Here is a 57,353-nt window from a genome sequence, read left to right as displayed (position 1 = left end):
CGGCAGGGGGTTACAAATTTGATTAAATATCCGTAAACAAAAAATTATTTTTTTACGAAGTTGTTACAGGTGTGTTAACCGGCAAAACGGCGGTTAACACACCTGTTTTCTGCTTTGATTTCCGGTTAAAAGAGAAATCGATCCGGCCCAGGAACAAACCCGACCAACCTACCTGGTTTACCAGTGTCTCGTGGCCGCTCTCATGCCGCACAACATCAGGCACATCCAGGAAAGTATGGGTATGGCCGCCCAGTATCAGGTCGATGCCGGCTACTTGCTTGGCCAGCTTAAGATCGTCAATTTTTTCATCTTTATAGCTATACCCCAGGTGTGAAAGGCAGACCACCAGGTTACATTTTTGTTTCCCGCGCAGTTCCTGCACCATTTCGCGCGCCATCGCCACAGGGTCTGCGTACAGGGTATCGCCAAAGTTGTTTTTACCTACCAGGCCCTCCAGCTCAATACCCAAGCCGAACACGCCAATGCGCAGGCCCTGCTTCTCAAATATTTTGTAAGGCTGAAAGCGGTCTTTCAGGATGGTGTTGGAGAAGTCGTAGTTGGCGGTCAGGAAAGGAAAGCTGGCGTGGGGTAACTGCCGCTCCAGCCCTTTCAGGCCGTTGTCAAAGTCGTGGTTGCCCAGTGTGGCCGCGTCATACTTCATGTCGCTCATCAGCTTAAACTCCATCTCCCCTTCAAAGAAGTTGAAATAGGGCGTGCCCTGCCAAATGTCGCCGGCATCCAGCAGCAGCACGTTAGGCTCCTGCTTCCGGATCTGCGCTACCAACGTTGCACGACGGGCCATCCCCCCCATGCCGCCATACTTGCGCCCGTCATCCGGAAAAGGGTCGATGCGCGAGTGCTGGTCGTTGGTGTGCAGGATGGTGAGGTTAATTTGCTGTGCCGCCTCTGCCGCAAAGGGCATGCCCAGCAGCGAAATGCCCGCTGTGCCGAGGGCCGCGTTCTTCAGGAAGTCTCTTCTATTGATCATGGTTGTACAGGCTTAAGGGAGCACGGTTACTCTGCGGGTGGTATCAGCACCAATGGGCTGGCCTTTGGCAGTAAGTTGCTCAATGTGCTGCATAATAGCGTCGCGCATCATGATGCCCACCTTCTCTGTCTTCAGCGCTTTCTTGAACAGGCTCATGTTATCACCTCCGCCTGCCAGGTAATCCGAAGTTACGATGGTATATGTTTGGTTTAGGTCAAAAGGCTTCCCGCCGATTTTGATGTTGGTGGCTTTGCCGTCTTTTACATTGAAAGTGGCATTAGCGATGGGAGCATATTTTGCAGCAGCCGCAAAGTCAAACAGTTCCTGCACTGTTTGGCCATCCAGCGTGAGCACCACCAACTCATTCTCGAAAGGCATCAGCTCAAAGATGGTCCCTACTTTCACGGCACCCACCGGGATGGGTATGCGCAAGCCGCCGTTGGTAGTAGTTGCCATATCAATCGGCCCGCCATAGAGCGCCCGCGATTGCTCCAGCATCAGGTCTACTACAAAGTTGCCGAGCGGCGACTGATATTCTGCCTTGCCAAGTGCTACCGGAGCGTTACCGATAATCTGCTCCATCTTGTCATTTACCTGCTTGCGGTATGGGGCAATGTAAGCCTCCGTTTGCGGATCTGCCGGCAGGCTCTTTGCCACCGGAACATCGGTTTCGGCCAAGTCGGCGGATGCCACCCAGGGGCGCTGGCAGGAAGAAAAGCTCAAAGCCAGCAGCAAAACGCCTGCGGCTCTGGTAAAAAAGTGAGTCATGAGTTGATTGTGTATCAGAATCAGGCAACAAATTTACCAGCCCCTTTAACACGAACCAAGTGGCATAGGTTCTGCCGGTTCGTACAGGTATAGCTGATAAAGGATTTAAATATAACTATTTTAACAAATTTACATCACTTTATTACATACATATTTATTTACCTCACAAACCATGTTTTGGGTAACATATTAATTTATAACACATTGCAGGTAGAATAGCCTGGCCGGAATTGCATCAGATTTTTTATTTTAAACAAATCTGTGTAACAGGTCCGCTTACAGTACACAGCAGTTCACGAGTTCACCCACACCCTTGCTGCAGTTACACAGCGTCTTATCCCAGGCAAGGCATTTGCCCAAAGTGCGTCCTATCCAGGTTGGATTTAACCTTCCAAAATCGTAGTTTAAAGATATTCCGGCAATGCCCACCTCTCTACCCTATAAACCAATCTGCCCATGAAGACAGTACTACCGCTCACTTTTATCCTCTCCCTCCTGCTGACAGATAACCTGTATGCGCAATCAATGTACTCCGGCAAAACTGCGCGGGCCATGCCCAATTTTATCGGGGAGTTGAGCACTAATGTGGGCACAGGCTTTGGCCAGCACCGCGCCATACAAAACGAGGACATCGACACTCATGAGCCTAAGGTGCTGGGCTCGAACTACCTCACGGACAACTGGTGCAAGGGCAAGCTTTATTTTTCGCAGAACCGGGTGCTGCAAACCGAGCAGTTTAAGTATGATATCGAGCACAACCAGTTCTTGCTAAACCCGACAGGCGCCCCAAACCCTACACCGGATGAACTCCGTGTCTTTTACAACCACCTCGTGGATGCGTTTGAACTGGCAGACCCGGCAATAGGCAATCGCTACTTTTTTAATGCAGCAAACGCAGGACTGACGCTGGCAGGCGCTCCTGCGAAAGGCTTTCTGGAAGTGCTGGTGAACGATGAGAACCTCAGCCTTTACCGTAAGGTAGACACCGAATTGCTGCGGGCCAACTACAATGTGGCGCTAAACGCTGGCGAAAAGTCAGACAGGGTCTTAAAAAAGGTAACCTACTTTATTAAGTATGCTGACAGCATGGAAGTACATCAGGTAGGCAACTCCAAAAGGCAGAACAAGGCCCTTTTTAAGCTACACCAGGCAGAAATGCAGCAGTACCTGAAAACCAACAAAGTTAATTTTAGCGATGAAGCTCACCTGACCCGAATGGTGACTTATTATAACGCTCTGTAAGGGTTGTTAAAAGCACCAAAGCCCCGGATACCCGGGGCTTTGGTGTGTAGGGGGCTTAAATTTAATTGGCCGGTTTTTCCATGTAATTCAGCGTGAGGCCGGTTAGGGTTTTTACGCCGAGCTTCAGGCCGCTCTCATCAATGTAAAAGTCGGGGGTATGGTGTGGGGCCACTTCCGATGGCTTCTTTCCTTTGGCCATACCTCCCACGAACAGAAAAAATCCAGGGATCTTCTCCTGGTAAAAGGCAAAGTCCTCGGCTCCGGTCACAGCCTTGGTCAGCACCACATTCTCGCGGCCTGCCACTTGCTGCAGGGTTGGCAGCATCTTGGCCGTCAGGGCCGGGTCGTTGAAAGTAACGGGTGTTTGCGGGATGATCGTGACCTCGGCAGTTGCACCGGCACTCTCGGCAATTTTGGTGGCAGTCAGTTTAATCTTCTCGTGTATCTTCTGCTGCATTTCTGTGTTCAGGGCGCGTATGGTTCCCTCCAACAGCACTTCCTCCGGTATGATGTTGTTGCGCACGCCCCCATGCACCATTCCTACCGTTACCACCGCCGCATCTTCGGTCAGTTCTGTCTGGCGGCTGATGATGGTTTGCAGCCCGTTGATGATCTGGGCAGACGTAACAATCGGGTCCACGCCATTCCACGGGTAGGCTCCGTGTACCTGCTTCCCTTTTACCTTGATCTTAAAGACGTCGGCGCTGGCCATGGTGCCACCCGGCCGGTACTTCAGGGTTCCGACCTCGGTTTGTGAGTTGATGTGCACGCCAAAAATTACGTCGGGCTTCGGGCCTTTGCTCAGTACACCTTCTTTCACCATCAGTTTGGCACCGCCTTCCTCCCCTTCCGGCACGCCCTCCTCTGCTGGCTGGAAGATAAACTTCACGGTGCCCTTCAACTCGTTTTGCATCCCGGACAGTATTTCAGCTGTGCCCAGCAGCATGGCGATATGGGTGTCGTGGCCGCAGGCATGCATCACGCCTACCTCCTGCCCATTATACATGCCTTTGGCTTTGGAGGCGAAAGGCAAATCCACGCGCTCAGTTACCGGCAGGCCGTCAATGTCGGCGCGCAACGCTACCACCGGGCCGGGCTTGCCCCCCTTCAGGATACCGACCACGCCTGTTTTAGCGACACCGGTTTCCACCTCAATACCAAACTTTTTCAGCTGGGCAGCAATTTTAGCAGCCGTCTCCGTTTCGTGGTTCCCTAATTCCGGGTGTTCATGGAAATCGCGGCGCCAGGCAATCACCTGCGGCTCCACTTTGTCGGCCATACCCATGGCCTTGCGCAGTAGCTTGCTGTCCTGGGCCCCGGCAGGGCTCGCCAGCAACCCGAGGCCTAAGGCCAGCAGGCCAGCCTGTTTCTTGAAAGTATATTTCCTGATCATATTGGTTTGTTACACTAAATGTAAAGCGTTGAAGATACTTCTTTTTCTGATGGTGCGAAAATCCTTCGTGGCGCTCCGGTTCAATTTCAGGCCGACCTTCCGGGTACCCTTTCCCGTACATTAAACCATGCTGCGAAAATGGAAGGAAATGGTCCGGAAACTGAAAGAGGATGTATACACGCTATACCTGGCATCCGGGGACCCGCGTATACCCTTTGCCGCCAAGGTAGTGCTGGTGATCACGGTGGCTTACGCCTTCAGCCCCATTGACCTGATCCCTGATTTCATACCCGTGCTGGGTTACCTCGACGACATGCTGCTGCTCCCGCTTGGGATATGGCTGTCCATCAAGCTGATACCGGAGCAGGTGCTGGCGCATTATCGGCAACAGGCCAGGCAAAGCCTAATGGAGCGCAAGGCCAATTACGTGATGGCGGCCGTTATTGTCATTATCTGGCTGCTGATTGGCTACTGGATGTACCAGGCGTATATGAGCAGGCTTACCTGAAAGGGATGTTGGGGAGGCGCAGCGCCCGCTTCAACCTGCAACTAAATGATTAGAAAAACCTATCTTTACAACGCACTTAACTGAAAGCATGATGACGGACGAGCAGCAAAACCAGCAGCGCCTGTTTGCAGCCTTCACCCCTGCCACACAAGCGGACTGGGAGCAGAAAGCACGCAAAGACCTACGCGATATTTCGCTGGAAAGCCTGACCTGGCATACCTACGAAGACATTGCGATTAAGCCCTACTATGCGCAGGAGGACATTGCCCACCTGCCCTTCTCAGACCACAAGCCCGGCGACTTCCCTTTCCTGAGAGGCAACAAGACCGGTGATAATAACTGGCTTAATGTGAAGCAGGTAGACGCCTCCGGCGATGGCAAAGCCGCCATCGACAAAGCCGCGGACGCCCTGCAGCGCGGGGCTGATGGTATCCATTTTACCGTGCAGCACCCTGAGGCATTTGACGTGCCCTACCTCGCCGGCAAGATTGACCTCGGCCACCGGAGCGTGAGTTATACCCTGCCCCAGCAACCTACAGCCTTCCTGAAGCGCCTGTACCAGGAGATGGAACGCCAGCAGGTATCGCACCGCAACCTGAATGGCTTTTTGAATTATGAGCCCATGACGGCAAAGGGCGTGCTCTCGCAGGAAGAGAACAAGGAGATTGTAGACGTGCTGGAACTGACCAAATTCAGCCCTGATTTTTACGGCATCAGCATCTGCGGACTGAACTTCAGCAGCATCGGTGCCTCCATCACGCAGGAGATTGCCTACATACTCAGTGCCGCAGTAGCCTATATCGACCGCCAGACCAAGGCCGGTCAAACTATTGATGCCGTGCTGCGCAACATGCAGTTCTGTGTGGCATCGGGCACCAATTACTTCTTCGAGATTGCGAAGGTGCGTGCGTTGCGCTTACTATGGGCCGCAGTGGTAGAAGCCTATCAGGCCGATACTGCCCAGGCCGCTAAACTACGCATCCACAGTTCCACCTCCAGCTGGTACCAAACCACCCTGGACCCGTACGTGAACATGCTCCGCAGCACCACCGAGGCCATGGCAGCCATCATTGCCGGCACTGACTCGTTAACGGTGTTGCCATTCGACAGTACATTTAAGGCTTCGGACGAATTTTCGGAGCGCATTGCCCGCAACGTGTCTATCATCCTGAAAGAAGAAGCATACCTTGACAAAGCCATAGACCCTGCTTCCGGATCCTATTACCTGGAGTCTCTGACAAACGAATTGGCTCACAAAGCCTGGATGCTGTTTAAAGAAGTAGAGGAGAAAGGCGGTTTTGAGGCCGCTTACGACAGCGGGTTTATACTAACGTCCATCACGGAAGTGAGCCGCAAAAAATTCCGCAACATTGCCACCGGCCGGGATGTGCTGGTAGGCACCAACAAATACCCGAACCCGAAGGAGAACATCAGCTTCGACCCTGAGGCACTGATCCAGAGCGCAGACTTTGACACCACCCGGGCCGCATACCCTACCGAGGTAATGCGCATGGCCACGGAACTGCACGTGCGCAAGCGCAACCGCCGCCCGAAAGCAGTGGTGGCAGTGATTGGCAAAGGGGAGCAGCGACTGGTAAACGCCACCTTCGCACTAGAGTTTTTCAGCTGTGCCGGTTTCGAAACAGAAAAGCGCCAGTTCGAATCGGTGGAGGCCGCTTCGGAGCAGCTTAGTGGCGCAACTACCGATGTTATGATCGTGGCCGCTTCGGAAAGTGCTTTCGCCCGCGAGTTTGGACCAAGGCTGCGTAACCACCATGCTAAGCCAACGATAATCCTGGCTGAGGACCCAGAGCACATGAAGGAAGAGATGCTGGCCAACGGCTACGAAGAATTCATCTTCGACGGCTGCGATACTTCCTCGATCCTGAAAGTAGTGCAGAAACGGTTAGCAAACGATAAGGACTAAGTTATGCGCACTCAAGAGCCACCCGCAAAACGTATGGTGCCCCTGATCACTCAAAAGCCACTAAATGACAACAGCAACCGAACCACAAGACTTACTAACAGTTGATGCCACCCCAGAAGTGATCAAAGCGTTGGAAGGCCAGATTGCTGCCTGGAATCAAGGCGACCTGGAAACTGCCATGACTTACTACTGGAATTCCCCGGAGATGCTTTGGGTAAGTAAGAACGGAATAGAGAAAGGCTACCAAGAGGTGCTGGAGTTGTTTCGGCAAGACTTTTCGGACAGCAGCAACATGGGGGTATATACCTATGAGCCATTACATATTGAGCAAGTGGCACCAGAGGCCGTATACTTCGTTTTCCGGTGGAAGATTGAGTTGAACGGCAAGCAGCTGATGGGCGGAGTGTCATCGCAGGTGTGGAAGCTGAAAGATAGCCGCTGGGTAGTCACCTCGGAGCACGCGAGCTAAGCAAATAACTGAATTTTGAATAATCGAATAACTGAGTCAGCTATTTATTATTCAGACAATCAATCATTCAGTCATTCAAAATTACAACATGAAACCTGACTTTTCTAACATAGATATTAACCAGGTAGCCTCGGCGAACAAAGGGCCCAAGGACCCGCTGGAGCCGAAAGCCTGGAAAACCCCTGAGCAGATTGAGGTGAAGACCTTCTATACAGCTGAGGATGCGCAGGCATTTGAGCACCTGGGTTTTGCGGCTGGTTTGTCGCCTTACCTGCGTGGCCCCTATAGCACCATGTATGTGCAAAAGCCCTGGACGATCCGCCAGTATGCTGGCTTCTCCACCGCCGAAGAGTCCAATGCCTTTTACCGCCGCAACCTGGCAGGAGGGCAAAAGGGCCTGTCCGTTGCCTTTGACCTGGCTACGCATCGCGGTTACGACTCTGACCACCCGCGTGTGGAAGGCGACGTAGGCAAAGCCGGTGTGGCGATCGACTCGGTGGAAGACATGAAGATCCTGTTCGACAAGATTCCGTTGGATAAGATGTCGGTGTCGATGACGATGAACGGTGCGGTGTTGCCGATCATGGCCTTTTACATTGTGGCAGCTGAGGAACAGGGCGTGAAGCCGGAGCAGCTGAGCGGCACCATCCAAAACGACATCCTAAAGGAGTTTATGGTACGCAACACATACATCTACCCGCCCGAGCCAAGCATGAAGATCATCGCGGATATCTTTGAGTTTACGTCGAAGAAGATGCCGCGCTTCAACTCCATCTCCATTTCAGGGTACCACATGCAAGAGGCCGGCGCGACGGCGGATATTGAGCTTGCTTATACCCTGGCCGACGGCTTGGAGTATGTGCGCACTGGCCTGAAAGCAGGTATGGACATCGACGATTTCGCTCCGCGGCTCTCTTTTTTCTGGGCTATTGGCATGAACCACTTTATGGAGATTGCCAAGATGCGCGCCGCCCGCATGTTGTGGGCTAAACTGATCAGCCAGTTCAACCCCAAAAACCCGAAATCACTGGCCCTGCGCACGCATTGCCAAACTTCTGGCTGGAGCTTAACAGAACAGGACCCTTTCAATAACGTAACCAGAACCTGCGTGGAAGCCCTGGCTGCTGCCTTGGGTGGCACGCAGAGTTTGCATACCAACGCCCTCGACGAGGCGATTGCCCTGCCAACAGATTTCTCGGCGCGTATTGCCCGCAACACGCAGATTTACCTACAGCAAGAAACTAATATTACCAAGGTGGTAGACCCTTGGGGCGGCTCGCACTATGTGGAGGCGCTAACGCATGAGATTGCGCACAAAGCCTGGGCCCTGATGCAGGAAGTGGAGGAACTGGGGGGTATGGCCAAGGCCATCGAGACCGGGCTGCCAAAAATGCGCATTGAGGAAGCGGCTGCTCGCAAACAGGCGCGCATCGATTCGGGGAAGGATATTATTGTAGGCGTAAACAAATTCAAGCCCGAGCAAGAGCAGGAAATAGACATCCTCGACATTGACAATACCGCTGTGCGTGAATCGCAGTTGCGCAGGCTGGTCTCTGTTAAGTCGTCGCGCGATGAAGGCTCGGTCCTGAATGCCCTGCAGGCACTCACCAACGCAGCAAAGTCCGGCACCGGCAACCTGCTGGAGCTGGCTGTGGAGGCGGCACGCAGAAGAGCTACCCTCGGCGAGATCTCCGATGCCCTGGAGAAAGTATATGGCAGACACAAAGCAGTAATCAGAGCAATATCAGGCGTGTATTCAGCAGAACTAACCGACGACGAAAACTTTGCACGGGCCAAGGCCTTGGCCGATAAGTTTGAAGAAATGGAAGGCCGCCGGCCACGCATTATGGTAGCTAAAATGGGGCAGGACGGCCACGACCGCGGCTCCAAGGTAATCGCCACCTCCTTCGCCGACCTCGGCTTTGACGTAGACATCGGGCCGCTGTTTCAGACGCCAGCCGAAGTAGCCATGCAGGCCGCCGAAAACGATGTGCACGTGGTAGGTGTTTCCTCGCTGGCAGCCGGTCACAAAACGCTGGTACCGCAACTCATCGATGAGCTCCGCAAACTCAACCGCGAGGATATCCTGGTGATTGTTGGTGGTGTGATTCCGGCCCAGGACTACGACTTCCTGTACAAAGCCGGAGCTGTCGGGGTGTTTGGCCCCGGCACCATCATCTCGGTAGCCGCACAGGACATTCTGGAGAAACTGATGCAGCAGGCAGAAGGATAAAAGTAAACCACTTACCATAAAAAAGCCACAGCAGGTATAAAACCTATTGTGGCTTTTGCTTTCCACCTTTTACAAATTCTACTTTCACACTATTCTGGCGCAGAAGTCTCTTCCGCGCCTTACTATAAAAGCGAGTCTGTGACTCGCGCAAGCAAAAGGTAAAGACATCCTGACTATTTCTTCATCAACAGCCCCCTCAAAACTCAATCTGTTGATCCCTGTCCTGGAGTGCTTTCTCTAACAACTCAATTTTGACTTTAGCCACAGCAAGTGCTTGTTGACAGGAGGAGGGCTGGGAATTTTGAATGGAATTACTGGCCTTAAAAGTAATTAGGCTTTTGCTAAAAGAAGAGGAGTTTTCTAGCTTGTTAGTGTTATTTCTCATTTCCCCTATACCAGTCACTAACCAATCTAGCGATACAGAAAGTGCTTCGCTAAATACTATCGCATTAGACCGTTTAAGTTCACTTATACCTTTCTCAATATTTGATATCTGTGATTTGCCAATCCCAACAATTTGCCCTAATTCTTCACCTGTTAATTTAGCTGCCTTCCGAGCTAATCTAAGACGCTCACCTATATTGAGTTCTGTATACATGAAATAATTTAGAGAAAACTACTATATGATTTTATAATGAATTAGGTGAATTACATCTTATAATAAAAGTATTTAGGCATAAAATGATGGTTCTTATATAAATTCTGTTAGTTTGTTATTAAAAATTGCTTAGCAAAACTCCTGCGAGTCACAGACTCGCGTCTATAGGGCGGGCACGGAAGTGACTTCCGCGCCAGGTAGTTTATTTTAGAGTGAGTAAATTTGACTTTTTAGAGTTATTGGATGAATGTGATGTCTAGCCTGCCTTTGCCACCAGCATAGTCTAAAGCGCTGCTGTATTTCCAATGCTCCGGTTCATTGACGTAACCTGCCGTTACAGGATTTCGATGCAGGTAGTTTAATTTTTGCTCCATCAGTTGGTTATTGTGCAGTAGAATCGGATGGTAGCCCTCCTGCCACAGTCTGTACTCTTCATGCTTCGGACTTAGTTCTCCGGCACTTCTCATCAGCCATAGCAGCCATTTTTTCCTGCTTCCCTGCGGGTTTTCCTGAATGGACTTATAAATTTCTTTTGCGGTGAATTTCTTAAAGTCCCTGACAACAGCGGCTAACGCAGGGGCAGAGCAAATAAGGTGTAAGTGGTTGGTCATGATACACCAGGCATAAAGCGTGAGGCCCTTCGACTGCTGGCAGTAAGTTAGGCTGTCACAAAGAATTTCACAATAATCCCGCCGCGTGAATATATCAGCCCATTGAACCACAGACATAGTGATGAAGTATAGTTCGTTTGGCGCATTAGCCTTATACTTGTCGCTCATGCTGTAAGCACGAGTTTATACATGAGTTAGTTACCTGCCTTCTTTCATTTATTTTAAGCTACTATTCTGGCGCGGAAGTCACTTCCGTGTCGCCTTATAAAAGCGAGTCTGTGACTCGCGCAAGCCATTAATTTTATACCTATCTTCAACCCGAAACATCCTTAACCACACATGGCATCAGCCTTTGCCCACGCCCTGGCAGTAGTAGCCCTTGGCAAATCATACCCCCGCTTTTATACCTCTGCTAAATTCTGGATACTAGGTATTTTCTGCACCATCTTTCCGGATGCGGATGTGGTCATGTTTAAGTTTGGCGTACCATACGGGCACATGTTCGGGCATCGGGGCTTTTCGCACTCGCTGGTATTTGCCTTGCTGCTGGGTATACTTGTTACGGCGGTCTTTTTCCGGGACACAAAACTGTTCAGCAAGCAAGGGATAGCTTATACCCTGTTCTTCACGCTGTGCACCGCCTCTCACATCCTGCTCGATGCCCTGACCAACGGCGGGTTGGGAGTTGCTGTGTTCGCTCCTTTCGACAGCACCCGCTACTTCCTGCCCTGGCGGCCTATACAGGTTTCCCCGATTGGCGTGAGTAACTTCTTTGGCGAATGGGGTTGGCGTGTTATTAAAAGCGAGGTGGTATGGGTAGGTTTGCCAACTGTCCTGTATCTCGTCATCGTAACCCTGCTAAAAAAAGCCCGAAACTAAATAAGACCAGCTGGCAGTAGTTCTATAGCAACATACCTCTCTACCATGAAACTGAAGCATCTTCTTATCGCGCTCACTGCCGCCCTCGTTATTTGGTTTATTTACGACACACTTTCTATACCCAACACCAGCGACCTGCCGGGCAATTTCAGGGAAGTGGCCATGTACCGCAACGAGAACAACACCGGCCCCATCACCCGCATCTACGCCGTTTCTGTGGATGATACCCTCTGGAATGACATGGAGCAATACGGCAACATGATGCCGCACACCAAGTACGGCAACACCAAAGTATACTTTTTTATAAAGGGCAGCCCTATGCCCGCGCGGGTACAACCCGGAGAAGAGCAAGTGCCGCCGTCCTATCAACAGCACGTAGCGGCCCTTTACGAGAAAGACGCTATGGGGCAGGCAACATTTCGGCAGTACCCGTTTGCACAGCGTTAGGGCTGTTGGTGCAAGGCCCGCAGTTTTAACTTAATACTTGCGCTTACGTTCTCAATGGACTGGCAGCCTGCTGCCAGAGAACTATAATCCGTAACGTAAACACGCAAAACGATGAAAAAATACAGCTTTTATCTGAAAATGGTGATGGGCTTTGTGCTGCCTTTGGCCTTTGCCGCTTGCAGCAGCGAAACCGAGCCTGCCAGCGACGACCTGCAACCCGAAGCCACACAAGGCGATTACTTAGGGGATGATGATCTGAACAACAACCAGGATAACATGCCAGTGGCCGACACCGCAGTCGTAATAGAATAATGGCAAGAGCTTAGGCGACTTACAGTTTCAAAGGAGGTATAAACAAAAGCTTTCCACGTGAAAACCTCTTGTAAATGCGCTCCCTAGAGTAGAGAAGCCTCAGAATCAATCAGCTTTACAACAACGAAAAGTATAATTCTCAATAAAAAAGGCAAGCCAACGCTTGCCTTTTTTATTAGCAGCAGGCAAATCAATTTTTTACAAATAAGGCCACTTGGTCTTTAACATCAACGGGAGGTGTCAAGATTCTCAGAATCTGCATGACAATCTGAATAATGTGGCTAATTGCATAGTGCATATCCTTTTTATATTAGTTGAAGTTCGTTTATTTGTTGCTTTGCCTCTATTTTGCGTAGTACAGATTTATATCAACCGCTATACTAAAATGAAGCAAAGAAAAATTTTCACTCATTCGTATAAGTCAATTTTCCTTTTTTTGTTTACGCTACTATATTTTGCACAGCCCTTGCAGGCGCAGCAGCTGTATCGGCCAGAAGAGCAACTAGGTGAACTCTTTGAGCAAGTGCAGCTTCAGCATGTGTTTCCCGATTCCAAAACGTTTCCGGACACCACTCCGCTTGCCCCTATTGATCAGATTCTGCAGGAATACCAGCAGCAGAAAACGCAGCCGGACTTCGACCTAAAGGCCTTTGTGCTGAGGAATTTCGAAATGCCGCAACAGCCAACCACTAATTTCACCTCCGACACCAGCCTGACAGTAACACAGCACATAGAGCGCCTGTGGCCCGTGCTGACGCGGGAGCCCAGAGCCGGCGGCGGCTCGCTGATTCCCTTGCCAAACGAGTACATTGTGCCGGGTGGCCGTTTCCGCGAGATTTACTACTGGGATAGCTTCTTTACGATGCTTGGCCTGCAGGCCAGCGGCGAAACCGAGCTGATCGAGCACATGGTGGATAATTTCACGCACCTGATCAACACCACAGGCCACATCCCGAATGGCAACCGCAGGTATTACCTGAGCCGTTCGCAGCCTCCGTTTTATGCCCTGATGCTTCGCATACTGGCCCAGCAAAAAGGTAAGGAAACGCTGGTAGCTTATGGCCCGGCCCTGCGCAAGGAGTATGACTTCTGGATGGAGGGTGCCAACACGCTGAGTGCGGCCAACCCTGCCCATCGCCGGGTGGTGCGCATGCCGGATGGCAGCGTGATGAACCGGTACTGGGACGATAGCGCAACCCCACGCCCGGAATCCTATCGCGAAGATGTAGAGTTAGCCGAGCAGTCGGGCCGCAACCCTGAGGACATTTACCGCAACATCCGGGCAGCAGCCGAATCGGGCTGGGATTTCAGTAGCCGCTGGTTCGAGGACGCCAGCACCTTGGGCACCATCCGCACCACCGAGCTGATTCCGGTAGACCTGAACGCGCTGTTGTTCCATATGGAAATGACCCTGGCCCAGGTAGCTGAGATGGAGGGCAAAAAAGCAGAAGCCAAAACCTTTAAGCGCCGTGCCAAAGACCGCCGCAAAGCCTTATTGAAGTATAACTGGAACGATGAAACGGACTTCTTCTACGACTACGATTTCGTTAAAAACACGACAACCAACATCCCTTCGCTTGCAGCCGTGTTCCCGCTATATTTCTGCATGGCCAAGCCGAAGCAGGCCGTAGCCGTGGCGCAGCGCATTGAGGCGGAGTTCCTGAAGCCTGGTGGCGTGGTGACCACCCTTAACCATACCGGCCAGCAATGGGATGCCCCCAACGGCTGGGCACCGCTGCAGTGGATGACCATCCAGGCCATGCGCAATTATAAGCAGGACCGCCTGGCTGATACCATCGCCCGCAACTGGACCAAACGCAACATGGAAGTGTTCCGGGAAACAGGCAAGCTGATGGAGAAGTACAATGTAGAGGACCTGAGCCTACAGGCTGGCGGCGGCGAGTACCCGAACCAGGACGGTTTCGGCTGGACGAACGGCGTGCTTCTGAAACTGCTTACGCTGCATCCGGAACTTCTACAGCCAGCAGAACAGGAGGCAGTGCTACAGGACTAAGCTTCTAAGATACGCTTACCCTCAAAAGAGGAGGTACAGGATGTGCCTCCTCTTTTGCTTTTCCCGGAAGGGTTTCTTTAGTTGAGGAGGTATAAATCAAATGTCATACGCACCAAATACACTTGGCACTGCGTTTGCACATCACTTGGCAGAAGACCAACCAAAGCAACTGAACGATGACCAAAATTAGACACCTCACCATGGCAGCCCTGCTTTTTGCCAGTAGCTTCACGGCTTTCGCGCAAGGCCCACAATCGAACTGGTATTTTGGCAAGGGTGCTGGTATTATATTCTCCGGCGACTCGGCAACCCCCACCAACAGCCGCTTGTTTACCGAGGAAGGCAGCGCTACCTTATCTGACAAAGATGGCAAGCTGCTGCTTTATACCAACGGCATCACCGTTTGGAATGGCAGCCACCGCGTGATGCCAAACGGCAACGGCCTGATGGGCGGAAAATCGTCCACGCAATCGGCCCTTATCCTGCCAAAGCCTGGTAGCGAAAGTATCTATTACATCTTCACAACCGATATACAGGCGCAGTCGAATGGCTTGCGCTATACCGTGGTAGACATGACGAAAGCTGATGGCGCAGGCGATGTAATTTCGAGAAACAACTTCCTGATTTCCCCTGCCACAGAGAAGCTAACCGCAGTACGCCACAGCAACAACCGCGACTGGTGGGTGATCGCCCATCGCTGGAACAGCAATGCCTACATGGCTTTCCTGGTGTCGGGTGACGGCGTTAGCGTGCAACCAGTGCTCAGCAATGTAGGTACGGTGCACGGCGGCCCGAACCGCAAGGCTATTGGCTACTTAGTTCCTTCGCCGGATGGCACTAAACTGGCAGCCGCGCTCTGGGACTCTGAAAGTAACTTCGAGGTAATGTCGTTTGACCGCAGCACAGGCAAGCTCGCCGACCCGATTCTTCTGAAGGGGTATGCTGAAGCCTATGGCGTGGCCTTTTCGCCTGACGGGACCAAACTTTATGGTACAGCTAATGGCGTAGGAGGTGGCAAAGCCCAGATCATCCAGTTTGACCTGAACGCGGGTGGTTCGGATGCAATAGCCAATTCGGCGGTGGTGGTGGGCACCTCGGCTAGTCCGCGCGTGGGCGCCTTGCAGGTCGCTCCGGATGGCAAACTGTATGTCGCGCGCCAAAACAATTATTACCTCGGCGTGATCAGCAACCCAAATGCAAAAGGCAAGGCCAGCACATACACCGACGATGGCTTTCATTTAGGAAAACAAAAAAGCGACCTTGGCCTGCCGAACTTCCCGCAAGGGCTGTGAATTACCGAAAGTCTGATTATTAGTTGAAAAGCCAGCCTACCCAAGGCTGGCTTTTGCCGTTAGGATGCTTTCAGCATTAAGTATAAATTTGTGCGACACAGCATGTAACCGACAACCTAACTTGTAGAGCCTTGGCCAAGCGATTCAGTGCAGTAACGTATGTGGATGGTATCTTAGCGGGAGACCGGGTGCTTTTGAGCCGTGCCATTACATTGGTGGAAAGCAAACTTCCCTCCGATCAGGAACTCGCCCAAGAAGTGATCAACGCGGTGCTACCCCACAGCGGCTATTCTGTGCGGATAGGTATAACCGGGGTGCCAGGTGTCGGCAAGAGCACATTCATCGAGGCCTTCGGCACCTTTCTGATACAGGAACAGCACAAGAAGCTGGCCGTACTGGCCATCGACCCTACCAGCCAACGCTCGGGCGGCAGTATTCTGGGTGATAAAACCCGGATGGACGCCCTAGCCACCAACCCCAATGCATTTATACGTCCCTCGCCTGCGGGCAAATCCCTGGGTGGTGTGGCGCGCAGCACCCGCGAGTCCATTATCCTGTGTGAGGCGGCAGGCTTTGATACCATCTTTGTGGAAACGGTTGGCGTGGGCCAGTCTGAAACGGCGGTGCATGCCATGGTGGATTTTTTCCTGCTGCTGATGCTGGCTGGTGCCGGAGACGAGCTACAGGGCATCAAGCGCGGCATTATGGAGATGGCCGATGCCATTGCCATTACCAAGGCTGATGGCACTAACGCAAACAAAGCCAAAGCGGCCCGCGCGGAGTACCAGAATGCGTTACACCTATACCCCAAAGCCGCCTCGGGGTGGCTTCCGCAGGTTAGTACCTGCTCGGCACTGCAGCAAACTGGCCTCGGCACCATCTGGCAAACCATCACCGACTACCTGCACCTGACACAGCAAAACGGCTTCTTCGAGCAAAAACGCCGCGATCAGAACCTCCAGTGGCTATACGAGGCGATCCGGCAAGGGCTGGAAGACAATTTTTACGCCCACACCCAGGTAAAGGCCCAACTGGCGGGTATAGAAGCCCAAGTGAAAAACGGACAAACGTCTGCTTTCGCGGCAGCGGCCGAGCTGCTGAAGCTGGTTTAAAAGTTATAGCTGCCTCAGCTGACTCTAAGAATAAAGTCAACTGCTTGATGAGATTTGATCTGCTAGCTTTTTTAACGTGCTTCTTCCAGGCTTACTTTAGCCCACTTGCAGATGCCACCAAGCGGGGGGTTGAATTTATACACATTCACCTTCACCGATTTCACAAAAGGGAATCTATCATACACCTTGTCGATGATGCGATGGCCCAGGTGCTCTAACAGGCGCGCCGGAATAACCATCTCGGCAAGCACCAATTTGTAAAGCACTTCATAGTTAACAGTCTGGTGCAGGTTGTCGCTCTCGGCGGCACTGCGCAGGTCCGCGTCAATCACCAGGTCAATGCCATACTTGTTGCCGATCTTTTGCTCCTCGTCGTAAAAACCGTGGAAGGCGAAGAATTCCATTCCCTCGAGTGCGATCTGTCCCATAAGCGCGAAAAATTAAGAAGCGGTATGTATAGCAAAATCACCACTGCAAGCTGTCATACTATCGCTTGCAGTGGTGATTTTGCTGTGTCAGTTTAATTAATTACCTGATCTCGTCGAAAAACGACCCGGAGGCTTCTCGCACAGGCTCACGGGTGGCGTAGCTGTTGCGCGATGGCTCTGTAAGCGGGGGCTGTATCTCCGGCTTGTCCGGTGTAACAGGCTGCACATCGGGCACAGGCTGCTCAATGCCTGGCGAGGGCACGCGGCCGGGATAGTCTGGCGCTGGCTGCTCAATTTCGGGCGATGGCACATTTGGCACCATCGGCTCGATTGGGGTTGGCACTTCCGGCTGCGGTTGTGTCACGTCTGGCGCCGGGTCTCCTAACGGGTGATAATCATTCGCATGGCTTATAGCCACCGGCGCATTATCCACAGTTGACTCCGGAAGTTGATAGGTGTGTGATTCGTTCGTTGTTTTCATTTCTTTCAGGCTTTTTAGAAGCTCGGCGCTTTCTACTTTTACGTCGGCAGCTCTTGAGAGAATACTGTGTGCGTTGGCTTTTGGTTTTGCGTTTGTTTTTTCGGCTCTCTCCAGCGCCTCATTCGCCAGGTTCTTCAGGTCGCGCACCATGGTCTCAAGATACCCCTCCATACGCTGGTAATCCTGCTCCAGCAGCCTCACTTCCTGCTGCATCTCCACAATCAGCTTTTCTGACTGCTTTGTCGCCTCTTCCAGCACCTGGCGTGCCTCGTTTCGAGCTTTGTTCAGCAGCTCGTTGGCCTGCAGTTCTGCCTCACGGGCCTTCAGCTCAGCAGAGCGGTTAGCCTGCTCCACGATGCTGCTCCCCGTATCCTCGGCAGTCTTGAGCGTTTTGTACAGCGACGATTCTACCTCGCGCAGCTTCTGGGTTTCGCGGTGCGAAGCCTCCAGTTTCAGGCGCAGGTCCCGGTTTTCGTCCAGCAGCTTTTCCCACTGTTGCGAGAGCGTCATCAAAAAGGCGTTCACCTCATCCTTGTCTAACCCTCTAAAAGCCTTTTCAAACGTTTTTTGTCTGATCTCTAACGGTGTAATTTTCATAACTCAAGCTGTTTTATATCCCAAACCGAAATGGTGCGGTCGTCACTACACGAAACTAACTGATTCTGATGAGCCGACCAAAATAATTTGTTCACCGAAGTGCCGTGGCTGGCGTTGCGGACTTTGTCGATCACTTTCAGCAATTTAAAAGTCTTCGCATGCCATATCTTGATGGATTTGTCCATGCTACAGGTGGCAAAATACCGGCCATCGGGGCTGTAGGCAATGTGGTTGATGGTATACATGTGCGCGATGGTATAGCCCCGCTCGGTATACCCCTTCTCTACCTCCCATACCCGTAGGTGCGCATCGCGGCTACCGGTTAGCAAAAGCTGCCCATCCGGCGAGTAAGCCACCGTAAAAACCGAGTTAGTATGCGACCCAAGCGTATGTTTTAATTCCAATGAGTCCGCACCGAACACACGCACAGCTTTATCGCTGTAGCCCACGGCCAGCTCCTTTGTGAATGAATTATAGGCAAGACTGCGGGCGCTCTGGTCTGATTTCTGGAGGATGGTGTTGAGCTCAAACGTGTCGCTGCTCAGCACACACACGGCCCCATTACCCATGGCCACAAAGACCCGCTGCAGCTCGGGCACGTAGAGGATATCGAAAATTGCCACTTTGGGCAGCGCCACCGACTTGAGTATCTTCTTATCCTGCAGGTCGATGACCTGCACCCCTTCCTGGTTCTGCCCGATCAACAGCAAGTTGCGGTCAGGCATATAAGCCAGGGCATAGACCGAGGTACTCACCCGAGCCATCAGCTCACCGTTGTCCGGGTCGTTCAGGTTCCAGGCCACGACCATGCCATCGCCCGCCGCCGAGAAGAAAACATGCTCCTCCCCCGACTGCTCTAGCGTGTAAACGCAATCGCGGTGACCGGTGAGGGTTGCTATTTTCTGAACTTGTACGTTACTGGCCATACTGCGTAATCTTTAATTTTAGCTAAATTTACAATAAATACGGCAAACCAACGCCGACCCTCGCCACAAAACCCGTTGCCTACGCCTATGCCCCTGTTGTTTTCACGGTCATTGCAACCTGATGCTATGCTTGCCGTCTGGCAAATAACCGAAGCCGAGGAAGAGCTTCTAGCGGCCCTGCCGGCGCATGCTGACACCCGTGCGCTAGCCGGGCAGGTGCACCCGCGCCGCCGGGTAGAGTGGCTGGCCAGCCGGGTGCTTGTATATACCCTCCTGCACCATTTTACAGATCAACCTCTTGTATTGGCCCGCAACCCCGATGGCAAGCCCTACTTCCCAAATCAGCCGCTGCACGTTTCCATTACGCACTCCCCGGAGCTGGCTGCAGTAATACTTTCTGAAAAGCACGAGGTTGGCATAGATATTGAACTAATCACACCGAAGGCACTGCGCGTGGCAGACCGGTTTTTAACTGATCAGGAAAAAAACCTCACGGCTACAAGCGAAAAGCTGACTTGCCTTTACTGGAGTGCGAAAGAAACACTTTACAAGCTCTACAGCCGTAAGAAGCTTATACTCAAGGAAAACCTGGTGCTTTGCCCTGGCTTCGCACCCAACGTACTGCAAGGTTTGGTGCAGACAACTGGTTTTTCGAAGGCATATGAGGTCAGGCACGAAGAACTGCAGGGCCATGTGCTTACGTACTGTGTAGACACACTTTGACATTAACGATATGAAACATGTAGTCCCTATTATTGCCGCCCTGTTGCTCTCTGTAGGAGCGTATGCACAGTCGGGTACTTACCAGTTGGGCGACAAGGTTGCCAACTTCTCGCTGAAGGGGAGTAACCAGCAAGCCATGTCGCTGAACGATTTTGCGGATGCCAAAACTGTGGTGCTGGTTTTTACCAACAACCAGTGCCCGTATGCCAAGCTTTATGAGAACCGACTCGTGACGCTTGCCAGCTCTTACTCAAGCCGCGGTGTGCAGTTTGTTTTCATAAACCCCGGCGTGAATAACGAGAGTGAAGCCCTGAAAGAAATGGCTACGAAGAACTACAGCTTCCCATACCTTGCCGATACCGGGCAGAAGGTAAGCCGACAGTTTGGCGCCACCAAAACCCCTGAGGTATTTGTGCTGCATAACACAGGCAATGAGTTTGTGCTGAAGTATAAAGGTGCTATTGACGATAACCCGCAAGTAGAGACAGGTGTTAAAAACTATTACCTCAAAAACGTGATTGATTCGGTGCTGGCCAATAAAACCTTTACAGCCCAGGACCAACGCGCTACAGGCTGCTTGATCAAACAATATTAATTACGAGCGCTTTTTTTTCACCCTTTATCAAACAAAAAAGACAGCCCTGAAGCTGTCTTTTTTGTTTGATACTATTTTCACCCTTCGCTATATTGGGCTGTCCTCGTCTGTGATGGCAGTGAGCAGTTTGGTTACCTCGGTCGCTTTCTCCAAGTCATCCATTTTCTCAAACGAAAAAGCCAGGTTGCGCAGGGCCCGCTTCACAACATCCAGGTTAGAGCAAGGCTCATAAAAGATATCGATCGGGTTGAGGTTCAGCTGCAGGATATAATTGTCGATGTCGGATTTAGAGAGGATAAGCCCCTTATTATATACGTTGACGTAAAACTGAAGGCCATCCATTTTATACGTCAGGATGAACAGGTTGGGGAGGTTTACCCCATATACCGGCATTCCCAAACGCTTGGCCAGGGTCATATAAATCACACACAGCGTCAGCGGATTCCCGCGTTTCGATTCCAGCACGAGGTGCAACATGGAGTTGGCTGGCGAATGGAAGTTCTTGGTGTTGGCCGAAAAGCGTTTCTCCCGAAAAAGCACGTTGTTGAGTGCTTTCACTTGGTCATAGGGGTGCATTTCATCTTTCATGTGCGTCCAGGCGTCAAAGTACAGCTGGTCCATGACCTTGTTGATCTCGCTGAACTCTACATCCGGGTACATATAAGAGTTGACGAGCCACATCCCCTCCAGCAGGTTCTCTGCCCCGGTGTCTTTCCAAATCTTTAGCCGGGAGAGCAACCCCTCAAACTGCAGGTTATGGATCAGGTCCTCTATCTTCTTCTGCAGGTCAGAATCGAGGGTTTCCTCCCATTCCTCTTCCAGAAACGGTATAATCCCTTCCCCCAACGACACAATCCGCTGTTCCACGTGGTGCGCCACCTCATAATCGCTGTCTTCCAGCAGCGAGATGAGCGCCTTTATTTCATTCTTCGTCACTATACAACAATTTGAAATTCAAAAATAGCAATTAGAAGCTTGGATAGCTATATAAAACAAACCCTCAATTCTAATTTCTAATTCATAATTTTGAATTTTTCTCAGGTCTGGATCACGCCTACATTATAAGGCTTTTCGATCGGGGCGTGGTTGGCCGCTTCTATACCCATCGAAATTACCTTACGCGTTTCCAGCGGATCGATAATGCCGTCTACCCACAGGCGGGCCGCAGCGTAGTAGGGCGAAAGCTCCTCGTTGTACTTGTTAGTAATGCGCTCTAACAGCTCGGCTTCAGCTTCCGGGGTTATTTCCTCTCCCTTGGCTTTTAGGGAGGACACTTGAATCTGCAACAGCGTTTTGGCCGCAGCGGCACCGCTCATCACCGCCAATTGCGCTGTTGGCCAGGCATAGATCAGGCGCGGGTCATAGGCTTTGCCGCACATGGCGTAGTTACCGGCCCCGTAGCTGTTGCCAACCAAAATAGTGAACTTTGGCACCACTGAGTTGGACATGGCACTGACCATTTTGGCGCCGTCCTTGATAATGCCGCCATGCTCGGACTTGCTGCCTACCATAAACCCGGATACATCCTGCAAAAACACGAGCGGAATTTTCTTCTGGTTGCAGTTCATGATAAAGCGGGCGGCCTTGTCGGCAGAGTCCGAGTAAATCACGCCACCCATCTGCATTTCGCCTTTCTTGCTCTTCACGATCTTGCGCTGGTTTGCTACTATACCTACCGACCAACCGTCGATGCGGGCAAGGCCACAGATCAGCGTTTGGCCATACAGGTCTTTGTAAGGCTCAAACTCCGAGTTATCCACCAGGCGCAGGATAATGTCCATCATGTCGTATGGCTTCACCCGGTCGGAAGGCAACAGGCCGTAAATCTCCTTGTCGGTCAGTTGAGGGGCAGCAGGCGCTACGCGGCTAAAACCCGCTTTTGGGTTGTCGCCCATTTTATCGAAGATGTTCCGGATATGGTCGAGCGCCTCCTGGTCGTCTTTGCACTTATAGTCCGTCACGCCCGAAATCTCGGAATGCGTAGTCGCGCCACCCAGCGTCTCGTTGTCGATGGTCTCGCCAATGGCTGATTTCACGAGATATGACCCTGCCAGGAACACGGAGCCCGTCCCCTCCACAATCAGGGCCTCGTCGCTCATGATTGGCAGGTACGCCCCACCGGCCACGCAACTCCCCATGATGGCAGCTATCTGGACAATACCCATCGAGCTCATCACGGCGTTGTTGCGGAACATGCGCCCGAAGTGCTCCTTGTCCGGGAAAATCTCATCCTGCATCGGCAAAAACACGCCGGCGCTATCCACCAGGTATACAATCGGCAACTTGTTCTCAATAGCGATCTCTTGGGCACGCAGGTTCTTCTTGGCCGTGATCGGGAACCAGGCTCCGGCTTTCACGGTAGCATCGTTGGCTACCACCACGCACTGGCGGCCCTTAATGTAGCCGATGCCCGTTACCACGCCGCCACTCGGGCAGCCGCCCACTTCCGCATACATCCCCTCACCGGCAAATGCACCTACCTCTAAAAACTCGGTGCCTTCGTCTAGCAAATAGGCGATGCGCTCGCGGGCAGTCATTTTGCCTTTGGCATGCTCTTTCTGGATGCGCTTCTCGCCGCCACCCAAGTGTACTTTCTTAAGTCTTGATTCTAACTGATAAGTGAGTTGCTTCAGTGCGTCTTCGTTCTTATTGAATTCGATATCCATGTAAGATTTTAGGTATGTATAGGGATAGACAGTAAAAGAAAAATCCGCCCCTTGAAGCGGATTTGACAAATATACGATTTTACCTTTACAGCGATGCGCTACCTGAGTGAGTCTTTCCTCACCGGATTCGCGGAGGCGCCGCTTGCCTGCGGCACAGGCACGTATACCGTGTCCGGCACCGTCCTGAATTCCTCTGGGTGCTTTTCCTGCATCTCCTTCACTTCTTCCAATGTAATGACACGGCCTGTCTCGTCCACTTTATACTTGTCTTTGCGACCCAGCAATGAGAACTGCACGTACCGTTTCGGGTAAGCCTGTATATCACGAAGCAGGTTGTTCAGCGCTGCCGTAGAACCGTTCAGGTTCTCATACAGTGTTTCGTCGTTCATTAGTTTGCCAATAGAGCCTTGGCTCGAGTTGAGCTTGGAGGCTGCCGACTCCAGTTCTGCCACTGCACTGTTCGCATTCCGAACCAGTTCATTTATCTCCACCTGCTTCAGCGTATCTGTGATATCGGCCATGTTGAGGGCCAACCGGTTGATGTTGCGCTCTGTCTTGCGCAACGAGGCAGTGAGGGCATTGATATTGGCAGTGATCTGGCTGATGTTCTGCTGGTTGGCACGCAGAATCTGGTTGATAGCCTCGGTGGTTGCCTTGGTATTGGCCAGGATGTCCTGCACGTTTCCCTTGGCCTCGCTATCGAGGAGCCGGTTCACGCGGGCAAGTGTGGTATCCACCTTGTCTATAACAGGGACAGTTTTGGTAGAGATCAGGTCCGTGATGCTGCTTTCCTTAAAGGCAATCAGCTGCTCACCGCCATTATACATCTTAGTGCTCTTCCCTAAATACAGCACAACGGCTTTGCTCCCCAGAAAGCCGGAGTTGGCCAGGGAGGCAATGGTAGAATCTCCTATCTGTATGTCTTCCTGCACATCCAGCTCCACCCGGATCTGATTCCCGAGTTCCGGCATCAGCTTCATTTGCTGCACCGAGCCGACCTGTATACCATTCAGGATGACAGGGTTAGACAGTGTCAGTCCGTCCACGTTGTCATACATCACATAGTAGCGGCGGGTGTCTGAGAAAAGGTTGGAGCCTTTCAGGAACATAAAGCCAAAATACAGCAGGCCGATGGCTACTATACCCATTAGGGCAACTTTTACTTCTTTCGATATTTTCACGTAAGGGGGCGTTGATTAGTTCATGACCTCCAATTCTCGCTTGTACTCTTTGAAGGCCCGGTATATACCTGATGCCATATACGTTTGCCCGGTTTTATCGTTAAGAAATTTCTCTTCGGTAGGATTGGTCAGGAAACCGCACTCAATCAGCACACTTGGCATATACGACTTCCAAAGCACCAGGAACGGTGCCTGCTTCACGCCGCGGCTCTTGCGGCCTACTTTTGAGCGGAACTCGCTTTCCACTTTGTCGGCAAAGCGCAGGCTGTTGTCGATGTAAGCGCTCTGGTGTAACGTGAATAAGATATGGCTCTGAGGAGAATTAGGGTCGAACCCGTTGTAGTTTTGCTTGTAGTTGTCTTCCTGCAGCACCACCGCGTTCTCGCGCTTGGCCACCAGCAGGTTGCCCTCCGACTTCTGGATACCCATGGTATAGGTCTCGGTGCCGTAGGCCGTGGCGGGCCCTGAGTTGAGGTGGATGGAGATAAAAAGGTCTGCGTTGTTCTTGTTGGCGATACCGGCCCGGTCGATCAACTCCACGAAGTTGTCTGTTTTGCGGGTATAAATCACCTTCACATCGGGCAGGTTCTGCTCGATCAGCTTGCCCACCTGCAAGGCCAGGCTCAGGGCTACGTCTGCTTCGTGCGAGTATTTACCGTTGCACCCCACATCCTTCCCGCCATGCCCCGCATCTATCACAACGGTTCTTACTTTGTAATCTCTTTTGTACTCTAATTTACTGGATGAGCACAACAGTAAAACAACAGCCAAAAACGAAACAGCAACAATATTCTTCACAACTTTCGTTAGTTAAAAGTTAAACAATAACTTTGTACAAAATAAGTAAACTTTTAGGGAACTCTGAAGATTTGCGCCACTTTTTAATTTTTTTACTGCTACTGCAAAGTGCTCTTCTCCTACCCTTTGCGGTATCGGGGCAGAACAGGTTGCAACGCGCTGGAACTGGGCAAGATACCACGCTTACCGCTCCAGACTCTGTGGCGCTCTCCGCTCCGCGCGGCGACATCGAGACGACAATCAAATATTCTGCCCAAGACTCCATCCAATTTGAAGTTGACAGCCAGATTGTACATTTATATGGTGATGCCAAAATAAATTATGGCAACATGTCGCTTGAGGCGGCCTACATTGAGATCAATTACGAAACCAACCAGCTGACCGCCGCCGCTGTTACCGACTCGACCGGTAAAGAGATCGGCGTGCCTCTATTTAAGGACGGCGGGGAAACCTACGCAGCCAAAAACATCGCCTACAATTATAAAACCCGTCGGGGGCGCATCTCTGAAGTAGTAACGCAGCAAGGCGAGGGATATATACATGCCGAGGTAGTAAAAAGAAACGAGAACAACGAATTTTTCGGGTTGCACTCGCGCTATACCACCTGTAACCTGGAGCACCCGCACTTTTATATAGGAGCCGAGAAGTTCAAGGTCATCCCGAACGACAAGGTGATGTCGGGGCCCTTCAACCTCGTGATCGGCGACATCCCCACGCCACTGGGCTTCCTGTTTGGCCTCTTCCCTACCCCCAAGCAACAGAAAAGGTCTTCGGGCATACAGGTGCCGAGCTTTGGCGAGAACACGCGGGGCTTTTACCTGCAGGACATGGGCTACTACTTTGCTTGGAACGACTACATGGGCACCTTGGTGCAAGGCGACATTTACTCGCTGGGGGGGTATAACATCGACAGCCGGACGGATTATGTAAACCGTTACAACTACCGTGGCTCCCTAAGCCTAACCTACGACTACTTTAAGAACGATGAGGCGGATGTAGAGCGGGCAAGGTCAACGGCAACGAACATTTACGATGTGTTGCCGGAATCGCAGCGTACATTCTGGGTGCGGTGGTCGCACACGCCGGTGCAGAAGCCGGGCCGCGGCCGCTTCTCGGCGAGCGTGAACGCGGGTAGCCAGTTGCATCAGCGCCTGAACTATACCGGGTCGGCCAACTATCTGTCGCCGTCTTTCAACTCCAGCATCACTTACCAGAAAACAATCCCGAACTCACCGTTCAGCTATACCGTTAGTGCGCGCCAGGACCAGAACACCACGACCAGTGCCATGAATTTTGTGCTGCCCGACCTGAGTTTGAGCATGACGACGGTGAACTTGTATGAGTTGTTTAGCAACGCGCCTGCCACCGGTAGCTGGTATGAGAACTTTACGATAGGGTATAGCCTGCGCGCGCGCAACGAGGTGAACAACAGGATTCCGGCCCGCAGGCTGAGTGGGGTTAGCGGCATTATCGGGGAAACGCAACGCGACACACTGCTACCTGTTGCTTTTGACAACCTGCGTGAGATATGGGACAATGGCCGCCAGCAAGCCGACCATAACTTCAGCATCGGCCTGGGCAACTACAAGGTGTTCCGCTTCTTTAACTTCTCGCCATCTGTGAGCTACAGCGAAACCTGGCTGGACGAAAAGTATAGCTACCGCTTCGACCAGGAGTCGCAGAAAGTGGATGTAGACACTACAGGCTTTGGCAGGGTATACCAGTATTCGGGAGGCGCTTCGCTTAGCACCACCATTTACGGAACGGCCTACATCAAGGGCAAGCGCGTAGAGGCCATCCGCCACCTCATCAGGCCCAGCATCAGCTATAACTACCGCCCCGACTTTGGCGATGCCCGCTTTGGCTTCTACCAAACCCTGATCACAGGCATCAACGAAACAAACAACCAGCCGCGCGTGCAGACGCTCTCCAGGTTCAGGACCGGGGCACCAGGCACCTCGCTCAGCAGTTCGCTTAACTTCTCCATCGACAACAACATCGAGATGAAGGTGCGCTCAAAGAACGACTCTACCGCGACTGCTGAGAACAAATTTGAGAAAGTGAGCCTGATCGATAACCTGCGCGTGAGTTCGGGTTTTGACTTCGCGGCCGACTCTTTCCAGTTGGCGCCTATCCGCCTGACCATGAACACCCGCCTGTTCAAGCTTCTGGATGTAACGTTCAGTTCCACCTTTGACCCCTACAACCTGGAGTATAACGATGCGGGCATAGGCAGAAAGGTAAACGAGTACTACTTCAACCCAACGCAGTTCAGGCTGGCACGCCTGACTAACGCTAATCTGAACATGCGGGCAAACTTAAACCCAGAAGCCCGCAAATCAGAAACCACCTCGCCGACCAACCTGCCGGCGCTGCAGCAGGACATGGACCCGCTGCTGCCTGATTACATTGACTTTAAAATTCCGTGGACGCTGGCGCTGGATTTTACGCTCTATTACACGCCTGCCACCTCGTTGCTTGCCGAGGACAGGATAGACAAGACAGTGGGTATAAACGGCACCTTGGGGCTGACGGATAAGTGGCAGATATCCTACAATGGCACGTATGACATCACCAGCAATAACATTTCCTACGCCACCGTGAATATTCACCGCGACCTGCACTGCTGGGACATGAGCATCAGCTGGATCCCGTTTGGTTTGCAGCGGGGGTATAATCTCACCATTAATGCCCGCTCAGCCCTGCTCCGCGACCTGAAACTGACCAAGCGCAAGTCCGGATGGAACAGATAAACAGCAACAGCCACCCTGCAAGTGGCTGTTTTTGTTTGCAGATTTTATAGCTTTACACTTCCTAACTGATTCGACTATGTCTGTTCATAAAAGCGACGTAAAGAAAGTAACCACGCACCAGCTTCAGAACATGAAGGAGCGCGGCGAAAAGATATCCATGCTCACGGCCTACGATTTCTCGATGGCGACCATTCTGGACGGCGCAGGCACAGACGTGCTGCTGGTGGGCGACTCGGCCTCTAACGTAATGGCGGGCCATGAAACCACTCTGCCCATCACCCTCGACCAGATGATCTACCATGCCTCTTCGGTGGTGCGTGGCGTTAGCCGGGCCTTTGTGGTGGTAGACATGCCGTTTGGCTCTTACCAGGGCAATTCTTCGGAGGCACTTCGCTCGGCCATCCGCATCATGAAGGAGTCGGGTGCACACGGTATAAAGCTGGAGGGCGGCGCTGAGATCAAAGACTCTGTTACCCGCATCCTGAGCGCAGGTGTACCGGTGATGGGCCACCTGGGACTTACGCCGCAATCGATCTATAAATTCGGGACGTATACTGTGCGCGCCAAAGAAGACGCGGAAGCGCAGAAGCTGATCGAGGACGCGCAGCTGTTGCAGGAACTCGGCTGCTTCGCCATTGTGCTGGAGAAGATTCCTTCCGCATTGGCCAAACGCGTGGCCGAAACGCTTACCATCCCGATCATCGGTATCGGTGCCGGTCCGCACGTGGATGGGCAGGTACTGGTGGTGCACGACATGCTGGGCATCAACAAAGAGTTTAAACCACGCTTCCTGCGCCGCTACGCCGACCTGCACACCGTGATGACGGATGCCGTGACCAACTACATCAAAGACGTCAAGCGCCTTGACTTCCCGAACGAGAAAGAAGCGTATTAATTACGAATTACGAGTTCCTAATTACGAATGGGGGGTATGGGTTTAGGTTTAGGTGTAGGTATAAATCATACCAGGTGCATCTGTTACTGCCCTCCTCGGAGGGACTCGGGTGGGTTCATTTATATAACACATTCCAAAGATCTCTCAACGCTCTCTCATATACTCGGAACTCGTAATTCGTAATTCGTAATTAAAAAATATGTTAGAGGTACTGTATGAGGACAACCATGTATTGGCGGTGAATAAACCGGCAGGGTTGCTTGTGCATGGCGATGAAACGGGCGACACGACCTTGGCAGACCTCGCGAAGGCATACATCAAGGAGAAGTATAACAAGCCAGGCAATGTGTTTGTGGGCGTAGTGCACCGGCTGGACCGGCCTGTGAGCGGTGTGGTGTTACTGGCGAAAACATCCAAGGCCCTGACGCGGCTGAATGAGCTGTTCCGGAGTAAGAAGACCCAGAAAACCTATTGGGCGGTCGTGCAAAACCGACCGCCACAGGAACGCGGCACATTAGTCCATTGGCTGATCAAGGACGGTGCTAAGAACATTACCAAGGCTTACGCCAAGGAAAACAAAAGTGGCCAGCGCTCTGAGCTGCATTATACCCTATTGCAGGAGCAGCAGGGGAAATTCCTGCTGGAAGTGACCCCTATCACCGGTAGGTCGCATCAGATACGGGTGCAATTAGCCTCCATGAACTGCTTTATTCTGGGTGACTTGAAATATGGCGCTCCACAGCCGCTGCCCGACAAAAGCATTGCCCTGCATGCGCGCCAGTTGCAGTTCGAGCACCCTACCCTCAAAACAAAACTTACAGTTAGTGCCCTGCCGCCTCAGAATGCCACCTGGGCACCTTTCAGGTAAGTTGATAGAGAAAGGCAATAAGGTTTTTATTTTATTTATGAACTTTTACACCCTCATCTCTATTTAACATTCAAATTCGAATTGTATTTTTGCAAAACACACGGCACGGTTATGGCAACCTGCTCTCTGTTTGAATTTATACCATCATAATCATTCCTTACCTTTATGGCCATATTAGTATTCTTTGTGGTGCATTGGTACCTGTCGCTTTTCGTACAGACGTTCTACCTGCACCGTTATGCCGCGCATAAAATGTTCACGATGAACCCGTTTTGGGAGAAGGCATTTTATCTGCTGACATACACTGCCCAGGGATCGTCTTTCCTGTCGCCCCGCGCCTATGCCATCTTACACCGCATGCACCATGCTTTCTCTGACACAGAGAAAGACCCGCACTCGCCGCATTTCTCTAATAATGCGTTCACGATGATGTGGAAGACAAAAGAAATCTACAACAACGTGCTCAACAAGCGCGTGGAGCCGGAGCGCCGTTTTGACGGCGATTACCCGGTATGGCCTGCCATAGAGAAAATCGGGGACTCATACCTGTCGCGCATTGGGTGGGGCGTATTTTATGTGCTGTTTTACATTGCCTTTGCCACGCAGTGGTGGATGTACCTTTTACTTCCGTTCCACTTCCTGATGGGCCCGGTACACGGCGCGATCGTGAATTGGAGCGGCCACAAGTATGGCTATCAGAACTTCGATAACAACGACAAGTCACGCAACTCGCTTTTCTTCGATTTTCTGACAGGCGGCGAGCTGTTTCAGAACAACCACCACAAGTTGCCTAACCGTGTAAACTTCGGGGTGAAGTGGTGGGAAGTAGACCCAACCTGGCCTGTGATCTGGACGCTGGACAAGCTGAGCATCATCAAGCTGAAGCCAGCGAAGGTAAAGGATAACGCGCCTAAGCCTAGAATAAAAGCAGCAGCTTAACCACAATAGGAAAGCCCTCCCGCAACGGAGGGCTTTTACTTTTATAACAGGTTTCAAAATGGTCACTTCATCGTTTTGGACTAGGCGCATTGACCAAGCGGCACGGTCCCCCTCCGGAGATCAGGAGAGAAAGCGTCTCCTTCGCCACAAACTCGAAGTCTTTGAAAACAAAGTAGGCAGATCCACAGACCTGCCTACACAGGATGAACTTCCGCCCGATCTATTGAGGGTAGCTCTCCTTATTCAATAGGATATACGAATAATTTCTCCTGAGCATACTTGGCTTTTAACATAGTGCTTTGTTGTTGCCACGCTTGGAATAGATGGTCGATTGCCGCCATTACCTGTACATGGGTACAGTTTAGTATAGCCTACCGGAATAGTATTCAGGCAAACGACTGAGAGTACCAGCACAGCCCTAAGAAATCAGGTGCCTTCCTCTCCTCCAGAAAAAGAGGGGCCTTTTCGGTTATAAAAGGCAGCGCTCGATTTGATTATGCTGCTGAAAAAGTGAGGCATACGCATTTATTAATCCCTGGAGTATTGCATTTGGTAAGCCAAAAATTCTTACCTTTGCGGTTCTAAAATGGTGGACGGGTTCCACCGACGTAAATTTTATATACACAATGGCAGTAAAAATCAGACTGGCCCGCAGAGGCCGCAAGAAAAAAGCTATCTATGATATCGTAGTAGCCGATGCAAGATCACCACGTGATGGTAAGTTCATCGAGAAACTGGGTACTTACAACCCAAACACTAACCCTGCGTCTATCGATTTCAGCGAAGACAAGGCGTTCCAGTGGTTGATGAACGGTGCACAGCCTACCGACACTGTAAAAGCAATGCTTTCTTACACTGGCGTTCTTTTCAGAAGACACCTGCAAATCGGTGTGATCAAAGGTGCTATCTCTCAGGAAACTGCTGACAGCCGTTTGGCTGAGTGGAAAGAAGCAAAAGAAGCCAAAATCGAAAGCAAGCGTCAGGACCTCGGTACTGCTAAAGCTGCTGCGAAGAAAGCTGCTTTTGATGCTGAGACGAAAGTTAAAGAGGCTCGTGCTGAGGCTATCCGTCAGCGTGAGGCTGATAAAGCTGCAGCGAACGCTCCTGCTGCTGAGGCTGAAGAAGCTCCGGAGGCATCTGCCGAAGGCGAAGCTACGACAGAAGAGCAAGCATAATTGCAGTGCCATGAATATTGATGACTGCTTTCAATTAGGCTTTATCGTCAAAACACATGGCACCAGGGGGCAAGTAGTTGCGTTTTTCGACGTGGACTATCCCGAAGATTATGAAGATTTGGAATCAGTCTTTCTTGAGCAAAAAGGAAGGCTGATTCCTTTTTTTATAGATACCCTGGAGCCAGTGCAGAAAGGCCGCTTTATCATTAAGTTCGAGGATATCAAAACCATCGAGCAGGCCGAGGCGCTGCGCAACACCGCCGTGTACCTGCCCCTGGACGAGCTGCCGGAACTGGAAGAAAACCAATTTTACTTCCATGAAGTGATCGGGTACCAGGTGATCGACCAGAACCATGGCCCATTGGGCACTGTGAAGGAGTTTTACGACCTGCCCCAGCAACAGCTGATGGTAATGGAGTACCTGGATCAGGAGATGCTGGTGCCGGTGATGGATGAGATACTGTTGCGGGCGGACCACGAAGCAAAGCAACTGCATGTGCAACTGCCGGAAGGTTTGTTGGAGGTTTATACCCAGCCATCCGGCCCGAATGATGCCGATGACCTCGACGACGAGACAGAGGAGGAGAAATAACCATGCGTTTCGATATTATCAGCTGCCAGCCCGACTTGCTGGAAAGCCCCTTTAGCCATTCTATCCTGAAGCGTGCGCAGCAAAAAGGCCTGGTGGAGGTACACATCCACGACCTGCGCCAGTATGCTGTGAACAAGCACGGCCAAATAGATGACTACGCTTTCGGTGGCGGCGCCGGCATGGTGATGATGATCGAGCCGATTGACAAGCTCCTCTCCGACCTCAAAGCCGAGCGCACCTACGATGCCATCATCTACATGACACCGGACGGAAAGACGCTGAACCAAGGTATGGCCAATCAGTTTTCGCTGTTAGAGAATGTGGTGATCCTATGCGGCCATTACAAAGGCGTGGATGAGCGTGTGCGGCAGCATTACGTGACCCACGAGATCAGCATCGGCGACTATGTGCTGTCAGGCGGTGAACTGGGCGCGGCTGTGCTAGCGGACGCGATCATCCGGATCATACCCGGTGTGCTGAACGACGAGTCCTCGGCGCTGACCGATTCTTTCCAGGACGGTTTACTGGCCCCGCCGGTTTATACCCGTCCGGCAGATTACAAAGGCATGCAAGTGCCTGATATCCTGCTATCGGGCAATAACCCGAAGATTGAGGAATGGCGCTTTGAGCAGGCTGTGGAACGTACCAAACAACGCAGGCCCGACCTGCTAAACGAATAAAGAAGCGGCTGTTCAAGCCTTTAAAAACGAATTGGTTGCTATACGCCTCAAACTCATAGCGAAAAGGCAGCTAAATATTATATTTTTTTTCTGCAGATATTCTTAAGTAAGAAATTATTACATATCTTTGCAGTCCGAAATTTGAAGAAGATACTTTTAAGAACATAGCCACCATGAGCGAATTAATTAAATTTATAGAGCAGGAATCTACTGACAAGCGTGCCTCTTTCCCAACTTTCCAGGCGGGTGATACTATAAACGTACACGTAAAAATCCGTGAGGGTAACAAGGAGCGTGTGCAGCAGTTCCAAGGCGTTGTGATTCAGCGTAAGAACGTGAACACAAACGGTGAGACTTTCACTGTAAGAAAAGTATCTAACCAGATTGGCTTAGAGCGTATTTTCCCACTTCTTTCCCCATCTATCGAGAAAATCGAGTTGGTAAGAAAAGGTAAAGTGAGAAGAGCTCGTCTGTACTACCTGCGTGGTTTACAGGGCAAGGCTGCTCGTATCAAAGAGAGAAGATAAAAATACCTGTTTTCATAAATTACCATAGTTTTAGTGGAAAAGGAGCCGGCAAAAACCGGCTCCTTTTTTTGGTTTCTGCTATTAAGGTGCCTGTCGGTGCTTAGCTTTCTACTGCCATACATACCGCCTATATTTGCAGCTGTTGTTTATCCTATCCCCTACGCCCATGCCACGATCTATTGCCCACTACCTATTATTGCTTGCGCTGGCTGTGCTTAGCGCCTGCCAACCTGATTATGCGGACCTGCCTACTTACACCAGCAACAAGCAGCTACAGGCCGTAATCGAGACCCCTGCGGGCAGCAGCCACAAAATACGATACGATGCTGCGCAGAAAGAATTTATACCTGAGAAGGAGGCTGGAAACGATCGTGTGGTAGACTTCCTTCCCTACCCGGCAAACCTAGGGTTCATACCCTCCACCGAGATCGACCGCGAGGGCACAGGGCTAGAGGTACTGGTATTGTCAGAGCGGTTGGAGAGCGGTACCATAACAGAAGTTATCCCTATCGGGCTGCTACAGCTACAGACGAATGGCGAACTGCAGCACATCGTGCTTGCGGTACCGGCAAGGCCCAGCGAGCGCCAGATCGAGGCAACTAACTTTAAGGGGCTCAGCATTGACTATCCTGCCGTGAAAGCAGTATTGCAGCATTGGTTCGGCAACTACAACAAAGCCAAAGGCACTACCTTTGTGGGCTGGCGCGACGAACGCTTTGCCGACAAGGAAATTCAGCGCTGGATGAGGCTGTAGCGTACCCTGTGATTCTCTTTAAACATAAGAGTTCTCTATAACTCCCGGCTCAGGCCTACAAACTACTTCATCATGTGCGCTGTACTCAGGAATAGGCTGGCACAAGGCTAAAAGTGACCCATTTATGGCAAAGAGCCTGCCTATAAGAAATTTATTTCACATTGATTTGGTTTGGGAATAGACACAGGTGCGCTAACTTTACACGCTTATAGCTTTCGCAGCCTCTAAAAGATCGGCTGGTTCCTAACATTACAGGCACTGGCACTGTTTTACATCCTATGAAAGTAAACATCTGCCGAAAGGAGCATTTTAACGCAGCGCACAGGCTGCACAACCCTGCCTGGACCGCCGAAAAGAACAGCGCAGTATTTGGCTTGTGCAACAACCCTAATTTCCATGGGCACAACTACGCGCTCTATGTGAAGCTGAACGGAACCGTGGACCCCGAAACAGGCTATGTGTATGACCTGAAGAAGTTGAGCGACCTGATTAAAGAGGAAATACTCAACAAGTTCGACCACAAAAACCTGAACTTGGACACGGAGGAGTTTAAAAGCCTCAACCCGACAGCTGAGAACATCGCGGTGGTGATCTGGAACAGGCTTCGGGACAAAATCAGCCCGGAGTACGAATTAGCCGTAACACTTTATGAAACAGAAAGAAACTTTGTGGAATACTATGGATAACCACAAGCTAGATATAAACCGAGACGACGAGGCAATGGATGACCATGTAATGAGTTCGTTAGAGACGCCCCTCCGCCCGGATGCCTTTGACCTGACCGACGACGAGAAAATTGCCATCATCAAGGGGCATTTTCATGAAATCATGCACACGCTGGGCCTCGACCTGACAGACGACAGCCTGAAAGGCACCCCGCTGCGTGTGGCGAAGATGTATGTGAAGGAGATTTTTAACGGCCTGCACCCGGACAACAAACCCGTGGCACGCCGTTTTGAGAACAAGTACCGGTATAACAAAATGCTGGTGGAGCGGGATATCACGGTTTACTCTTCCTGCGAACACCATTTCGTGCCGATTATTGGGAAGGCCCACGTGGCCTACATCCCGAACGAGCACGTGATTGGCCTCTCTAAGCTCAACCGGATTGTGCATTATTTCGCCCGCCGCCCACAGGTGCAGGAGCGCATGACAATGCAGATCGCGAACGAACTGAAACAGGCATTACAGACTGATAATGTGGCCGTCATGATCGAAGCGGACCACTTGTGCGTGATGAGCCGGGGCGTGAACGATGTGAGCAGCAGCACTATCACAGCCGAATATTCCGGCCTGTTTGAGCAAGAGCAGTACCGCAGCGAATTTTTAGGCCACATCCGCAGCAGCAAGTAGCCAACGCCCCTTTTTTATACCTGCCCGAAAACCAGCTTTTTTTATTCCTAAATTATATTTGTAAACTTAAATATACCTGAGTTCCGTATAGGGAAGTTCTATCGCGAATGATTTACAAGAACAACTATGTCTGGTAAAATATTGATTACTGGTGGATCAGGACTTATTGGGATGAGGCTCTCTGAGATGCTCATCGACCAAGGGTATGAAGTAGCCCATCTGAGCCGGAATCCGGATAAAGTCTCGACTTATAAAACCTTTAAATGGGATGTGAAGGATGGGTACATAGATGATAACGCCATTACTTACGCCGACTATATCGTGAACCTGGCGGGCGCAAGCCTGGCGGAGGAAAAGTGGACAGAGGAGCGAAAAAAGGAAATCATCAACAGCCGCGTAAAAAGCACGAATCTCCTTTACAAGTATTTACAAAACGCCGAGCACCATGTAAAAGGCTTCATCTCGGCTTCTGCGATCGGCATCTACGGCGACTCCGGAGACATACTGATGTCGGAGGAGAGTACCATCTCACACGATTTCCTGGCTGAGGTATGCAGCGCCTGGGAGAATGCCGCCTGGCAAATGCATGCCCTTGAACTCCGCACCGTTATTATACGCCTGGGCATTGTGCTCAGCACCAAAGGCGGCGCTTTGCCCCAGATGGTAAAGCCGGTGAAGATGATGGCAGGTGCCCCGCTGGGCTCCGGCAACCAGTATATGTCGTGGGTGCATGTGGATGACGCCTGCCGCCTGTTTATACGGGCTATAGAAGATCGACAGTACCAGGGCATATACAACGCTGTAGCCCCCCACCCGGTCACCAACCGCGAGTTCATGAAGGAATTGGCCGAGGCCGTGAAGCGCCCCTTGGTGTTACCCAAAGTGCCGGCTTTTGCCATTAACCTGATGATGGGTGAGATGAGCGAGGTGGTGCTAGCCAGCCAGCGGGTAAGCGCCAACAAGGTGCTGCAAACCGGTTTTACTTACGAGTACAACCATTTGGAGGAAGCATTGGAATCTTTTTACAAGGAGGAGAAGGATTGAGGAAACAACTACATTCATATAGTACTCATACTGGGATTAGCTGCGCATGGCGCGGCTGGCAAGAATAGGATTTGGCTATCCGGCACGTAGTGCTTCGTTAGGCAATCACAAAAAAGGTCTGGGCTATAGCACCCAGACCTTTCTTAATTTAATGCTGATGCGGCTACAAATTTGTTCTTGCAGCCAGTTGAACGTTATGCATCGCCTGTTAAACTTGTGCCACGACAGGCTTAATTCCAACCGCCGCCCAACGCCTGATAAATATGAACCTTGGCATTCATTTGCTGCATCTTGGTTTCAATCAGTTCAAATTTAGACTCCAGGGCATCGCGCTGTGTCATCAGCACTTCCATATAATCGGCCCGGGCATACCGGAACAGTTCATTGGAGATGGCAACAGACTGGGTGAGCGCTTGTACCTGCCGGTTTTTCAAATCGTAGCTCTTCTCTAAGTTGTTGAGCCTTGCCAGTTGGTTGACAACCTCAATGTAAGCATTCAAAACAGCACGCTCGTAATTGTAAATTGCTTGTATCTGCTTGGCATTGGCACTGTAATACGTCGCTTTAAGGGCATTTCTGTTGATCAACGGGCCTGCTAACTCGGCTGCCATTCCATACAGGATAGATTTGGGAGATTGAACCAAGAGTGCTGGATCAAAGGCCTGAAAGCCTATACCTGCCGATATACCCAAAGAGGGATAAAAGTTTGCCTTGGCGACCTGCACATCCAGCTTCGCCGCCACGAGGTCCAGCTCGGCCTGCTTTATATCCGGGCGGTTCTCCAGTAGTTGAGCAGTGATACCGGCATGTATGGCCCCCGGCACCAGATCGTTAAACCCCTTCGCATCCCTTGCTATAGCCTGCGGATACCTGCCTACCAGAAAGTTGATTCGGTTCTCTGTCTCGGTGATGCGCTGCTGAATCTCGAACTGCAGGCTTTTGGTGCTTAGCACCTGTGCCTCAAACCTGCGCACAGCCAGCTCCGTTACCCTTGTTGCCTCTTTCTGGAGCTTTATGATTTCCAGGGCATTGGTCTGCAGGCCGATGTTCTGCTTCACGATCTCCAACTGATTGTCCAGCGCCAGCAACTCATAGTAAGCGTCAGCGACTTCGGCCACCAGGTTCGTCAGCATAAAATTCTTGCCCTCCACCGAAGAAAGGTACCGCATGACCGCCGCCTTGTTGGCGTTGCGCAGCTTATGCCATATATCCACCTCCCAGTTCGCGTAGGCACCCACCATAAAATCCGGTAGTGGCTCCGGCATTTCCATTTCTGGCTTGATGTCGGTGGTCGCTTCCATGGCCCCGATATTGGTGTACCGCGCCACCTTATCCACACCCGCCGCGCCGCGCAGCCCAACGGAGGGTAAGTACTCGCCTTTTCGGGCCCTGACTTCGTTGCTGGCAACCTGAATCTCCTGCAGCGTAATGTTCAGTTCCTGGTTATGCTGCAGGGCTGTGTCAATCAGGGCAGTCAGGTAGGGGTCGTTGAAGTAGGTTTTCCACTTTATTTCTGCGGTATTGGCCGTATCCTGCGGCGCATCGTTGAAACGCGCAGGCACTGCCCTGTTCACCGACCTCTCAACGACGGTTGGAGTTTTGCATGCCGAAAACGTGCACGACATGAAAGCCACTCCCAAGCTTGCGGCTATTACTCTCTTAAGCATTGTATTCAATTTCCTCCGTTAAAAGCTTTTCATGTTTCTCATGCACAAAATCCTCCGTCAAAGGGTTTTCATCCTCCCCTTTGATCAGTTGCCTGCCATCCGCCAGATGGGCAAAGATGTAGTACAAGCCGGGTATGATGACCACACCGAAGATGGTTCCGAATAACATACCCCCGAGGGCAGACGCTCCGATCGTGCGGTTCCCAATGGCACCGGCACCCGTGGCGATAATCAGCGGGATCAGGCCGGCGATGAAAGCAAAGGAAGTCATCAGGATTGGCCGGAAACGCACCCTGGCACCTTCTATGGCAGCCTCTAGAATCGTGGCTCCCTCCTGCCGCTTCTGCACGGCAAACTCCACGATCAGCACCGCGTTCTTACCCAACAGGCCCACCAGCATGATCAGGCCGATCTGGGCATAGATGTTATTCTCCAGCCCCATCAGCTTCAGCAGCATGAACGAGCCAAACACCCCGACCGGTAAGGAGAACACCACCGCCAGAGGTATGATAAAGCTCTCGTACTGCGCCGCCAGCACCAGATACACAAAAAGCACCACAATGATGAACACATAGAGCGACTCATTCCCCCTGGACGATTCGTCATAAGAAAGGCCCTCCCAGGCGATGTCATACCCTCTCGGCAAGGTTTCGCTGGCAACTTCCTGCACTGCCTGAATGGCATCCGCCGTGGTATACCCCTTCGCTGGCTGCCCCTGAATGGCTGCCGAGTTATACATGTTGAAACGGGTCACCTCGTTAGGTCCCTGCGTTTTCTTCAGCTTCATGAAGGCCGAGTAGGGCACCATTTCCCCCTGGTCGTTCTTCACGAAAAGCTTCAGCACGTCCGACGGGAGCCTCCTGAACTGGGGGTCGGACTGCACATACACCTTAAAGAACTGCCCGAACTTAATGAAGCCCTGCTCATAGGTGCTACCGATCAGGATGTTGAGGTTCTCCATGGCAGCCCCGATGGACACACCCTTTTGCATGGCTAGCTCATTGTCTATCTCCAGCTCGTACTGCGGGTAATTGGCTGCGAAAAAGGTGAACAGGCCCGATAGCTCTTTCCGCTTGCCCAGATTATCCATGAACTCCTGGTTTATCCTGTCAAACTCGTGGTAGTCGGTATCGGTGGTTTTGTCCAGCAGGCGCATCGAGAAACCGCCCGAGGCGCCGAAGCCCGGTATGGCCGGAGGTTCGAAGAACTCGATCACCGCGCCCAGGCCCTGCGACTTCTCCTCCAGCTCTTCCATCACCTCCCGCACAGTATGGTCCCGGTCGGCCCAGGGTTTCAGGTTGATCAGGCAGGTACCGGCGTTAGAGCCGCGGCCCTCGGTCATGATCTCATACCCCGCCAACGAAGACACAGATTCTACTCCCTCGACTTCTTCACAGATCTTCTGCAGCTTTTGAGACACCTGGTTGGTTTTCTCCAATGTGGAGCCCGGCGGCGTCTGGATAATAGCGTAGATGGTCCCCTGGTCCTCGTTCGGGATGAAACCTGCCGGCAGTACCTGGTTTTCGTAGAAAATGCCCGCCCCGAAGGCCAGCAATATCCCGAAGGTGAGCCACCGCCTGCTCACGATCAGTTTCAGTAAGCCCACATATTTCCCGGTCAGCTTGTCAAACCCGCTGTTAAAGCTATCCAGCGACTTGGTAAGGAGGTTCTTTTTCTTCTGCTTTCCATGGTTGTTCTTCAGCATCATGGCACAGAGCACCGGCGTAAGCGTGAGGGCGATGATAGCCGAAATAACAATGGAACTGGCCATGGTGATGGAGAACTGGCGGTAAAACGTACCCACCGGGCCCGACATAAAAGAGATAGGCAGGAAGACCGCCACCATCACCGCCGTGATGGCGATGATGGCCCCGCTGATCTCGCCAAGCACTTTTTTAACGGCTAGGTAAGGTGATAAATGCGGCTCCTCCTCCATTTTGGCATGCACGGCCTCCACCACCACAATCGCATCGTCCACCACAATACCGATTGCCAGTACCAGCGCGAAAAGCGTCACTAAGTTGATGGAAAGCCCAAAGAACTGGATCACGAAAAACGCCCCGATCAGGGATACCGGCACCGCGAGGATGGGTATGAGCGTGGAGCGCCAATCGCCCAGAAAGATGAAGACCACGATGGCAACAAGTATAAACGCGTCCCGCAGGGTATGGATCACCTGTTCAATAGAGGCATCCAGGAACTGCGACACGTCATAGCTGATCTTGTAGTCCATGCCCGGAGGGAAGGTGGCTTTCATCTCCTCCAGTTGGGCCTTCACCTCCTCAATCACGTCGCTGGCATTGCTGCCATAGTTCTGCTTCAGTACAATAGCCGCTGACGGATGGCCATCCAGGTTCGAGTAAATGTCAAAGAACTCGCTGCCCAGCTCTACCGTGGCGATGTCGCCCAGGTGAATGCTCTCGCCTTTGGCGTTTGCCCGAACGATAATGCCCTCGTACTCTTCGGGCTTGTTATACCTGCCTTTGTAGGTCAGTACATATTCCAGTGACTGCGCGGCTATACCTGAGCTTTGGCCAATCCTCCCCGGTCGGCCGATGATGCTTTGCTCCCCTAACGCCTTCATCACTTCCTCTACAGAAATGCTATAGGCGCGCATGCGGTCCGGGTTCAGCCACACGCGCATGGCATACCTGCGGCTACCCAATATCTGTGCCCTGGCCACCCCTTTGGTGCGCTGTATCTCCGGAATCATCTTCACGGTGGCGTAGTTGAACAGGAATTTCTCGTCCATGCTCTTTTCCGTGGAATAGAGGTTGACATACATCAACATACTTGGCTGGATGGGCGTGATCACCACGCCCTCGCGTTGCACCAGCTCGGGCAGGAGCGGCATCACCTGGTCCACCCTGGTTTTCACCCGGATCACCGCATCGTTGGGGTCAGTGCCTGGCTCAAAGATCACCCGAAGGGTAGCCTCGCCGGCGCTGGTTGCGTCGGTGGCGATGTAACGCATGTCCTGCACACCGTTGATGGCGTTTTCCAGTGTAATCAGCGTGGAGTTAACCAGTACATCGGCACTGGCACCAGGGTAAGCGATAAAGATGTTGACGGCGGTAGGCGCAATTTCCGGGAACTGGGAAATCGGCAGCTTCTTGATGGCCAGCGTACCCATAAACACAATCATGACCGATATTACAATCGCGAATACAGGCCTTTGTATGAACTTGCTAAACATGGTTTCTATATTTTAGGATACCTGATTACTCCGCATACAAATCCAAATGCGCCAGGACAGACTCAGGCTCCATGAACTTGTATTGGATTTTTTCCTTCTCACGCACCAGGCGCAAGCCCTCCAGCAGGAACTTGTCGCTGGAGGTCAGGCCATCTTTCACCACGTAAATATGTGGCAGCTCGGCAGCAATGGTGATTTCCCTGGATCGTATCACATTGCTTTCGTCCACTACAAAGACATACTTCTTGTCCATCACCTCAAAAGTGGCCTTCTGCGGGATGATGAGGGCATCGGTCAGTGGCACGCTCATGCGGATACTGCCTGTTTCACCGTGTCTTAAAAGCCCGTCGGGGTTAGGGAACACTGCTCTGAAGGGGATGTTGCCGGTCTCGTTGTTGAAGTCGGCCTCAATGGTTTCCACCACGCCCGGATAGGCGAACAGCTTGTTGTTGGCCATCAGCAGGTTCACTTTCACATTGCTGTCCTGCTTGGCCTGGCTTTCATAATCCAGATACTCCGCTTCCGGCACGTTGTAGTATACCCACATCTTGCTGTTGTCCGATAGGTTCGTCAGCAGGTCACCTTCCTCTACCAGGCTCCCCTGCCGCACCAGAAAGCGGTCGACGATGCCATCGAAGGGTGCTCTGATCTCTGTGAATTGCAAGTGAACCCGCGCCAAGGACAGCTCCGCCTTTGCCTTGTCGAGCTTGGCTTTGGCCATCGCCTGCTCCGTCGGGGCCACAATGTTGCTTTCCGCCAACCGCTTGGTGTTCCTGTATTCTATTTCTGCAAAATTTACCTCTGCCTGCGCCTTCTGCATTTCCGCCTCGTATAGGTTAGGCATAATCTTGAACAGTAGCTGCCCTTTCTTCACGAACTGGCCTTCGTCTACAAAGATTTTCTGCAAATAGCCCCTCTCCAGGGCCCTGATCTCTATATGCTGGATGGAGCTGAGCTGGCTCACGTAATCCTCGGTAATGGTGGTATCCATTTTCACCGGACTCGTGACCATGAACTTAGTCTCTGCTTCCTTTTTTTCTTCTCCTTTGGATTGTGTACAGCTTGAGTGGCCCAATAGGGCGCACAAACCCAAGAGCATGAAAACTCTCTTCATGATAAATTGCCTTTAAATTGATAGGATGGTTTGTTGATGAATTGCTAAAAGCGGCGTGCGCAGGGCCATACAAACACGCAACCGCCATAGCAGCATGCTGCCGGGCGCTGGGTTGGTATTGGAAACGGCACAATGGAATGGCAGGCCATTGGGAAAAGGCCTGCGCAGGAGGTTATACTATACCTGAAATACGCGGAGTATAATATGCGACCTGTAAGATGAAAGGAAAGGTATGTGCTGCCTGCTGTACCCTACGTACTTTGTAAGAAAGCGGAACAGATACCCGAATGTAAAGGCATGAACAAGAGCGGCAAGGAACTGGCTGCTCTCAGATAATTTCTTGAAGAGGGAAAAGTATTCTTTGTCCTCCTCCACCTCCAAAGCATCGGTATTGAAGCTTTCCTCAGCGGAAGTGGACTGGATAACAGGGTTTTGGGCTTTTGAAGGGGCCACATGGCTTATCAACTCCGCTGCTGCAACGCTTTTCACGAAAGCGGCACCCGTAAAATCCTGACAGGCCTGGGCATACAGATGACTGGATACGCCTAGCAGGAGAATACAAAGAGTGAGAAGATATTTTATAATAACCTTTGCCATTGAGGGGCTAAACCTACGCTAAGATAAATTCAGATGCAAGCAACGCAGCAGTAAATAGTTGTTATAACTTCTTATAATGATATATGCCCCTTCATATACTATTACTCAGTGAGCCGTTGCGTACACCAAAACGCGCTAATCCTTTGCCAAAAGAAAGGAGGACTCATCAGTTACTACCCAGCACCTACAGGACATTGCCGATGTTCAGCAGTTCCAGTACAGAGTCAATCTCTGTGGAGTCTGGCACAACCGGCCTTGGCAGCACGGTGGTGCAGTTATACTTCTTGGTGATCTTGACGGTGGGCTCCGGGAACCGGCCCATGGTATACCCCAGGTCCTTGTCTTTGTAAATGCGCTCCATGTACAGGCCAAACACAGGCAAAGCCGTTTTAGAGCCCTCCCCCAGTTGCGAGGTGCGGAAATGGATGCTGCGGTCCTCGCCGCCAACCCATACCCCTGTCACCAGATCCTTTGTCACGCCCATAAACCAACCGTCCGAGTGGTTAGAGGTAGTGCCGGTTTTGCCGCCAATCTCATTCCCCTTCCAGAGGTCATACTCCCAGAGGGCCTGCGACGTGCCGCCCGGCTCTTCCATACCCCCTTTCAGCATGTGCATCATCAGGAAAGCGGTCTCTTCGCTCAACACTTTCTTCTGCTTCGGCACAAACTGGTGGATGAGGTTGCCGTTGCGGTCCTCGATGCGGGTAATGAACATGGGGTCGGTGTGGAAGCCCTGGTTCGGGAACGTGCTGTAGGCGCCCACCATCTCGTAGATCGACACATCGCTCGGCCCCAGGCCAATGGAAGGCACGGCCTGCAGCGGGCTCGTGATGCCCAGGCGGTGCGCGTACTTCACCACGGTTTCCCAGCCTATCTTCTCCGTCAGCTGTGCCGTGACGGAGTTGACAGACTTGCCCATCGCGCGTCGCAGCGTCATAGGTGCACCCGTGTACTGCCAGTCCGCGTTGGTGGGCGACCAGCTCTTCTTCTCGCCTTTTTCTATGTAGTTGATCGTGATGCGCTTGTCCACGATCTTGTCGCAAGGGGCGTAGCCGTTGTCGATGGCGGCCACATACACGAAGGGCTTGAAGGTAGAACCCGGCTGGCGGCGCGCCTGCTTCACGTGGTCGTACTTAAAGTACTTAAAGTTGATACCGCCCACCCAGGCCTTGATATGGCCCGAGAAAGGATCCATGGTTACCATCCCGCCATGCAGGAAGTGCTTGTAGTAGGCCAGCGAGTCCAGCGGGCTCATGGTCACCTTCTTCTCCAGCGAGTCGTTGTCCCAGGTGAAGACCATCATCTCGCGCGGGGTGTTCAGCTCTTTGTTGATGGCCGCTGTGTCGTTGCCATATTTCTGCTTCAGGCGCTGGTAATAAGCGGTGCGCTTGATGGTCTGCTCGATAAAGCCCGGTATTTCCTTGTCCTTCTCATCCACCCAGGGGTTCTTGCCTTTCCAGTGGTTGTCGAATCGGCGCTGCAGGGCACGCATGTGCTCTTCCATAGCCTCCTCGGCATGCGCCTGCATCCGGGAGTCGATGGTGGTGTATACCTTCAGGCCGTCGCGGTACAGGTCGTAGCCATGCTGCTTGGTCCACTCCTGCAGATATTCAGCCACCGCGCCCCGGAAGTAAGTAGCCGGCCCGTCGTAGTGGTTCTCCACGCTGTAATCGAGCGTAAGGGGCAGTTGGCTCAGGGAGTCGGCCTGGGCCTGCGAGATGTAATTGTATTTGGCGAGCTGCGCTAACACCGTATTGCGGCGGCGGGTGGCATTCTCGGGGTTAAAGCGAGGACTATAGTAAGTAGGGGCTTTCAGCAAACCCACCAACACGGCTGCCTCCTCTGTTTTGAGGCTATCCGGAGTAGTGTTGAAAAACGTTTTAGAGGCCACTTTTATACCAAAGGAGTTGGAGCCGAAGTCCACCGTGTTGAGGTACATGGCCAGAATCTCCTCTTTGGTATAGCGCTGCTCCAGCTTGATGGCCGTCAGCCACTCTTTTGTTTTAGAGATAACCAGGTTAGCCAAGGGTATATGGCCCAACACGCCTTTAGAGTCGTCGGTACGGGTCTTATAGAGGTTTTTGGCGAGCTGCTGCGTCAGGGTGCTGGCTCCGCGCGCGTCGCCGTGCAGGCTGCCGTATACCGCCGAGGCAATGGCAGCGGGGTCGATGCCGGAGTGCTCATAAAAGCGCACATCCTCCGTCGCGATCAGTGCTTTGATCAGCATCGGCGAAAGGCTGTCGTACCCAATCGGGCTGCGGTTTTCCCTGAAGTACTTGCCGATCAGCTTCCCGTCGGCCGTATACAGCTCCGAGGCCAGGTCAGAGCGCGGGTTCTCCAGCTTGTCCAGGCTTGGCGAGGAGCCAAACAGGTAAAAAAGGTTGTTATCTACGCTCAGCAAATAACCCAGCACAAAGGCACACCCCAAAAAAAGAATCTTCCAGAAAACCTGGATGGTGTTTTTATAAACCGATTTCTTTGGCTTCTCTACTATTTCTTGCTCTTGCAGCATGCTTTCTTACCTAGAGGAATTCCCCTTAAAAAATATCGTCTTAGCACTTGCCAAAACGGTTGCAAATATACCTTTTGTACACAACTTCTAAGATTTATAGGTTCAAAACTTCACAAACTTCCTAAAAAACGCTGCCTCTTTTTGAAGCGCTGCCTATCTTTACAGTCGCTTGCACCCCTCTTAACCGCACACCCATGCAACACACTCCTGATCAGCTATTTACACGCACCAATGGCTTACCGCTTACCAAAACAACCCGAAACGGACTGGTACAGTACTTTCACTTTGGCAGCACGCACTACACCACACCGCAAGGGTTAGTTCTGGATATCGGCGAAATGACCTTGGCGGTTAATTGCCCCTGGCAGTTACAATTGGCTGACGGGAGCCGCATCCAGGACAGCGATGTATACATCCGGAAGCGTGAAGCCGGGCTCCCAAACCCGGTCTGGGATTGGAAAACACCCGGCTCCAGCTTCCGCGACCAGCGCCTGACCGAACTGACCAAGCGCCTACCGGCACTGGTGGTGGAGCGCATGGAGTGGAAAGCGCATCACGGTTTTACACTGCACTTCACAGACCGCAGCACGCTGACCGTCTCCCCGGATCCGACGCATGCCCTTGAAGAGTACTGGCAGTTGTTCAGTAACACTGGCGATGGCCTGAAGCTAGGCGCAGGCAAAAACGGCTTAGTGCAGTAGCAGGCAACCTTTCGGGCGGGGGCAGAGTACGGCTTATAAAACAGAGCCCTTGAATTTCCGCCTCCAGCTTTTTGAGTTAGAAGACCAGCCTTGGTTTCCGCACGTCATCCGGCAGGGCATGCTCGATTTCCTTCGTTTCATGATCTCAAAGCTGCATGCTTATGAGGCAGCCTTGCCCCTGTTGCAGGAGCTGCTGGAGCGCACGCAGCAGCGGCATATCACTGACCTTTGCTCGGGGGCTGGTGGTGGCATCGAAGTCGTGCAACGGCAACTGAGCCAGCGCATGGGCACGCCCATCCAGGTGACTCTTACTGATCTATACCCTAACCTAGCCGCTTATGCCTACTTGGCACAAACTTCTGGCGGCACACTGGATTATATCGCAGCGCCCGTTGATGCCACAGCAGTACCCGAGCAAATAACCGGTGTTCGCACCATCTTCTCTTCTTTCCACCATTTCCCGCCTGCGGTGGCAAAGGCTGTGCTGCAACAGGCAGCCAGCCAGAAAGCGGCCATTGGGGTATTTGAGGGAGCGAGTAAAAGCTGGCTGGAGTTGCTCCTGCTCTGGGCGGTGTTCCCCTTCCTGATTCTGTTGGTAACCCCCTTCATCCGCCCTTTTCGCTTTAGCCGGATAGCTTACACCTATCTTCTACCGCTTATTCCGTTGGGGATCATTTGGGATGGCACTGTTTCGCTGCTTCGGATTTATACCCCGCACATGCTACAGGGTATGGTTCAATCCTTGGATACTCCCGGCTATACCTGGCGTACCGGGAAGGCAGGGGCACGCCTGGGCAAACACGTCATCTACATCATTGGCTATCCGAAGCGGTGATGTTGTGGAAGCGAATTATTCGTGGGAGAAGCAGTATATTGCCTTGACCTGCGTGACCAATCAACCGACCAATCCTTTATGAAAAGCTACCGAGACGCCCTGACGCTGATGCGGATTCCCTTCTCTGTTTACCTGATGCCTATCTTCTGGTTTGCGTTGAGCACGGGGGCGGGGTATCCGGTATGGCGGGCAGTGGCGGTGTTTGTTATCCTGCACCTGCTCGTGTACCCGGCCAGCAACGGCTACAACTCATACTACGACCGCGACGAGGGCAGCATCGGGGGCCTCAAGCATCCTCCCAAAGTCTCGCGACAGCTCATCCACCTGGTGTGGCTTTTTGATGTGCTGGCGGTGGGGCTAAGTTTACTGCTGTCTTTTTTCTTTGGAGTATTGGTCGCGGTTTACCTGCTGGTTTCAAAAGCATATAGTTATGAGGGCATCCGGCTAAAGAAATACCCGCTCCTAAGCACGGCTGTTGTTACCTTCTTTCAGGGCGCTTTCACTTTTCTGACGGTGCTGATTGGTGTCGGGATGCCGCTTTTAGCCATCCTGCAACCGCCCATTATCTGGTTTGCCTTGGTTAGCACCCTGTTTCTCTGCGGCTCATACCCCCTCACCCAAATTTACCAGCACACCGAAGACAGCCAGCGCGGCGATAAAACCCTTAGTTTACTACTCGGCGTTCGGGGCACCTACCTTTTTGCAGGCATCAGCCTGCTACTAGGCACTGCGCTGCTGCTTTACCTTTACTATAGCACCGCGCAAGTGCAGAACATCGTCATTTTCCTGGCCTGCACTGCCCCTGTCCTTTATTTCTTCACAGCCTGGGTACTCAAGGCGCAGCGCCACGCAAGCGAAGTAAATTATGACAATACCATGCTGATGAACAAAATTTCCTCTATCTGCATTAGTGCCGCATTTATTATGATGATAGCGGCACGCGCCTGGTTTTAACCTGCCCTAAACATCCGGTGCTGCCTGCGTATACAAGGTAAACAAACGCTACCTGTATGAAATTACTCTACGCATTGTTGGGTGGCCTCGCCGCCACCGCCGCCATGACGGCATTCCTCTACCTGCTCTCATTTGCCACCCACCGGGTTATGAAGGTCATTAAAATACTGGGCACCATGCTGCTGTCGCGCACGCACCCCGATGGGAGCTTATCGGATGCGGTGAGCACCAAAGCCGTGGGTACGGTGGCGCATTATGCGGTGGGAGTGTTCTTCGCGCTGTTTTACCTGGCCCTGTGGGATGCCGGTGTTGGTTTGCTCTCCGCTTCGTGGGGTTTGCTCTTAGGGCTGGCACATGGCCTTGTCGCTATGGTAGTGTGGTATTTTTACTTTATGATCCACCCAAAGCCTCCTTTACTAGCCCTTAAAACCTACCTGCTCACGCTTATTTTCGCGCACATGGTTTTTGGTTTTGTAATGACCTACACGGTATACCTACTCATGCAACCGGGCTATAGGTTCTGGCAATAGGCTGATCTGAACGTGACAAAGTGGATACGTTGTCGCAAAAGACGCATAGCTACACTCCCTCCCTTTTTTCAAGGAGGGGGGTGGTTACTTTCGCTTGCAAGAGCCTATTGTTAAAATAACATGATAAAAAGTGCTAGGTCAAACCACCCCTGCCCCTCCTTTCCAAGGAGGGGAGTTTTAACGATGGAGGTTATAGCGTTTAAGGATTCACGTGGCTTGCATTGTAAATCCTGATTCATACTTATCCTAAACGCAACAGCCCGCTTACCTTTCGGCAAGCGGGCTGTGCTTTTTATGATTATAGCGCTAAACTTGCGCTTAGCCGTTCATCGAAATCAGGAACTCTTCGTTGCTCTTGGTTCCGGTCATCTTGTCTTTCAGGAACTCCATTGCTTCGATTGAGTTCATATCGGACATAAACTTGCGCAGGATCCAGATACGGTTCAATTCGTCGCGGTCCATCAGCAAGTCCTCGCGGCGTGTACCAGAAGCAGGCACATCGATCGCAGGGTAGGTTCTTCTGTTGGCCAACTTGCGGTCCAGCTGAAGTTCCATGTTACCGGTTCCTTTGAATTCTTCAAAAATCACCTCATCCATCTTCGAGCCAGTGTCGATCAGGGCTGTGGCGATAATAGTAAGCGAGCCGCCGTTCTCTACGTTACGGGCAGCCCCGAAGAAACGCTTCGGCTTGTGCAGCGCATTCGCATCCACACCACCCGACAGAATCTTGCCAGATGACGGAACTACGGTGTTATAGGCACGGGCAAGACGGGTTATAGAGTCCAGCAGGATAACCACATCGTGGCCGCACTCTACCATGCGCTTGGCTTTGTCCAGTACAATGCTCGACACTTTTACATGGCGCTCGGCAGTTTCGTCGAAAGTAGAGGCGATTACCTCCGCTTTTACGCTGCGCGCCATGTCCGTTACTTCTTCCGGACGCTCGTCGATCAACAGAATCATCAGGTATACCTCCGGGTGGTTCTCAGAAATCGCGTTAGCGATCTCTTTCAGCAACACAGTCTTACCTGTTTTTGGCTGCGCCACGATCATGCCACGCTGGCCTTTACCGATCGGCGCGAACAAGTCGAGGATACGGGTGGAAAGCTGGTTTGGTCTAGTGGTCAGTTTCAAACGCTCTTCCGGGAAAAGCGGCGTGAGGTGCTGGAACGGGATACGGTCACGGATCTCTTCGGTGGTGCGGCCGTTCACTGTCTCCACTTTCAGGAGGGCAAAATACTTTTCGCCTTCTTTCGGTGGTCTGATCTGTCCTTTCACGGTATCACCTGTCTTCAGGCCGAAAAGCTTTATCTGTGAAGGAGACACATAAATATCGTCCGGAGAAGCCAGGTAGTTGTAATGGGTAGAACGCAGGAAGCCATATCCATCCTGCATTAACTCCAGCACCCCCTCGTTCAGGATTATACCATCAAACTCTTTAAAGTTAGAGGTATTGGCTTGCTGTTGGGTGTTACGACGCTGGTTATTATCATTTCGGTCGCCGCGGTTGTCATTTCCACGGTTATCGTTCCCGCGATTGTCGTTGCCACGATTGTCATTGCGGTTATCGCGCTCTGCACGTGTGTCACGCGAGTCGTTTCCTCTGTTGTCTGAGTTGTTGCGGTCAGAAGAGCGGGAATCGTCTCTGCTGTCGCGTCTTACGCGCTCACGGCTATTCTGGGTGCCATGGTCTTTGGCGGGGGCAGGGGCCGGAACTGCGGCAGTGTTGCTGTCGGAACGGGCAGGTGCCGGCTCACGCACAGGACGTTTTTCTCGCTTAGCAGGCGCTTGAACGGGCGCCTCTAAGGTAGCCACTTCTTCTGGTTCCGCCACTTCAATTGCACTATCAGATGCTTCAGAAGCGTTTATGGCGGCAGTACTGGCGGCTGATTTGTGTTTTTTTGGCAATTGGTCGGGTGGGGTTACTGCTTGCTGGTCGAGGATTTTGTAGACAAGGTCTTGCTTGCTCAGTTTCTTGAAGTTTTTTACACCTAAGTCCTCAGCAATTTCCTTGAGTTCTGAAAGAAGTCGATCTTTCAATTCATCAATATTGTACATAAATAACGATATGGTAGTTTATTGGCCTGCCAGGTTGCACAGTGAGCAAACGCAGCGAGAGGTTCTGTTAATAAATTAGGAAAAAAAGAATAGGTTGCGATAGAGTTCAGAGAGGGCACAGGGAAGGGCCTTCCTCAATTTGTAACGCAATGTTATTGCAATGCCTTATAATTAACAAATATTACGGAGTATTTTATATGAAAAGTTTCAAATTTCTCCGAAAATATCTCGGAAATGCCTCTAACTCCTTAAAAAAATATATTTTTGCAAGTATACTCACTACCCAACTATGCTACAGTTAACAGTTTTAAGAGAACAGACAGCGCACGTAATTGATGGTCTGAGCAAGAAAAACTACAAAAACGCGGCCGAAGAAGTCGCTGCGCTACTCGAACTCGACCAGCAACGCCGCCAGGTGCAAAGCGAACACGATGAGTTGCAAGGCAAGGCAAATGCTATTTCGAAGGAAATAGGCGTGCTGATGAAAAACGGAGAACGTGAGAAGGCCGAAGCCTCTAAAACGCAGACCTCCGAGCTGAAGCAGAAAACAAAAGTCCTAGCCGAGCAACTGGCCATGGTGGAGGAGCAAATACAGCAGGCCCTTTATAAGCTGCCAAACTTACCGCACGAGAGCGTGCCTATGGGTAGAACAGCGGAAGACAACGAAGTAGTTCTCCAGCAAGGTGAAATTCCGGAATTATTTGCTGGCGCGAAGCCGCATTGGGAACTGATCCAGCAATATGACATCATTGATTTTGAGCTGGGTAACAAGATAACCGGGGCGGGTTTCCCGGTATACAAGGGAAAGGGCGCGCGCCTGCAGCGAGCGCTCATCAACTTTTTCCTCGACGAGGCCATTGCCGCTGGTTACATGGAGGTGCAGCCTCCAATTTTGGTAAACGAGGCTTCGGGCTTTGGTACCGGCCAGCTGCCCGACAAGGAAGGCCAGATGTACCACGCCACCGAAGACAACCTATACCTGATTCCGACGGCAGAGGTGCCGATCACCAACATTTACCGCGACATGATTCTGCCAGCTGCGCAATTGCCGGTGCTGAACACAGGGCATACCCCTTGTTTCCGGCGCGAGGCAGGCTCTTGGGGAGCCGATGTGCGCGGCCTCAACCGCCTGCACCAGTTCGACAAGGTAGAGATCGTGCAGATTACCCTGCCCGAAAAGTCTTACGAAGCACTGGAGCAGATGAGCCTGCACATACAGGGCCTGTTGCAAAAACTGGAGCTGCCTTACCGTGTGCTGCGCCTTTGCGGTGGCGACATGGGCTTTACTTCTGCCCTCACCTACGACATGGAGGTATACTCTACCGCCCAGGGCCGCTGGCTGGAGGTTAGCTCGGCTTCTAACTTCGAGACGTACCAAGCCAACCGCCTGAAGCTGCGCTACAAAACAGAATCTGGCAAGACCCAACTGCTGCATACCCTAAACGGAAGTGCCCTGGCCCTGCCGCGAATTGTGGCCGCTATCCTGGAGAACAACCAGACCCCAGACAGTATCAATATGCCGAAAGTGCTGCACCCTTACCTCGGCTTTGATAAGATAGCGTAGCCGCACCAGTTAAAGATCCATCAAATCAACACATTTTCCAAAGCAGAAGCGCCCTGTTAAATTTAATAGGGCGCTTCTGCTTTCCAGGTATAATCTATCAGAAACACAGGAAGCGGGAACTGTGTGGTTCCTTATTACATGGCTTCGAAACAGGAAACAATACAACCCTATAAGATTTATCTTAGTAACAAACAGAACATATAATTTAAAGAATAATCATAACTTCATTCTTTAAATAAATCAGAGCAATAAGGCAAGGATTTGAGATGACCTCGCGGCTAGCAGATACGATCGGGTGCAAAGAGACGAAATAAATAACTCCGCATAACAGCAGCTCTCCTCAGGCTTAGGTTCAGTGTTACAATCAGTTTCTGTACTTCTATTTAGATGCAAGCTATCTTATTGTATAAGGGTCCGAAATCGCTAATCCTGGATAGCTGCAAGCCGTTACACACAAGCCACAAAAACAATCAAGCTATGAAATGGATATATGATACGGGTGACCCGCTCCTGGAAACTGTGCTTGGCAGCATCATGCTGCTCTTCGTCGTCATTATACTAACCAGAATCATTGGCCTGAGGTCGTTTGCGAAGTTTACAGTGTATGACTTTGCCTTTACAGTTGCTGTTGGTAGTATCATCGCCTCTACCCTCACATCCGGCACTTCTGTTGCGCATGGCTCTGTAGCCATCGCCAGTCTTCTTTCCCTAGCTTTTATTTCTTCACTCTTGCAAAAAAGATTCCACGCGCTAAGCTCTGCCATTTCCAACAAGCCCCTTTTGCTGATGAAGGGAGATCAGATACTAGAGGAAAATTTAAAATACGCACGAATCGAAAGATCACAGCTGATCGCAAAGCTGCGGGAGGCAAACATCCTGCAATTAAGTCAGGTGGAAGCGGTTGTGCTGGAAACCACTGGAGACATATCTGTTCTGCATAAATCAGCGGACGCAGGTGAGCAAACGATTGACAGTATATTATTAGAAGAAGTGCGAGAAACACCATAATCCATCGGCTTAATGCCTGACAATGGCTGAAGGTAATTGTTCCTTCCCGGCTCTACTGAAAGTTTATGCGGAATGTTCAATCAAACAGACTCCTGCATAGGGTTTGCTATTCTTGCAGCTTTTCAAGGCCGAAGCCGTCATCCTCCTCTAATGAGCGCCATGAACAAAAAACTTGCTGTAAGAGAGATTACCTTAAACGACATACCGCTCATCGCGGATTATTGGCTAGCGGCATCACCTGCCTACTTAACCAGTATGGGTGTGGACCTCGGCAAGCTGCCTGCGCGCGAGGCTTTGACCAATATGCTGCGCCAGCAAATAGCCACGCCCCTGGCAGAAAAGGCTTCTTACGCCATGGTTTGGCTGGTAGATGGAAGCCCTGTTGGCCATGCCAATGTCAATCTTATCCAATACGGGCAATCCGCGTACATGCACCTGCACCTCTGGAAAGCTGAACTCCGGCAGCAAGGCATGGGCACAGCACTGGTCCGCAAATCACTTCCCCACTTTTTTGAGAACCTTCAGCTGCAGGAGCTCTACTGCGAACCCTACGCCCTGAATCCCGCCCCTAACAAAACATTAAGCAGAGTCGGCTTTACGTTCGAAAAGCGCTACCGAACCATTCCCGGCTCCCTGAACTTCGAGCAAGAGGTAAACCGGTATAAGCTGACAAGAGAGCGGTTCAAAGAAATCAAACACACTTGCCTATGAAGCAAAAAAGCACTGTACGCTTGCCTGTCTCATTTCTGCGCAAAAGCCCTGTAGCGGCTTTCACCCTGCTTGCCTTTCTTTTTTCGTATGGGGGCTGGTTGGTGTGGCAGGCGCTTCCGTTCACAATCGGGCCAACGTATACGCTGCTGCGCACTTACCTGTCCATTGCTGTTGTGGTGCTGGGGCCGGGTTTTGCCGCCCTACTGGTAAGTAATGCCCAATCCGGTGGTCGTGGCCCCCGTGAACTGTTGCGCCAACTGCGGCCCACGCCCAAAGCGTTGAGGCTCCTGCTCCTCCTTCCTGCCACCACGCTGTTGGTATACCTTGCCACGCTGCACCTGGCTGGCCTCCCCCTTCGGCAGGTGTATAGCATTCTATCCAGCCAGTGGCATTACCTGGCGCTGCACTACCTGTTCCAGATCGGGTTAGTGGGTATAGGCGAGGAACTGGGCTGGCGCGGCTGGCTGCTGCCCACGCTGCTGCAGCGCAGGTCGCGGGCGGGGGCCACCGGCCTTGTCATCCTTATCTGGGCCTTGTGGCACTTCCCGAAGCTTTTGGGCCCGCCCACCCTCACGCTTCCGTTTCTGGTACTGCTTTTTGCGCTTGCCATTATCTATACCCAGTTGTGGCTGTGGGCCGACCGAAACGTGCTGGTGGTAGCCACAGCCCACGGGGCCATCAACGCGCCTGTTTTCTTTTTCGAGAATTTGCCCGCAGCGCACGCTATTGGCACAGATGTGCTAACTTACAGCTGGCAGTTGCTTGCGCTGGTATACCTAGCCATGACTTTGCTGCTGCTGGGCCTTACCCGCCGCCACTGGTGGCGCAGCCCTTCAAGCCTAAACCATACCTGAGACCCCTACCATGGTAGATGTTACCACCCACATTTCCATAGCGCGCCCGCTGCAGCAGGTGCGGGCGTTTGCCGCCAACCCCGACAACGCCCCTATCTGGCACGATAATATCAAGTCGGTGGAGTGGAAAACGCCACAGCCCTTGGCGCTGGGCTCGCAGGTTGCCTTTGTGGCGCACTTTCTGGGCAAACGGCTGGCCTATACCTACCAGGTAACCGAACTCACCGACCATCGCCTTGTCATGCGCACCGCCGAGGGCCCTTTCCCGATGCAGACCACCTATACTTGGCACAAAGTAAATGAGGCCACTACCCGCATGACCCTGCGCAACAACGGCACGCCCACTGGCTTCTCGAAGCTGGTGGCCCCCTTTATGGCTTTTATGATGAAAAAAGCCAATCAAAAAGACCTGAAAAAGTTGAAACAAGTGCTAGAGCAGGCAACAGTCGGAAGCTGGTAACAGAAAATAACATGGCAACATTAGGACAGATAAGAGCTTTAACTGCAAATTTATCAGAATGGATCAGCTCTGCTTTCGGGGTAGGGTAGTCATTATGTTCCATTGTCTTATGTCCACCTAAAAGGATCTTGGTAGCGGAGAGCATAGGCTTAACTTCCCTCCTGCCAAGTTTATTAGCAGAATGGCTGGACTTTTTTAACGGTTAATAGTGGAGCTTGATCGTCCTGCCTGCTCTCGGAGGAGGGTGAAATTCAGCAGCCATTCACACCTCCAACTATGCGTTAGCGGGCAATGCAGTTTATAGTAGCTACAATCAGGTATAAACCGGCCTTAGCCGCCGAACTGCTCGATATACTGTTGGTAATAGTTTTTGAGCTTGTATTTTTTCATCGCTTCACTTGCCTCTGCCATGCCTTGCTCTTTCAGTTCGTTTGTTCGCAACAGTTGTAGCAAATGCTCCTGCTCGCTGGTAGCCTCCGCATGGGGCGTGTAGTGCTGCAGAAAGGCTTCAGTTAATGAGAGTTTGTTCTTTCGCACATTTACATACTCCGCTGCCACCAACTTCAGCAGCGCCTCCTCCACTTCCTTCAGCCCGAACACGGTACCGTCTACCGCATCAGCCATTAACAGCACATCCTGTAAGATAGCACCGTTTTCACCGCCTGTAGCCAGCAGCAATGCCTCCAAAAACTGCGCGTCTGTTTCACTCCAATTCAAACTAGGCTTCTGCATGGTTAATTATTAAATCGTCAAACGAAATGGCCCGCATGCACCTGAAATGGCCTTTGGGGCACTTGCTATACCCTATCTTGGAGCAAGGGCGGCAGCTGAGCCCCTGCACCTCCAGCACTTTGTACTTCGTCCGGAAAGGGTACATGCCGAATTCCGGTATGGTATTGCCCCAAACGCTGATAATGTCTTTCCGGAAGGCCGCCGCAATGTGCATTAGTCCCGTGTCGTGGCTGACAACCTGCGTGGCCTGTCGCACCAAGGAAGCCGAACCGCTGAGGCTGTACTTTCCGCAAGCGTTAAGAACCGTTGATTGTTGTTCGTTGTCTGTTGCTCGGTTTTTGAAGTGGGCAGCGATCTCGTCTCCGGTGGTGGCGTCTTCCTTGCCTCCCAACAGGATGACGGGTTGGTGCAGCCGCTCGCACAGCTCTATGATCCGCTCGGTGGGTAGCCGCTTGGTGTAATGCTGCGCCCCGATGGCAAAGGCTACATAGCCTCTCTGGAACGGTTCCGGCAGCGTCTGCAGCGCTACCTCCTCCTGAGCAGGTATGAAGTAGTCCAGCCCCTGGCCATCGTCCTCCACACCCAGTGCCGCAGCGGCGGCCAGGTAGCGCTGTACAACATGCTCATCGGGCAGCCGGTTGATCTTGAAGTTCACCATCAGCCATTTCTGGTAGTTCAGCTTGTTAAAGCTGCGGTTGGGTTTGCCCAAGCGCGCCTTGATGACGCGGGTGCGCAGGTTGTTGTGCAGGTCTACTACATAATCAAAGTTCTCGGCTTTCAGTTGCTGCACCAGTTCTCTCAGGGTGCCGTCCAGCGCATGTACCTTGTCGATGTGGGGGTTTGGTTCCAATATGCCCCGAAAGCCCTTCTTGGTACAATAATGCACCTCCGCTCCCGGCACCTGCCGCTTAATGCAGCGCACCACAGGCGTTGTCAGGACGATGTCGCCGATGGAGGAAAAGCGCAGGATGAGAATTTTGGGCATTTTACTTAGTTTATCTTCGCCTTACGCTCCCGGAAATACTGCGCCACTTCCTCCATCGATTTGGTGTTGAAGGCCATTGCTTTGGTGAGGCCGCCTTTGCGCCCTAC

At 51.9% G+C, this 57,353-nt stretch carries 55 protein-coding genes (1 of these 55 only partly in view); 34 read left to right on the top strand and 21 right to left on the bottom strand.

Translation table 11 applies throughout. The features are described 5' to 3' along the window. Positions 1-52 precede the first annotated feature (52 nt). Positions 53-985 carry a bifunctional metallophosphatase/5'-nucleotidase gene (locus ACXYMU_RS17520; RefSeq protein WP_458987729.1) on the bottom strand — a complete coding sequence of 311 codons (933 nt, stop codon included), beginning with the start codon at positions 983-985 and terminating at the stop codon, positions 53-55. Between the two features lie 15 nt (positions 986-1,000). Further along, entirely contained in the window at positions 1,001-1,756 is a 756-nt protein-coding gene (locus tag ACXYMU_RS17515) for a 5'-nucleotidase C-terminal domain-containing protein (RefSeq protein ID WP_458987720.1), read from the bottom strand. Positions 1,757-2,212: 456 nt separating this feature from the next. Here ACXYMU_RS17515 and ACXYMU_RS17510 point away from each other — a divergent pair, with 456 nt between their 5' ends. Beyond that, complete coding sequence (locus ACXYMU_RS17510; RefSeq protein ID WP_458987719.1) at positions 2,213-2,998, top strand: hypothetical protein; 786 nt, start codon at positions 2,213-2,215, stop codon at positions 2,996-2,998. Positions 2,999-3,059: 61 nt separating this feature from the next. Here the strand turns inward: ACXYMU_RS17510 and ACXYMU_RS17505 are convergent, their stop codons facing one another. Continuing rightward, positions 3,060-4,391 carry an amidohydrolase gene (locus tag ACXYMU_RS17505; protein WP_458987718.1) on the bottom strand — a complete coding sequence of 444 codons (1,332 nt, stop codon included), beginning with the start codon at positions 4,389-4,391 and terminating at the stop codon, positions 3,060-3,062. A gap of 127 nt (positions 4,392-4,518) precedes the next feature. On the opposite strand from ACXYMU_RS17505, the gene ACXYMU_RS17500 reads away from it, so the two are divergent. From ACXYMU_RS17500 to scpA, 4 genes are all read left to right on the top strand, one after another. Then, the gene (locus ACXYMU_RS17500) at positions 4,519-4,899 is read left to right on the top strand and encodes a YkvA family protein (protein WP_458987717.1); all 381 of its coding nucleotides are present in this window, start codon (positions 4,519-4,521) and stop codon (positions 4,897-4,899) included. Positions 4,900-4,987: 88 nt separating this feature from the next. Then, positions 4,988-6,826 carry a methylmalonyl-CoA mutase family protein gene (locus ACXYMU_RS17495; protein WP_458987716.1) on the top strand — a complete coding sequence of 613 codons (1,839 nt, stop codon included), beginning with the start codon at positions 4,988-4,990 and terminating at the stop codon, positions 6,824-6,826. Between the two features lie 64 nt (positions 6,827-6,890). Next, positions 6,891-7,295 (top strand): YybH family protein, encoded by a 405-nt coding sequence (locus ACXYMU_RS17490; RefSeq protein WP_458987715.1) that lies wholly within the window; start codon positions 6,891-6,893, stop codon positions 7,293-7,295. A gap of 88 nt (positions 7,296-7,383) precedes the next feature. Next, positions 7,384-9,528 (top strand): methylmalonyl-CoA mutase, encoded by a 2,145-nt coding sequence (scpA, locus tag ACXYMU_RS17485; RefSeq protein WP_458987714.1) that lies wholly within the window; start codon positions 7,384-7,386, stop codon positions 9,526-9,528. A 196-nt stretch (positions 9,529-9,724) separates the two neighbouring features. Here the strand turns inward: scpA and ACXYMU_RS17480 are convergent, their stop codons facing one another. After that, on the bottom strand, positions 9,725-10,126 hold the full coding sequence (locus tag ACXYMU_RS17480) for a helix-turn-helix domain-containing protein (RefSeq protein ID WP_458987713.1): 402 nt from the start codon (positions 10,124-10,126) through the stop codon (positions 9,725-9,727). 236 nt (positions 10,127-10,362) lie between these two features. Next, positions 10,363-10,905 (bottom strand): REP-associated tyrosine transposase, encoded by a 543-nt coding sequence (locus ACXYMU_RS17475; RefSeq protein ID WP_458987712.1) that lies wholly within the window; start codon positions 10,903-10,905, stop codon positions 10,363-10,365. A 171-nt stretch (positions 10,906-11,076) separates the two neighbouring features. On the opposite strand from ACXYMU_RS17475, the gene ACXYMU_RS17470 reads away from it, so the two are divergent. The 6 genes from ACXYMU_RS17470 (at position 11,077) to meaB (ending at position 16,793) form a co-directional block, all read left to right on the top strand. Continuing rightward, positions 11,077-11,616, top strand: coding sequence for a metal-dependent hydrolase (locus ACXYMU_RS17470; RefSeq protein WP_458987711.1), 540 nt, complete (start codon positions 11,077-11,079; stop codon positions 11,614-11,616). Between the two features lie 45 nt (positions 11,617-11,661). Further along, the gene (locus ACXYMU_RS17465; protein WP_458987710.1) at positions 11,662-12,063 is read left to right on the top strand and encodes a hypothetical protein; all 402 of its coding nucleotides are present in this window, start codon (positions 11,662-11,664) and stop codon (positions 12,061-12,063) included. 111 nt (positions 12,064-12,174) lie between these two features. After that, positions 12,175-12,375: a hypothetical protein gene (locus ACXYMU_RS17460; RefSeq protein WP_458987709.1), complete on the top strand. Its 201-nt coding sequence runs from the start codon at positions 12,175-12,177 to the stop codon at positions 12,373-12,375. A 385-nt stretch (positions 12,376-12,760) separates the two neighbouring features. Beyond that, positions 12,761-14,389: an alpha,alpha-trehalase TreF gene (treF, locus tag ACXYMU_RS17455; protein ID WP_458987708.1), complete on the top strand. Its 1,629-nt coding sequence runs from the start codon at positions 12,761-12,763 to the stop codon at positions 14,387-14,389. 176 nt (positions 14,390-14,565) lie between these two features. After that, positions 14,566-15,681, top strand: a complete 1,116-nt coding sequence (locus ACXYMU_RS17450; protein ID WP_458987707.1) for a hypothetical protein — start codon at positions 14,566-14,568, stop codon at positions 15,679-15,681. A 131-nt stretch (positions 15,682-15,812) separates the two neighbouring features. After that, entirely contained in the window at positions 15,813-16,793 is a 981-nt protein-coding gene (gene meaB, locus ACXYMU_RS17445) for a methylmalonyl Co-A mutase-associated GTPase MeaB (protein WP_458987706.1), read from the top strand. Between the two features lie 71 nt (positions 16,794-16,864). On the opposite strand, the gene folB is transcribed toward meaB, so the two are convergent. The 3 genes from folB to ACXYMU_RS17430 all read right to left on the bottom strand — a co-directional run bounded on the left by folB (position 16,865) and on the right by ACXYMU_RS17430 (position 19,225). After that, positions 16,865-17,221, bottom strand: a complete 357-nt coding sequence (folB, locus tag ACXYMU_RS17440; RefSeq protein WP_458987705.1) for a dihydroneopterin aldolase — start codon at positions 17,219-17,221, stop codon at positions 16,865-16,867. 100 nt (positions 17,222-17,321) lie between these two features. Continuing rightward, positions 17,322-18,299, bottom strand: a complete 978-nt coding sequence (locus ACXYMU_RS17435; RefSeq protein WP_458987704.1) for a DivIVA domain-containing protein — start codon at positions 18,297-18,299, stop codon at positions 17,322-17,324. Further along, entirely contained in the window at positions 18,296-19,225 is a 930-nt protein-coding gene (locus ACXYMU_RS17430) for a WD40 repeat domain-containing protein (protein WP_458987703.1), read from the bottom strand. The genes ACXYMU_RS17435 and ACXYMU_RS17430 overlap by 4 nt, the downstream gene beginning before the upstream one ends. 126 nt (positions 19,226-19,351) lie before the next feature. Between ACXYMU_RS17430 and ACXYMU_RS17425 the strand changes: the two genes are divergently transcribed. Together ACXYMU_RS17425 and ACXYMU_RS17420 are read left to right on the top strand one after the other, a co-directional pair. After that, positions 19,352-19,948, top strand: a complete 597-nt coding sequence (locus ACXYMU_RS17425; RefSeq protein ID WP_458987702.1) for a 4'-phosphopantetheinyl transferase superfamily protein — start codon at positions 19,352-19,354, stop codon at positions 19,946-19,948. Positions 19,949-19,958: 10 nt separating this feature from the next. After that, positions 19,959-20,543, top strand: coding sequence for a redoxin domain-containing protein (locus ACXYMU_RS17420; RefSeq protein ID WP_458987701.1), 585 nt, complete (start codon positions 19,959-19,961; stop codon positions 20,541-20,543). Positions 20,544-20,630: 87 nt separating this feature from the next. On the opposite strand, the gene ACXYMU_RS17415 is transcribed toward ACXYMU_RS17420, so the two are convergent. The 4 genes from ACXYMU_RS17415 to ACXYMU_RS17400 form a co-directional block, all read right to left on the bottom strand. Further along, the gene (locus ACXYMU_RS17415; RefSeq protein WP_458987700.1) at positions 20,631-21,479 is read right to left on the bottom strand and encodes a transglutaminase-like domain-containing protein; all 849 of its coding nucleotides are present in this window, start codon (positions 21,477-21,479) and stop codon (positions 20,631-20,633) included. Positions 21,480-21,580: 101 nt separating this feature from the next. After that, entirely contained in the window at positions 21,581-23,209 is a 1,629-nt protein-coding gene (locus ACXYMU_RS17410) for an acyl-CoA carboxylase subunit beta (protein WP_458987699.1), read from the bottom strand. 98 nt (positions 23,210-23,307) lie between these two features. After that, the gene (locus ACXYMU_RS17405) at positions 23,308-24,390 is read right to left on the bottom strand and encodes an MlaD family protein (RefSeq protein ID WP_458987698.1); all 1,083 of its coding nucleotides are present in this window, start codon (positions 24,388-24,390) and stop codon (positions 23,308-23,310) included. Between the two features lie 15 nt (positions 24,391-24,405). Then, a complete protein-coding gene (locus tag ACXYMU_RS17400) occupies positions 24,406-25,188 on the bottom strand; it encodes an N-acetylmuramoyl-L-alanine amidase family protein (RefSeq protein ID WP_458987697.1) in 783 nt (260 codons plus the stop codon). 200 nt (positions 25,189-25,388) lie between these two features. Between ACXYMU_RS17400 and ACXYMU_RS17395 the strand changes: the two genes are divergently transcribed. From ACXYMU_RS17395 to ACXYMU_RS17340, 12 genes are all read left to right on the top strand, one after another. Beyond that, positions 25,389-27,941 (top strand): putative LPS assembly protein LptD, encoded by a 2,553-nt coding sequence (locus ACXYMU_RS17395; RefSeq protein WP_458987696.1) that lies wholly within the window; start codon positions 25,389-25,391, stop codon positions 27,939-27,941. Positions 27,942-28,017: 76 nt separating this feature from the next. Beyond that, the gene (gene panB / locus ACXYMU_RS17390; RefSeq protein WP_458987695.1) at positions 28,018-28,836 is read left to right on the top strand and encodes a 3-methyl-2-oxobutanoate hydroxymethyltransferase; all 819 of its coding nucleotides are present in this window, start codon (positions 28,018-28,020) and stop codon (positions 28,834-28,836) included. 199 nt (positions 28,837-29,035) lie between these two features. Then, positions 29,036-29,704, top strand: a complete 669-nt coding sequence (locus ACXYMU_RS17385) for an RluA family pseudouridine synthase (RefSeq protein WP_458987694.1) — start codon at positions 29,036-29,038, stop codon at positions 29,702-29,704. 165 nt (positions 29,705-29,869) lie between these two features. Beyond that, complete coding sequence (locus ACXYMU_RS17380) at positions 29,870-30,643, top strand: acyl-CoA desaturase (RefSeq protein ID WP_458987693.1); 774 nt, start codon at positions 29,870-29,872, stop codon at positions 30,641-30,643. Between the two features lie 626 nt (positions 30,644-31,269). After that, entirely contained in the window at positions 31,270-31,818 is a 549-nt protein-coding gene (locus tag ACXYMU_RS17375; protein WP_458987692.1) for a 30S ribosomal protein S16, read from the top strand. Between the two features lie 10 nt (positions 31,819-31,828). Then, a complete protein-coding gene (gene rimM, locus ACXYMU_RS17370; protein ID WP_458987691.1) occupies positions 31,829-32,410 on the top strand; it encodes a ribosome maturation factor RimM in 582 nt (193 codons plus the stop codon). A 2-nt stretch (positions 32,411-32,412) separates the two neighbouring features. Continuing rightward, entirely contained in the window at positions 32,413-33,090 is a 678-nt protein-coding gene (trmD, locus tag ACXYMU_RS17365) for a tRNA (guanosine(37)-N1)-methyltransferase TrmD (protein WP_458987690.1), read from the top strand. A gap of 173 nt (positions 33,091-33,263) precedes the next feature. Then, on the top strand, positions 33,264-33,617 hold the full coding sequence (gene rplS, locus ACXYMU_RS17360) for a 50S ribosomal protein L19 (RefSeq protein WP_242922959.1): 354 nt from the start codon (positions 33,264-33,266) through the stop codon (positions 33,615-33,617). A 166-nt stretch (positions 33,618-33,783) separates the two neighbouring features. Continuing rightward, positions 33,784-34,371: an inorganic diphosphatase gene (locus ACXYMU_RS17355; RefSeq protein ID WP_458987689.1), complete on the top strand. Its 588-nt coding sequence runs from the start codon at positions 33,784-33,786 to the stop codon at positions 34,369-34,371. A 278-nt stretch (positions 34,372-34,649) separates the two neighbouring features. Continuing rightward, positions 34,650-35,057, top strand: a complete 408-nt coding sequence (locus ACXYMU_RS17350; RefSeq protein WP_458987688.1) for a 6-pyruvoyl trahydropterin synthase family protein — start codon at positions 34,650-34,652, stop codon at positions 35,055-35,057. Continuing rightward, entirely contained in the window at positions 35,050-35,724 is a 675-nt protein-coding gene (gene folE, locus ACXYMU_RS17345; protein ID WP_458987687.1) for a GTP cyclohydrolase I FolE, read from the top strand. Before ACXYMU_RS17350 ends, folE begins: the two co-directional genes overlap by 8 nt. A gap of 126 nt (positions 35,725-35,850) precedes the next feature. Next, positions 35,851-36,768 carry a TIGR01777 family oxidoreductase gene (locus tag ACXYMU_RS17340; protein ID WP_458987686.1) on the top strand — a complete coding sequence of 306 codons (918 nt, stop codon included), beginning with the start codon at positions 35,851-35,853 and terminating at the stop codon, positions 36,766-36,768. 230 nt (positions 36,769-36,998) lie between these two features. Here ACXYMU_RS17340 and ACXYMU_RS17335 read toward each other — a convergent pair whose 3' ends face one another. The 5 genes from ACXYMU_RS17335 to ACXYMU_RS17315 form a co-directional block, all read right to left on the bottom strand. Beyond that, complete coding sequence (locus ACXYMU_RS17335; RefSeq protein WP_458987685.1) at positions 36,999-38,435, bottom strand: TolC family protein; 1,437 nt, start codon at positions 38,433-38,435, stop codon at positions 36,999-37,001. Further along, the gene (locus tag ACXYMU_RS17330; protein ID WP_458987684.1) at positions 38,428-41,631 is read right to left on the bottom strand and encodes an efflux RND transporter permease subunit; all 3,204 of its coding nucleotides are present in this window, start codon (positions 41,629-41,631) and stop codon (positions 38,428-38,430) included. The genes ACXYMU_RS17335 and ACXYMU_RS17330 overlap by 8 nt, the downstream gene beginning before the upstream one ends. A 25-nt stretch (positions 41,632-41,656) precedes the next feature. Then, on the bottom strand, positions 41,657-42,745 hold the full coding sequence (locus ACXYMU_RS17325) for an efflux RND transporter periplasmic adaptor subunit (RefSeq protein WP_458987683.1): 1,089 nt from the start codon (positions 42,743-42,745) through the stop codon (positions 41,657-41,659). 177 nt (positions 42,746-42,922) lie between these two features. Beyond that, on the bottom strand, positions 42,923-43,342 hold the full coding sequence (locus tag ACXYMU_RS17320) for a hypothetical protein (RefSeq protein WP_458987682.1): 420 nt from the start codon (positions 43,340-43,342) through the stop codon (positions 42,923-42,925). 184 nt (positions 43,343-43,526) lie between these two features. Next, the gene (locus ACXYMU_RS17315; protein WP_458987681.1) at positions 43,527-45,854 is read right to left on the bottom strand and encodes a penicillin-binding protein 1A; all 2,328 of its coding nucleotides are present in this window, start codon (positions 45,852-45,854) and stop codon (positions 43,527-43,529) included. Positions 45,855-46,048: 194 nt separating this feature from the next. Between ACXYMU_RS17315 and ACXYMU_RS17310 the strand changes: the two genes are divergently transcribed. From ACXYMU_RS17310 to ACXYMU_RS17295, 4 genes are all read left to right on the top strand, one after another. Beyond that, positions 46,049-46,555, top strand: a complete 507-nt coding sequence (locus ACXYMU_RS17310) for a hypothetical protein (protein WP_458987680.1) — start codon at positions 46,049-46,051, stop codon at positions 46,553-46,555. Between the two features lie 49 nt (positions 46,556-46,604). Then, complete coding sequence (locus ACXYMU_RS17305; RefSeq protein WP_458987679.1) at positions 46,605-47,390, top strand: class I SAM-dependent methyltransferase; 786 nt, start codon at positions 46,605-46,607, stop codon at positions 47,388-47,390. 78 nt (positions 47,391-47,468) lie between these two features. Then, the gene (locus ACXYMU_RS17300; RefSeq protein WP_458987678.1) at positions 47,469-48,344 is read left to right on the top strand and encodes a UbiA family prenyltransferase; all 876 of its coding nucleotides are present in this window, start codon (positions 47,469-47,471) and stop codon (positions 48,342-48,344) included. Positions 48,345-48,400: 56 nt separating this feature from the next. Continuing rightward, positions 48,401-48,874, top strand: coding sequence for a hypothetical protein (locus ACXYMU_RS17295; protein ID WP_458987677.1), 474 nt, complete (start codon positions 48,401-48,403; stop codon positions 48,872-48,874). Between the two features lie 318 nt (positions 48,875-49,192). Here ACXYMU_RS17295 and rho read toward each other — a convergent pair whose 3' ends face one another. Beyond that, positions 49,193-50,932 carry a transcription termination factor Rho gene (gene rho / locus ACXYMU_RS17290; protein ID WP_458987676.1) on the bottom strand — a complete coding sequence of 580 codons (1,740 nt, stop codon included), beginning with the start codon at positions 50,930-50,932 and terminating at the stop codon, positions 49,193-49,195. Between the two features lie 289 nt (positions 50,933-51,221). Between rho and serS the strand changes: the two genes are divergently transcribed. From serS to ACXYMU_RS17265, 5 genes are all read left to right on the top strand, one after another. After that, positions 51,222-52,496 (top strand): serine--tRNA ligase, encoded by a 1,275-nt coding sequence (gene serS / locus ACXYMU_RS17285; protein WP_458987675.1) that lies wholly within the window; start codon positions 51,222-51,224, stop codon positions 52,494-52,496. 477 nt (positions 52,497-52,973) lie between these two features. Continuing rightward, a complete protein-coding gene (locus tag ACXYMU_RS17280; RefSeq protein ID WP_458987674.1) occupies positions 52,974-53,504 on the top strand; it encodes a DUF421 domain-containing protein in 531 nt (176 codons plus the stop codon). A 159-nt stretch (positions 53,505-53,663) separates the two neighbouring features. Continuing rightward, entirely contained in the window at positions 53,664-54,215 is a 552-nt protein-coding gene (locus ACXYMU_RS17275; RefSeq protein ID WP_458987673.1) for a GNAT family N-acetyltransferase, read from the top strand. Next, positions 54,212-55,069 carry a CPBP family intramembrane glutamic endopeptidase gene (locus ACXYMU_RS17270; protein WP_458987672.1) on the top strand — a complete coding sequence of 286 codons (858 nt, stop codon included), beginning with the start codon at positions 54,212-54,214 and terminating at the stop codon, positions 55,067-55,069. The genes ACXYMU_RS17275 and ACXYMU_RS17270 overlap by 4 nt, the downstream gene beginning before the upstream one ends. Before the next feature lie 10 nt (positions 55,070-55,079). Beyond that, positions 55,080-55,529, top strand: a complete 450-nt coding sequence (locus ACXYMU_RS17265; RefSeq protein ID WP_458987671.1) for an SRPBCC family protein — start codon at positions 55,080-55,082, stop codon at positions 55,527-55,529. Positions 55,530-55,859: 330 nt separating this feature from the next. Here the strand turns inward: ACXYMU_RS17265 and ACXYMU_RS17260 are convergent, their stop codons facing one another. The 3 genes in view from ACXYMU_RS17260 to polX are tightly spaced (at most 5 nt apart) and all read right to left on the bottom strand, a layout consistent with a single transcriptional unit that may run on beyond the window. Beyond that, positions 55,860-56,261 (bottom strand): hypothetical protein, encoded by a 402-nt coding sequence (locus ACXYMU_RS17260; protein ID WP_458987670.1) that lies wholly within the window; start codon positions 56,259-56,261, stop codon positions 55,860-55,862. Beyond that, positions 56,248-57,246, bottom strand: a complete 999-nt coding sequence (locus ACXYMU_RS17255; protein WP_458987669.1) for a glycosyltransferase family 9 protein — start codon at positions 57,244-57,246, stop codon at positions 56,248-56,250. Before ACXYMU_RS17255 ends, ACXYMU_RS17260 begins: the two co-directional genes overlap by 14 nt. A gap of 5 nt (positions 57,247-57,251) precedes the next feature. After that, positions 57,252-57,353: the 3' end of a DNA polymerase/3'-5' exonuclease PolX gene (gene polX, locus ACXYMU_RS17250; RefSeq protein WP_458987668.1), read on the bottom strand. It continues 1,602 nt past the right edge of the window; the window shows 102 of its 1,704 coding nt (coding positions 1,603-1,704); the start codon falls outside the window, past its right edge — the gene reads right to left on this strand; its stop codon occupies positions 57,252-57,254.

The sequence above is a fragment of the Pontibacter sp. CAU 1760 genome (genome assembly GCF_054482735.1).
The sequence above is the reverse complement of the archived record's forward strand: the minus strand, read 5'-3'. Positions and strand labels throughout refer to the sequence as shown.

What these genes read in the sequence shown, in the direction of transcription:
- scpA (WP_458987714.1), top strand. Translation starts at nt 7,384, where the DNA reads ATGAAACCTGACTTTTCTAACATAGATATTAACCAGGTAGCCTCGGCG.
- ACXYMU_RS17435 (WP_458987704.1), bottom strand. Translation starts at nt 18,299, where the DNA reads ATGAAAATTACACCGTTAGAGATCAGACAAAAAACGTTTGAAAAGGCT.
- ACXYMU_RS17265 (WP_458987671.1), top strand. Translation starts at nt 55,080, where the DNA reads ATGGTAGATGTTACCACCCACATTTCCATAGCGCGCCCGCTGCAGCAG.
- ACXYMU_RS17330 (WP_458987684.1), bottom strand. Translation starts at nt 41,631, where the DNA reads ATGTTTAGCAAGTTCATACAAAGGCCTGTATTCGCGATTGTAATATCG.
- ACXYMU_RS17500 (WP_458987717.1), top strand. Translation starts at nt 4,519, where the DNA reads ATGCTGCGAAAATGGAAGGAAATGGTCCGGAAACTGAAAGAGGATGTA.
- ACXYMU_RS17510 (WP_458987719.1), top strand. Translation starts at nt 2,213, where the DNA reads ATGAAGACAGTACTACCGCTCACTTTTATCCTCTCCCTCCTGCTGACA.
- ACXYMU_RS17350 (WP_458987688.1), top strand. Translation starts at nt 34,650, where the DNA reads ATGAAAGTAAACATCTGCCGAAAGGAGCATTTTAACGCAGCGCACAGG.
- rimM (WP_458987691.1), top strand. Translation starts at nt 31,829, where the DNA reads ATGAATATTGATGACTGCTTTCAATTAGGCTTTATCGTCAAAACACAT.
- ACXYMU_RS17505 (WP_458987718.1), bottom strand. Translation starts at nt 4,391, where the DNA reads ATGATCAGGAAATATACTTTCAAGAAACAGGCTGGCCTGCTGGCCTTA.
- ACXYMU_RS17460 (WP_458987709.1), top strand. Translation starts at nt 12,175, where the DNA reads ATGAAAAAATACAGCTTTTATCTGAAAATGGTGATGGGCTTTGTGCTG.
- ACXYMU_RS17315 (WP_458987681.1), bottom strand. Translation starts at nt 45,854, where the DNA reads ATGCTGCAAGAGCAAGAAATAGTAGAGAAGCCAAAGAAATCGGTTTAT.
- ACXYMU_RS17300 (WP_458987678.1), top strand. Translation starts at nt 47,469, where the DNA reads ATGAAAAGCTACCGAGACGCCCTGACGCTGATGCGGATTCCCTTCTCT.
- ACXYMU_RS17325 (WP_458987683.1), bottom strand. Translation starts at nt 42,745, where the DNA reads ATGAAGAGAGTTTTCATGCTCTTGGGTTTGTGCGCCCTATTGGGCCAC.
- ACXYMU_RS17490 (WP_458987715.1), top strand. Translation starts at nt 6,891, where the DNA reads ATGACAACAGCAACCGAACCACAAGACTTACTAACAGTTGATGCCACC.
- ACXYMU_RS17470 (WP_458987711.1), top strand. Translation starts at nt 11,077, where the DNA reads ATGGCATCAGCCTTTGCCCACGCCCTGGCAGTAGTAGCCCTTGGCAAA.
- ACXYMU_RS17480 (WP_458987713.1), bottom strand. Translation starts at nt 10,126, where the DNA reads ATGTATACAGAACTCAATATAGGTGAGCGTCTTAGATTAGCTCGGAAG.
- ACXYMU_RS17420 (WP_458987701.1), top strand. Translation starts at nt 19,959, where the DNA reads ATGAAACATGTAGTCCCTATTATTGCCGCCCTGTTGCTCTCTGTAGGA.
- folB (WP_458987705.1), bottom strand. Translation starts at nt 17,221, where the DNA reads ATGGGACAGATCGCACTCGAGGGAATGGAATTCTTCGCCTTCCACGGT.
- ACXYMU_RS17430 (WP_458987703.1), bottom strand. Translation starts at nt 19,225, where the DNA reads ATGGCCAGTAACGTACAAGTTCAGAAAATAGCAACCCTCACCGGTCAC.
- ACXYMU_RS17355 (WP_458987689.1), top strand. Translation starts at nt 33,784, where the DNA reads ATGCCACGATCTATTGCCCACTACCTATTATTGCTTGCGCTGGCTGTG.
- treF (WP_458987708.1), top strand. Translation starts at nt 12,761, where the DNA reads ATGAAGCAAAGAAAAATTTTCACTCATTCGTATAAGTCAATTTTCCTT.
- ACXYMU_RS17425 (WP_458987702.1), top strand. Translation starts at nt 19,352, where the DNA reads ATGCTTGCCGTCTGGCAAATAACCGAAGCCGAGGAAGAGCTTCTAGCG.
- ACXYMU_RS17295 (WP_458987677.1), top strand. Translation starts at nt 48,401, where the DNA reads ATGAAATTACTCTACGCATTGTTGGGTGGCCTCGCCGCCACCGCCGCC.
- serS (WP_458987675.1), top strand. Translation starts at nt 51,222, where the DNA reads ATGCTACAGTTAACAGTTTTAAGAGAACAGACAGCGCACGTAATTGAT.
- panB (WP_458987695.1), top strand. Translation starts at nt 28,018, where the DNA reads ATGTCTGTTCATAAAAGCGACGTAAAGAAAGTAACCACGCACCAGCTT.
- ACXYMU_RS17310 (WP_458987680.1), top strand. Translation starts at nt 46,049, where the DNA reads ATGCAACACACTCCTGATCAGCTATTTACACGCACCAATGGCTTACCG.
- ACXYMU_RS17260 (WP_458987670.1), bottom strand. Translation starts at nt 56,261, where the DNA reads ATGCAGAAGCCTAGTTTGAATTGGAGTGAAACAGACGCGCAGTTTTTG.
- ACXYMU_RS17380 (WP_458987693.1), top strand. Translation starts at nt 29,870, where the DNA reads ATGGCCATATTAGTATTCTTTGTGGTGCATTGGTACCTGTCGCTTTTC.
- ACXYMU_RS17275 (WP_458987673.1), top strand. Translation starts at nt 53,664, where the DNA reads ATGAACAAAAAACTTGCTGTAAGAGAGATTACCTTAAACGACATACCG.
- ACXYMU_RS17270 (WP_458987672.1), top strand. Translation starts at nt 54,212, where the DNA reads ATGAAGCAAAAAAGCACTGTACGCTTGCCTGTCTCATTTCTGCGCAAA.
- ACXYMU_RS17255 (WP_458987669.1), bottom strand. Translation starts at nt 57,246, where the DNA reads ATGCCCAAAATTCTCATCCTGCGCTTTTCCTCCATCGGCGACATCGTC.
- rho (WP_458987676.1), bottom strand. Translation starts at nt 50,932, where the DNA reads ATGTACAATATTGATGAATTGAAAGATCGACTTCTTTCAGAACTCAAG.
- ACXYMU_RS17375 (WP_458987692.1), top strand. Translation starts at nt 31,270, where the DNA reads ATGGCAGTAAAAATCAGACTGGCCCGCAGAGGCCGCAAGAAAAAAGCT.
- ACXYMU_RS17410 (WP_458987699.1), bottom strand. Translation starts at nt 23,209, where the DNA reads ATGGATATCGAATTCAATAAGAACGAAGACGCACTGAAGCAACTCACT.
- rplS (WP_242922959.1), top strand. Translation starts at nt 33,264, where the DNA reads ATGAGCGAATTAATTAAATTTATAGAGCAGGAATCTACTGACAAGCGT.
- folE (WP_458987687.1), top strand. Translation starts at nt 35,050, where the DNA reads ATGGATAACCACAAGCTAGATATAAACCGAGACGACGAGGCAATGGAT.
- ACXYMU_RS17335 (WP_458987685.1), bottom strand. Translation starts at nt 38,435, where the DNA reads ATGCTTAAGAGAGTAATAGCCGCAAGCTTGGGAGTGGCTTTCATGTCG.
- ACXYMU_RS17280 (WP_458987674.1), top strand. Translation starts at nt 52,974, where the DNA reads ATGAAATGGATATATGATACGGGTGACCCGCTCCTGGAAACTGTGCTT.
- ACXYMU_RS17465 (WP_458987710.1), top strand. Translation starts at nt 11,662, where the DNA reads ATGAAACTGAAGCATCTTCTTATCGCGCTCACTGCCGCCCTCGTTATT.
- ACXYMU_RS17495 (WP_458987716.1), top strand. Translation starts at nt 4,988, where the DNA reads ATGATGACGGACGAGCAGCAAAACCAGCAGCGCCTGTTTGCAGCCTTC.
- ACXYMU_RS17515 (WP_458987720.1), bottom strand. Translation starts at nt 1,756, where the DNA reads ATGACTCACTTTTTTACCAGAGCCGCAGGCGTTTTGCTGCTGGCTTTG.
- trmD (WP_458987690.1), top strand. Translation starts at nt 32,413, where the DNA reads ATGCGTTTCGATATTATCAGCTGCCAGCCCGACTTGCTGGAAAGCCCC.
- ACXYMU_RS17450 (WP_458987707.1), top strand. Translation starts at nt 14,566, where the DNA reads ATGACCAAAATTAGACACCTCACCATGGCAGCCCTGCTTTTTGCCAGT.
- ACXYMU_RS17475 (WP_458987712.1), bottom strand. Translation starts at nt 10,905, where the DNA reads ATGAGCGACAAGTATAAGGCTAATGCGCCAAACGAACTATACTTCATC.
- ACXYMU_RS17385 (WP_458987694.1), top strand. Translation starts at nt 29,036, where the DNA reads ATGTTAGAGGTACTGTATGAGGACAACCATGTATTGGCGGTGAATAAA.
- ACXYMU_RS17340 (WP_458987686.1), top strand. Translation starts at nt 35,851, where the DNA reads ATGTCTGGTAAAATATTGATTACTGGTGGATCAGGACTTATTGGGATG.
- ACXYMU_RS17320 (WP_458987682.1), bottom strand. Translation starts at nt 43,342, where the DNA reads ATGGCAAAGGTTATTATAAAATATCTTCTCACTCTTTGTATTCTCCTG.